This is a genomic window from Lysinibacillus sp. NPDC096418 (assembly GCF_044762775.1).
Classification (GTDB): Bacteria; Bacillota; Bacilli; order Bacillales_A; family Planococcaceae; genus Lysinibacillus.
Map to the genome: position 1 here is coordinate 57,672 of NZ_JBIWEY010000012.1, position 46,139 is coordinate 103,810.

Consider the following 46,139-nt stretch of genomic DNA (forward strand, 5'->3'; position numbering starts at 1 on the left):
TTAGCCTTTTTGACGCTGAATTCCACAGCCCAAGTGACACATGCTAGCTTTGATTGGTACAAATTGATTCCTTATTTATTCGTCATTGTTTTTGCTTTGATTGGACTAAATGTCTTTACAGTATTAGCAAGTGGGATCATCCTCGCTGGAACTATTGGTTTAATTGATGGTAGTTATGAGGTGATGACATTTATCAGCGCAATTGGTGACGGTATGAGCAATATGTTTGAAATGGCGTTTTTAGCGATGTTAATTGCCGGTATGGTCGAGATCATTAAACATAATGGCGGCATTGATTTTATCGTAAATATCGCAACGCGTAAAATTAAGTCGCAAAAGGATGCCCAATTTGCAATTGCAGGTTTAGTTGGTTTAACCGACCTTTCAACCGCCAATAATACGATTGCAATTATGATTGCTGGGCCATTAGCAAAAAAAATTGCCGATCAATACGATATTGAGCCACGTAAATCAGCAAGCATCATTGACATTTTTTCATGTGTCGTTCAGGGTATAATTCCGTACGGTGCACAATTTTTAGTAGCTGCCAGTATCGCCGGCATTTCCCCTATTTTAATCATGCAATATTCGTATTACTCCATTTTAGTAGGTGTCTGCGGAGTCATTGCCATCCTCATCGGTTATCCGAAAACTAAAAATAAACCTATTCAAAAATCGTAAATGTATTATTCGCATTTACGATTTTTAGCATTACTTGCACCGGGTGCAAAAAAATCCTTACAATTAACTACAATTCAAAAAGCTGTGCTGAAAAAACGAATATGAATCGGATTTTTAAGCACAGCAAAATATTATTTAATAAATCAAACTAACTCCAACCAAGCAACAGCCTCACAATGTGTGGAGTGTATGAACACATTTGGGTTTAATTATTTAAATCTGGTTCCTATTAAGAGTGGTTTTGGGAGGTTTTTAATCATTGTAAGGTAACCTTTCATAAAAGAATGTTATTCAATAATATGGCCCGTTTGTTGAAGAAATAAAGCCCCCAAAGCGCCCTTGTACTGCACCCCAATTGTTAGACACAACTAACAAGGAGGCGCAGTTTTTCAATGGCTAAAATAATATTTACTATACTGGACCATTATTATGCCTCTACTTGCAATCTACCAACGATTGATTGCACTGGAATTACAAAAATTACAGTGAGAGAGTTTAAAAAATTATATCCAATAGTACCCATCCCGGTTATTATAATAGAAAATTAACAAAAATCAGTTATTTTGAAGTATACTATTTTATGATGTAGTTAAAAGGAGGTAATCTATGAATAGTCAATATTTGACTTCTACAGAATATGAGAAGATCATTCACTTTTCGGCTCAAATTGCATATCCAGTAGAAGATGTTCGTTTACATATTCAACACAAATTAGCGGATATTTTTGGTTATGATCAAACGATTTTTTGGTACGCAGACAACAATGGAAATTTGAGTGATCCGATAAATTACAATTTAAGCGATAGAGCACTCACAGATTATCTCACGAACTTTCATTTTTACGACTTATTGCACCCTAAAAAGAATGTTAACCTGTTTCTTGAGAAAAAAGCTATTCGATTAGATGACCTTGACACGCCCAATCAATACGAAAATTCTCCTTTTTTCCGATCGTTTATGAAGGGATATGGCTATCACGACGAAATGGTCGTAGCACTTATTCATCAAGATACATTTATTGGAGCGATCGGGTTGGGGCAAAAAAGTAATTTATGTAAATTTACAGAAAAAGATAGTAACACACTAAAATTAGTATCAGATGTAATTGCATCTGTACTCTTACATCAAAAAAATAATAACGAATTCAACTTGTTATCAAATAGAGAAATAGATGTTGTAAATCTCGTTAAAAAAGGTTGGACCAATCAAGTCATTGCAGCAACACTGCATATCTCCGTTAACACAGTAAAAAAACACTTACAAAACATCTATGAAAAATACAGTGTACAAAATAGAACGCAATTAGTTCAGAAATTATAAATTTCACTATTATTAGCACGAAAAAAATAGCATTGAAGCCCCCACCAATATGTATTGGTGGGGGCTTCAATGCTATTCTTCTTTACTTGTACTTTTCTTCAATTACTGTTACGCCAAAGTCCATGTTTCTTCCCCCTCGATTTTGTTTTCTAGTGTCGTTGCATTCGCTTTTATCTTTTATTCAAACTTGTTTTCTTGATTTCGTAGCATAAAACGGATAATTAAAAAAATTCTAAAAATATATAAAAACTACCCACTCGGGTAATATTCAGATAATTGTAAGCGCTTTATTATGAATGTAGATACATCAAATTGATTTGGGATGGTGACATGATGACGAAAAATACAGGTTTTATATGTGATGAAAGTTATTTTTGGCATGATACGGGTAATGGAGCGTTATTTATGCTACCCGGTGGATGGATTGAATCAGATGGTCACGCAGAAAATCCAGCGACAAAAAGACGCTTTAAAAATTTGATGGAACGTAGTGGTCTAATGAAGCACCTTACTCAAATTGCTCCTCGTTCTGCGACTGTAGAGGATATCGAACTCTTTCACGGAAGAGACTATATTAATAAAGTTAAAGAATTAAGTGATATTGGTCATGGAGATGCAGGAGAACTAGCACTAGTTGGAAAAGGATCGTATGAAATTGCCCTTTTATCTGCTGGTGGAGCGATTACTGCAGTGGAGGACGTTGTTTCTGGTAAGGTCGATAACGCATATGCCCTAACTCGTCCACCAGGTCACCATGCAGAAGAGAATCTTGGCATGGGATTCTGCTTATTTAATAATGTTGCGATTGCCGCAAAATATGCCCGTAAGCATTTAGGCGTTGAAAAAGTGCTTGTTCTAGATTGGGATGTCCATCATGGAAATGGAACAGAATCTGCTTTCTATGATGACCCTAACGTATTGTTCGTTTCGCTACATCAAGATCGAAATTTCCCACCAGAGCGAGGGATGGTAGAAGATATCGGAACGGGTAAAGGAGAAGGATATAATATTAATATTCCTTTACCAGCTGGAACTGGAAATGCAGGGTATATGTATGCCTTAAAAGAAATTGTTGGACCAATTGCAGACCAGTTTAAGCCAGATCTTGTCCTCATTTCAGCTGGACAGGACGCAGGTCTCTTTGACCCATTAGCTCGAATGATGGTGACTGCAGAAGGATTTAGACAGATGGCCCAATTTATGCTTGATCTCGCTGAAAAGCACTGTGGAGGCAAATTTGTTGCCTGTCATGAAGGTGGATACAGCACAGCATATGTTCCATTTTGCTCGCATGCAATAGTCGAGGCAATGAGTGGTGTTACGACAGAAGTAGAAGATCCATTTGCGCAAGCTATGCATACAATCCCTACAGATGAATTGTTTGATATTCAGAAAGAGTATGTAGATAAAGTAAAAGAGATTCAGTCAAAGTATTGGAATTTCCAATCTGTAACTTTATAAAATTCTTTAGAATCGGCCAAGTGCCGATTCTTTTTGTGTGTCCTAGAATCTCAAATTAGTGACTGGCAAACAGAGTTTTGTTTTGAAGTTGGATTAGAATAGAGTTTGATTATACTGTATATAAAAAGCTATCATTTTGAATAATGATTGATCAAAACGATAACTTTCTTTTATTCTTAAGAACTGTTTTTATAAAAAAGATTGAGTATTTTAAGTCCCTTTATTCAACTAAAGTCCCTGTTAGTTTAAGAAGAACAGCGAAGCTTATTAAACAAACGCACCCGATTGCTGAATAGTGACCAAGGCAAAATGACACCTTAGTTATTTTACTAATGTCCTTTTTTACTTTAAGTACTATTCTTCATAAACTCTTTTCAAACCAATACTGAATTCAGTCTTTTATTAATTAAAAACAACGTTACTTTCTTGTGCTCCGAAATAATAAACATAGATATCTTCCATTCTTGGCTCTACATTTACAGCTGATTCATTTGGTTTTTCCTTTGAGATAATACGCATCTCGATATTAGCCCCTTGTTGATGAACGTTCGATACAGCATATTCTGCTGAATATTGTTCTAATTCATCTTCCGCTATTTGTAAGTGCCACACTTGATTAGTCAAATGACTTAATAACTTATTAGGCGTTGCCTTTTCAATAAGTTCACCACCTTTTAGCAATAGAACTTCATCTGCCACATACTCAATATCCGATACAATATGTGTAGACAGAATAATAATTTTATTCTTTGAAAGTTTTGATAGTATTCCTCTTAACCGTATCCGTTCACTAGGATCTAAGCCAGCCGTTGGTTCATCTAATATTAAAATCTCAGGGTCATTTAACAACGCTTGTGCAATTCCTATTCTCCGTTTCATTCCTCCTGAGAAACTTTTTAGCTTTTTCTTTCTTACATCTACTAAACCAACCATTGTTAAAAGTTGTTGCACTCTTGTTTGGGTTATCTGTTTGTCTAACCCCTTTAAATTTGCTACATATTTTAAAAAATCTTCCGCTGTAAAATTACGATAACCATGAAATTCCTGTGGTAAATACCCCAAGTTATCACGGTAATGTTCACCTAAAGTAGTAATCTCTCGATTATTATAAAGAACTCTACCTTTTTCTGGAGCAATCACATTGACTAGTATACGTAAAAAAGTCGATTTCCCAGCCCCATTTGGCCCTAATAGGCCATAAATTCCGGGAGACAATTCACAATTGATATTTTGTATTGCATAGAAGCCTTTGTATTGATGTGTGATATTTTCTATTTTTAGAATCATATTTCATGTCTCCTTAATTGCAATTTTATTGTCAGCATTAAGATACAAACTATTAGAACTCCATACCATATTGTTAAAATAATTAATTGTGATTCAAGTAAAATATCTTTCGCCCTTATCAAATACGAAAAAAAACCTTTCTCTAAAAACCATTCAAACGAATAATGTTGAAGGAGACTACCTCTCAATAAATAGGTCAATCCAAATAAAATTCCACATAAAATCACTGTTGCCATATGTGATTTAAAAATCGTGCAAATGCAAGCTGTAAAAATCGAAAATAATACGCTACCTATCCATACATAAAGAAAACTCTCTAAACAATCTGTAATAAATGTTATAGCCAAGTCGGTTTCAACACGGTTAAAGATTAAAAACATCACGATTTGAACTAGTAAAAACAAAACAATAGTCCAAGTGGTGTAAATAACAGTAGCAATCATCCTTAGCAAAAAAACCTTTGCTTTTCCTTTTTGAGTAGTTAAAATAACTTCTTTCACTTTTTCTTCTTCATCTAAAATAAACAATCTTGTATTCACAAATAAAATCATAAATCCAACAGCTATCGAACCTAATACATGCCAAAATGTTGTAGATGTCATTAGTAACTGTTCTGATCCCTTTTGTACAGAGAAATATAAAATAATTCCCCATAGACAAGTTATCCCTGTCAAAATAGGGAGATTAAAGCTATTTTTTGCGAGTTTTTTAATCTCCAATCGAAGCATATCTTCTCCACCTTCCGATGATAAGATTAAGTGTGAATAGTAATAAAGCAATGACTAAAAATAAAATGTATACTTCACTTTCTGAAAATGGTTTGAAAAACCCTAAATATTTATGGCTTAACATGCCATTAAATCCATAATCATAAATTGCACCTAGGTATTCACTCAATTTCATAGTTCCTATGAATGTTGCGATAAATTTTTCATAAAGCTCTCCTGCTGCAAAAATACTTCCTGCAATCATCATGATGAAAACACTTCGTTTTATAAAAAATGATAATGATAGTATAAACAATGCGAAGATATAGCTTCCTAGGACTGTATATCCATACTGATAAACTAAAAGCTGAGCAAATGTCCAGTTGGGATTTACTTCGAAATAAAGAGGTGGATTTACTCTTATTTGAGCGAATATACCCGAAGTAGAAAAGCCATTTCCTAAGCTAAAAAAAGAAACTACATAAAAATATAAAACGATTAATGCACAATAAATCAAAGTAATAATCTGTTTCACAATTAATAATTTTAGGTGTCCTTTCTTGTACGTTAACAATAATTCACTCATTTCCTGTTCTCGCTCGAAAGACAAACATTTGGATACGCCTACAACAATTAATACAGCAATAAACCAGAATCCAATCCAAGGAATAGCCTCTATTAACCCCTTCCAAAATTCATAAGGTTTATCGGATTCTCCAACACTTTTCATTCCCATTAAGTAAATGACTGTACATAAAAAGAGAGCAATATATATTTCTCGTTGTTGAAACAATTTCTTCATTTCCATTAAACTCAATTTAATGATATTCATTAGGCAATCTCTCCATTCTCCAAACATTAGCTAATTGATAAATGAATAACACTAACAGCATAACGTTGATCAATATATATATTAAAGAATTCATCGATAGCAGAATCGTTCCCATTGGTGTGTATATTGAGAGTAAAACAAAGAAAATCCAAATCAATATAATCACCGTCCAAGACATCGCATCTCGATATTTAATGCTTAAAGATAATAATGTCAGGCAAAGTAGTAGAATGGGTGTTAACCCCAAAACTGCAATATGAAAGATCGCCTTTGATAGCTCAACATGATGAATTAAAATAATATAAAGCAATGTACAACTGTAAATAGCTATACTACATACCGTAATTACGACAATTTTAGAAAAGAGAATCTGCTGAAAGGAATACTTATAGGTGGACTCTAATTCAACCATACCTTCTGTTTGTGCATTCATTAAATACCACCCTACTCCCAATAAAGGAGCTGGTGTAGTTAAAACAAAGAAGATCCATCTTTCCATCGTTTCAGGAAGTATTGTATAAATCAAAAACATCAGAACAGTTATAATAAGTAATTGAATTTTAAAATAAGATAATAGTTCTATAAATGCTTTCCAAACGAGTTTTTTCATTAATTCACTCGTTCTTTCTTGTTGAATAGGCATATAAGTTTTTAATAAGTCAATCGTTTCTTGTTTATCATTTTCTTTAATTTCAGGTAGTGTATATGTATTAAGGAATGATTTAAACTTTTCCTCAGTTTCTTTAATCTTTTTCAATTAATTTCCCTCCTTCACACGTTTCTTCATTTTTTGCAAACCTTGAAGAAGCCTCGATTTAACAGTTGGTATGGACGTTCCTGTAATTTTTGCAATTTCTTTAGCTGTAAATCCATGAAAGTATTTCAAAATGAGGGTATTCCTTTGCTTTTTAGGCAACGAATTTAATAATTCTTTTACCATTGATTGTTTTACAATTTGATCGCCTATATCGGACCCTATCATTAAGTTTTCATGCTCAACTGAAAACGAAATTGATTGTTTATTTTGCCGAAAGGAATTCATGGCTCGGTTATGTGCAATTTTATAAAGCCAAGCTTTAAAATCCCCTTGCTCCTGATATGTTGGTAATGCTTTCAACATGGCGATAAACACTTCTTGCGTTATATCTTTCGCTTCTTCATAGGAACTTCCTAGGCGATAGATATAGTAAAATATTTCATCATAATAACGATGAACAAGTGTTTCCATCGCCTCTTCTTCTCCATGCAGAATTGCTTTTATTAGTGTTGCATCGTTCTCTATCATGACTAAACCTCCATATACCTATTAAACACAAAGTAAAAGGAAAAGGATTTAAAAATATTTTTTTCTTACACAATTTATTTAGAAACGCAGCTAAAACGTAGTTTCTATTCTTATTATCCAATAAAAAAAGCACAGGCTAGATAACCCATGCTACTTAAAAAATTTATTCATAATAGCCATAGAAAAAACTTGGTTAAATGAGTTCTTACACTAAACTGACGTTTCCTTGAAGTATATTATTTCATAATCCACTTTATATTTTAACATAAATATCCATCCCCCTTATTAAGTGTTGCTCCACAATCTGGCCCGTTTGTTGAATAAATTAACTCACATTTTTTAATACATTTATTATTTTTCAAACGACTTTATTATTTATTAAACAACTATATTATCCGTACACAAAATGCTCTTTAGTATTCCTTCTATACTACTTAATCATAATACCTTGAACTCCCACGAATAATATGAATAATGAACAATACAAATAGATGATTCCGCTCCATATACTTTGAGCTCTTTTATTTTCTCTCAGTCCTACAATAGGAAGCATTGTACTCATAAAGATGAGCATCAATGGTTGCAGGTTGAAGTTTTCTGTGGTCAAACTGTAAATGCTTATTAACAGGACCTGGATTGCGAAAATTATTTGAAAGACCATTAAATATCAAACTTTTTTCACTCACTTTTCTTTTTTTCCTCTCTCTAAAATCTTTTTCGGTTTACCTGCTTAAGACCTCACTTGAATTTCCCATTCTTTGAAGTAATCAACCAATTCTTTATGTAATATCACATCAGAATTCATTATTTCGCATCCTCTATCATCGTAAATATGGAAAATACATTTGGTCCTTACATTTACGATGAAAATATCAGGTGCATAAAGGCAATTTGTTTTTCTTAATTGTGGTTTTAAAGAACGAAAATCCTCATGTATTAATGTTTTTAATAAGAATTCTAATTTTAAATCCGAAACTTTACAGAACAATTCCATTTGCTGGACAATAATTTCACCTTCATCAAATATCCAAGTAAACTCGTGTAAGTGTAATGTGTACTTTCTTCGTTGATCCTTTACATAACGTCGGAAAAAGTTTGGATATGCAGTTTTATTTGTTTCATTTGGATATGAATTCACTACAACTATGACGTCATCCGTTTTACTAAACAACAAGGGGAAAATTTCATCTACCTGCGTATATACTGCATGAAACATTTTCATATTCAATGTTCCATCATCATTAAACTGATAAATGTCTTCGCCTAATTCGACATGGATTCCAAAATCCAAAGAATGATAAATATCTGGTGTTAACGATAATCCTTTATAATGCTCGTCCATTAATTTTGTGATGTGCATCTATTCTTTCCACCTTACTTGTTTTTTCTATGTCGTCTTAATCCATATGTACCTGCCAAAATTAACCCTAAGATTAGCAAAATAATATATATAATATTTTTATTTATAGAATCCACGAGGGAGATACGGTTTTCATCCCCGATATCATGGGAGACTTCCTCAATTGGTTTTACAACTTTTCTTAATTCAGAAATATCTTTTTCTGCTGTTAGCAAAGGCGTCGTTCTTGAGCAAAGACCGACATTATATGCACCATCAGATTCATATGCATATACTAAATACGCTGTATTTAAATTAAAGTCGTAGCCACAACTATCTGTACTTATTGCCGTATAAACGGTCATTTGTTTTTGATTTAGCCCCTTCCAAGATTCTTTCACCTCGAATTTTACACCTATAGGGGCAGCAGATGATAGATTGAACATACTTTTTTCATCTTCAATTTCAACAACTTTCCCAGAGAAAACAGCTGCACTTCGTTCAAATTCTTCCTCCACTGTATTAGGCCCAACACATGAACAAGCATAAGTAGTAGTTGGTGAATAGTTAAAAAGGAAAAGAAAGGTTGTCATAAACAAGATAATCGTAATTTTATTATTTTTCATTCCAATTTTCTTCAAATGATCATCCCCTTTTAACTTAATAGACGATTCTAAATAAGTAAAGTTACAATTATTCCCTGTTTAATTGTCTACTACCTCATTAGTTCATACTCTTTGAAAATCTAATTGACTTCTTTAAGTATTTGCACCAAAAAAAGCAGAAGAATTAGTTAGTTCTTCTGCTTGAGTATTTTTTTAAACATAGCCTTTGAAATTAGTGTTTTTTCCGATAAATAAAGCTAAAAAGCCAGCTGCTATTAGAGAAAGGGAAAGGATACCATAAGCTAAACCTATAAATCCTCTTACATTAACAAATCCACTATAAAATAAACTAATGGCAACAACAATTGACACAATGCCTGGAAGCATTTTTATTAAAAAAGGAAATTCCTTTTTTCTAAACCACCTAGTAAGTGCCAAAATCATAACTACCGGTATAAGAGAAATCAATAAAGGTCCTAAAAGCATCATACAGTCCACCTCTTTTTCAGTTTATTCTTACAATTACATCTTAACATAAATTTCCGTATTTGTTCACATAATTTTCACAAATTTATTTTTATTCTGCAATCAGACGTTTATTTCTCTTATTTTCAATTATTCTATTTAAAAAAACAGAAAAATTTACACCAGTGTACAAGAAGGCTTGCAGGAGATATGAAGAGGCCGTAGAAAAAGCGCATACCAACTAATTGGCTGCGCTATTTCATAAGACAACTCTATTGAACACTTACACCTGTTCGAGATGATTATTAGTTATTTTAAGAGCAATGTTTCACAAATAAGGAAAAATAGATTATACTGAACTGATTATCCTATTTAGGAAGGAGAAATTTCAAATGACCGAGAATAATCAATCTGAAGCACCAAAAAAGAAAATCAGTCTGCAAGAGGCCATAAAGAAGCAGCTTGAAAACAAAAAGAAGCAGTCCTCTGCTCCTAAAGGAAAACAAAATGCCGACCTTTCAACAAAAAAAATGAAAAGTCAGCAAACGAAAAAAACAAGCAATACTCGCAGAAAAATGGGTGTCTAAATAGCTAAGAAAATCGGGCTTCCATCTCTCAATAATACAATTATTCTTTGAGATGAACCGATTATATGCTCTAACTAAAAAATTGACCCTATAAAGTAGACTTTTTCATCGTCAATTTTATAGGGTCATTTTCTCTTTAAGAAAAATAAAAATGGCTATGGGTAACTTTAGATCAATCTTCTCGATGTTAACTTTAACATCTTACATGCTTCCGTTTAAAACCAAGCTTCCCTCTATCGACTTCTTTTTGAATACTTTCATAAGCATTTAGGAAACTACTTTTTTTCGTGTCACGCTTGATTTCTACTGTCCCTATCGCCTTTGCAGTCTCGACTGCCTTTTCATGAAGTGGCAAATATGAAATGCCTACAGTGTATATAAAGTTATTCATAGATGATTTTGTTCGTTCTGGCGAATCGTGAATCGTATTTTTTACATTGTCGAGCATAGTGGCAAGCTTACCTTCTGAAAATTCATTGTCCTTTCGATTCCCTAGTAGCCAACAATAACAACTCCAGCCCGCTGACATTCTCAGCTCTTCACCACTCGCAATCCATTTATCAGCAACTTCTTGGGCAATATCTGACTCTGATAAAGTTACAGCCACTACAAAATCGGACAACATATAAAAATACGCCGTATCCATCCAACGGTCATAATCTGCCTCAGTCATCGCTTTTGGATCCGCAATAATGCCAGCAAAGTACATTGCATCATAGTTCCCAGTAGCATAAAGCTCATTTGCTAAATGCTGATTTATTTTTATTTTCTTAGCGATCGGTTTCATTGCGCCTGTAGCCACGCCGAAAAGCGGTTCACGCGCACCATTTGAAGTATATATTTTTTTAGTTCGTTCCTTGCCAAGGGCTTCAAGCTCCTGCATAACCATTTCTAAATCCATCGTTTAGCACTTCCTTCTTTTTGGAGTTTGCCACTAATATTTGGTCCTTCAAATACTTCACCATTATCCTATAACACGCTATCATTTGTCAGCAAATTTACCGTCCAAGCGTAGTGGATTATGCAGGTATTCACTTAATGCATGTTTTCGATCAGACAATAAGAAAAACAATCGTCACCATTTTAAAAACGGAAATGAATAAAGCGTATAAAAAATATTAATTGGTCTATACTATTAAAGATTTCACTTCAAATCCTATGTGACTAGGAGGGTTAACCCGATGAGTGCGATTGACCGTTAACTCAGAAGAACCATCAATACTGAATATGCTAAAGTACGGTAATCTTAGGGTAACCTAAGATCCATTACGGAAGCGAGGCAGTGTGTCATGGAGGAATAACTGTAAGTGCTAATCAAACCCGGAATGTAAATTCCGGGTTTTTTATTTTGGTTTTGTTTTGCGACGAATGCAAAGCGACATTTTATGTACTGACATTAATTTTTCAGATTTGATACCTCATCGTTAATAACATCCTTTATTTTATCGTTTCCAATTGCTCCATTATGAAATGTATTTGAATCACTCCAATACAGTTGCCTAAATGAAACACTATTATTAAGTTCAATCTCCAAAAATATACGAGTACCTTCAAACTTACTATCATCATTTAATGACCGTACATCTTCTAATTTTAATTTATAAAATTCAGCAAGGAACTTTTCTTTAGAAGACTGTGAAAATGTGTGTAATCTCTTTCCATCTTCGGTACTTTCAATGTAGATATTCTTCACCAGCTTATCCATCGGGAACAGTTCTCCTGCCGTTTTTGCCTTCTTATTTGTGTTGGCCACATAAACGACATCATTTGCACTAACAATTAGGGAAGATGGATACCCTTTTATTTCATAAATTAATGTTCCCTCTTTTAAAAATGCCGCATCACCGTTTTGCATTTTGTGATTACTACATGCATTGTCAGCCATCTTATATGTAACTTTACCAAGTTCTCTACCTTTTTCAAACTTTATAGGAAGGCTTCCTTTCGTTAAATCTGGTAAATGATGCTCGTATGTTATACCATCAATCATCAGTACATCCACCCAATCAATTTCTGCATTAGGAGGACAAGCATTTAAAGATGCGAAGCTACTACAAGCAGATAACAATAAGGCAAATACTAAAATCAATATCATATTTTTAGAATTTTTCATTACAACACCTCCTAGTAATTAGACTCTTATCTTAACTATAAGTTACAAAATGGTCGAATAGCTCCATGAGTATAATACAAAACATAAGTCATTGCAGTAAGATTAGTTTGAGCACGCTCTTACTAACAAAATAATCACTACATTTATCACAACTGAACAAATATTAACTAATGGCCCACTGCCAGGTGCTCCTGCATGGGCTTAAGCCCATGCATTGTTTATAGCAGCACTAGGATTTTTTCGTTGTTCTTTAGCTTTTAATCTTTCTCTTACCTCCTCAGCCATTTTAACCCCTCATTAATATATAGCTTCAATTTGCTTATTAAATAAACCTGCAACGATAAGTGCATAAAGAATTCCTGCTTGTTTGATGAAGGGTCAATGATCGTTGACACTCATGCATAGTACTAAAGGGCTCCTTTACTTTCAAAACCTCAAATACCCTTCAAAAAGGAATGCTGCCCCGTTAGCACAATAAGAAAAAAAGAGCTGTCTAAGCAGCTCAATGATCTTCAACTAAACCCCCGTAGTTCATTACCAACGTATTACTTTAATGGGTCTTTATTAAAAAACGAGGCAATAATTCAAGGAATTTATAAGATAAAGTCTATTAAAGTAAATGCATTTTCAACTTTATCAAAGGTACCCTTTCACTTTTACCATATTGTGTTGCTGTATCCGCTTGAATTGGCTCTAATTTGGATAAAGAGCCTACTCAGTTATATCAAGGCTTATTCATCGATTTCACTCTGCGAAAGTTGAGTTTACTAGTAATTCTTTTTACTTCCTGTATGTGGATCATACTGATAGTACATAGAATGTGTTTCCGCCACTTCCTCTAGGATGAGTTTATCTTCCTTCCAGAATACAGAACGGACGTTGGTAAAGTCTGTTTGCTTGCCTTTTTCTAAATCAAAGATGAACAATTTCGAATCAAAAGCGTCTGTTAAATAGTCTGCTGTTAAATAGCGTCCAGTAGCATCCAGTGCAACTTTCTCCATAATGCCTCCTTTAAGTGTAGCTAACAAGTTGAAGGATTTTGTTTCACGATTGAAAGAAAATAAGGTAACTCCACTCGTTTCATCCATTCCCTGCAAACTAAAAATAACGTTTTTTTCATCATGTGTATTGAGCAAGGAACTAAAACGAATATCTTCAGCTTGAATTAAAGATTGAGGAATGTCTTGTAAAGAAAAAAGTGCCTCCCCCTTGCCATCCTTCACCATTTCAATTTCGTTCTGTTCATTTGCCAAAAGTTCTGTGGTATTTAGCTCTTTCACTGTTTCAATCACATATCGCTCATTTTCCTTCATAAGGGTAAGTTCATACGTGGACACTTTGTAATAAGCAAGAGCTATGTCTGTCCAATAGACTTCAGCTTTTACTGAAGTAGACTGTTCATTGTTTGTCGTCTCCAGTATATGGAAACCGATTTGTTTAGGATTCGAATACGTTAAAAATTCTGGAGGATCTTTAAGTAAGCTTTTTGCAAAGTCATCGTCTCGCACAATCAAAGCTTGTAAATAACTTTTCACCGTTTCAATCTCCGTACTCGATTGTTCACTCAATTCGATTTTCATAATCTTAGCAGGTTCGTTTTCACCATCGTTTCTATTTTTCATAACATATAATGTACGTTCATCATTACCCCAAATGGGAAGCTGATAACGATACATCCCTTTAACCGAAGGCTCATAGCGTGGAGGCGGATTTGTCGTAACCTTGTTTTTTGTCTCCAAATCCATATCCGTAATCCATACATCTTCAAATCCTGAACGCTCTTTCACATACGAAATGTAATTGCCATCGTTTGTAACAGATGGGTTCTTACCACGATCCACAATGGTTTCTTTTCCACTCTTTACGTTGTAAATAATAATTTCACCATGGCGCTCGAAGACAAGTTTTTGTTCCTTCTCAACAAAAGAGGCCATTTCTCCACTTGCAATGATGCTCTCTTCCTTTGTTTGCATATTCACTTCTACAATTTGTTTTTCCTTATCCGTTACTTTTGTTAAATAGATATGATTCTGATCCTTCCATTCTGGATAAATATAACTAGAATCTGAAGTTCCATCTAGCAATTTTTCCGACTTCGTAGTTTTCACATCAAACAAAAACACATCTCCATTATTCGTAAAAAGTAGCTTCTCCTCCTTAGACGAACGGCTAAAACTATTCGGAGCATCATTTAAAACTTGTTTAAATTCATTCTCATAAACAAAAATACCTCTGCCCTCTAATGAAAGATACAAACGTCCATCATGATATGTATAGGCGGTTATCTCCCCGCTCCCAATATCGAGAAACGAAATTGAATTCGCAATCTTTAACGAACTTGCCTTCACGTGTGGCATTTGTTCATTCGACAATAAAAAAGCTAAAAATAAGATAGCGGCCGTAAGTAAAGGAATCCAAGCATTTTTCCATTTCCTCTTCCTACTTTTCTTCACAAATGTTTTACGCAATTGTTTTTTCAAATCAGTGTTAACTTCAATCTCATTTCTTAATTCGTACAGTGTTTTCGTTATTTTTTCGTCCTCCATCATAATCCCCCCAAACATTTCCTCACTAAAACACCTAACTTTTTCGTAATACGATTTGACTTCACACGAAGAGACCCTTCCTCTTTTTTCAAAACGATCGCCATATCTTTAAATTTCAATTCCGCAAAATATCGCAACTCCGTAATTTCTAAATCTTCGTCTGATAAATATCCTAAGCTTTTCTGTAAACATTCCTTCTCCGTTGTACCATCAAACGGATCTTCAAATTGAAGAGGACTCAAATACTGTTCGAATTCATCTCCCATTAAAACACTCTTGTTTTTCCGATAGTAATCAATGACTGTATTTCTTGCGATGGTAAACAGCCAAGCCTTATCATTCGGATGCCCTTCCAACATAGAAAACTTCTCAAACGCCTTCCGAAACACGTCACTAACCAAATCTTCCGTATCCCATTTATTACTTGTCTTCACATACACATACCTATAAATGTCATCAAAATAAGCATCATACAAATCAATAAATTTCACATCAAACCCACTTCCTCCATTTAATCTATCCAGTTGAATAAACGATTCATTTCTTAAAACGTAACATTCCACAAAAATTTTTTTATAGCTAAGTCAGGCTAATTAACCAAAAGGCGATAATGTTTCTCGCTACATTAAGTTATCTTTGAAAAAATCGGTATAACTCTTATCAATATTTGGTCTCGCCGAAAAAGGCATACTATAGGCTTTATCAATACGCTAGAAATAGGACTAATGGTAATCTCGAAACAATCCAGGATTCTTTGAATTTGAATAAGAAAAGGGATGAAGTGGGGATTTCAGGAGTAATACTGACTGGCCAAACGCAAAATTTAAAAGCGTTAGAAATCAAGACATTGTTCGTGGAGCATCAGTAGGTTCTACTGGCCAAATTGCCCTTGTATTAAACCAGAAAAATAACTAGTAGTTATTAGCATTTCAACCGGTCTCTATGACAGTATTTTACATTTTGTTTATTATCATTTTTTCGAAATGCAGTAATGATATAGAAGGATTATCTAAATGCGAAATAAATTGTGTTTCAATAAACAAAAATTCTTTTGGTAAAGCTACACATTGTAACTGATAGTAACGGACATAGCGTTCATAAACAGATCTGGGTAATAAAGTGATGCCTAAACCTGCTGCTACACAACCTAAAATAGCTTCTAAAGAGCCCAGTTCCATTATGCGATAGGATTTAATCTTTTGATGCCGTAAATATTTTTCTAGCTGGAAACGATACGAACAACCAGCGCGAAAAACTAAAATATTCGTACTTTCTATAGAAATATCCTTTGTATGACCTGGATAAATTAAAACCATTTCTTCAACAAATACTGTTTTACTTTGTAACAAGCTATGCTGAATGGGACCTGATATAAAGGCTCCGTCAAGCTCATAATTTAACACTTTATCAAGTAATATCGCAGTTGGATTCGTTTTCAAATTTAATGTAACATTTGGATACATTGTACAGTAATTCGATAGAATAGAAGGTAAATGAATGGCTGCTGTCGTTTCCATCGATCCTATTAGAAGTGAACCAGTGGGATTTTCTTCATCTTGCATTGCATTTTCTGCTAGCTCCATCGTCTTAAATATTTGTATTGCATAATGGTACAATTCTTCCCCTTTCGGCGTGACACTACATCCCCTATTATGGCGATAAAGGAGCTTTGTTTGTAATTGCTCCTCTAACTTATGGATTTTCATCGTAATGTTTGATTGCGAATAATTTAGCCTTTCCGCAGCCACTGAAATACTCCCTAATTCTACAACGAACCGAAATGCTTTTAGTGCCTCAATATCCATCCTCTCACCTCTGCTATCAACTTTATTAATATCAAGTATATAAAATCCGAATTATATTTAATAGCTAAAAGTTGATACGATGAAACAGGGGTGGAATTATGAAAGTGGTTTGTGGGGGCATTCTTCTACTTGCTGTCGCTATGGGTATTGGACGTTTTGCTTATACACCAATGCTATCATTCATGCAACAATCTTCAGGGTGGTCAAGTAGTGAAGCTGTAATAATCGCGATGAGCAATTATTTTGGCTACTTTGTTGGGGCATTATTATTAAGCTTTCTAGTTATAAGTAGAAAAAAAGAAATATTGATATTAGCCCTTTTCATTAATGTGTTAACAACTTTTATGATGGAATTTTGTAATGAATTCCTTCTGTTCTGTGTTATTCGTTTTTTATCAGGGATTTCGAGCGCATTCATATTTATTTTATGTTCCCAAATTGTTCTAAGCTATATTACACGTCTACAAAAAAGCTGGTGGTCAGGTATTTTATATAGTGGCGTAGGGTTGGGAATCGTGATATCAAGTCTCATTTTAATGTTTTTTTCAGATTTATTTATTTGGAGAAGTATTTGGAAGATGCTTGGATATGTAAGTGCTGTACTAAGCGTACTTGGCATCCTTTTAATGCAGCATTCTTCAGAGGAAGAAATTAAAACAACAAAATCCCCCACTCTAAAAAAACCTATTCATTGGCTCATCTTTGCCTATGGTCTAGAGGGCTTAGGTTACATTATCACAGGTACATTTATAGTAGCAATTGCACAAGAAATACCAACTTTACAATGGGATGCAACGATTATTTGGCTCATTGTAGGGATAGTTGCCATACCATCCTGCTGGGTTTGGGTTCGTTTGGCTGAAAAATATCGCTATAAGCATATTTTAGCGATTGCATTATTCGTACAGGCATTTGGAATTGTCATTCCAGCGTTAATAGCTACCAAAGTGGGGTTTTTAATTAGTGCGATCTTATTTGGATTAACCTTTATGGGCATTACAACATTAGCAAATGCAATTGGAAGGGAACACGATGTGCAATCACTCAGCCGACTAACAGCCGTATATGGGCTTGGACAAATGCTTGGGCCTATGATTGCGGGAAAGCTTCTCGACCAACTGCATTTTAGTGCAGCATTCGTTTTCGCTGCAAGTTGTATCGTTCTGGCAAGTAGCATTGTAATGGTTTACTTATTTAAAGAAAGGAAGATGATATATGATATTTAGCGGATTACGTTATCCTATTATTCAAGCTCCAATGGCAGGTGGAGTATCCACTGCTAAATTAGCAATCGCGGTTTCTAAAAATGGAGGACTCGGTTTTCTTGCTGCAGGATATAAAACATCAGATGTATTAGAAACTGAGATAAAAGCATGTATTGAGGCAAATGTTTTATTTGGGGTAAATCTATTTGTACCTTCAAATGAAATGTACGATGAGGTAGCACTACAAACATATAAAAACCAATTAGAAAAGGATTTTCCAATGACATTACCTGCGCCAAAATGGTCAGACGATGAATGGTTTCAAAAGCTGGATTTAGTAGAAAAATATAAAGCACCTTTTGTGAGCTTCACTTTTGGCTGTCCAGAAAAGCAGATTATCAAACGATTACAAAAAATAGGCTGTCAAATTATTGTGACCGTTACAAATACAGAAGAAGCAAAAATTGCATATGAAAGAGCGGCAAATGCCATTTGCGTACAAGGTATAAATGCAGGTGGACATCGAGGAACATTTCAAAATACAGATTCGGTAAATTATGAACCTTTGCACGAATTAATTATAAAAGTTAAAAATGCTGTAAATATGCCGATTATTGCAGCTGGCGGTATTATGACGGGGCAACAAATAAAAATGCTATTGATTGCTGGAGCAAGTGCTGTTCAATTAGGGACTGCTTTTATTTGTTGTGATGAAAGTGGCACGAATAAAGTATACAAGCAAGTGTTAATAGAAGGTCATTTTACAGAAACAGAATTGACAAGAACATTTACAGGGAGGCTAGCAAGAGGTTTATCGAATGACTTTATGAAAAAATATAAACAACAAGCACCGAAAGCATATCCAGCTTTACATTATATGACGCAGCCGATTCGGCAAGAGGCAATAAAAAATGAAAATCCACAAGCTATGTCTCTATGGGCAGGCACAGGATTTAAGATGATACAGCCATTACCAGTGAAGGACTTGCTAGAAAAACTAGTAAAAGAAGCGAATTTATAAGCATATACATCACACATAATATGGTGGAGTGATATTAAAGAGTGCCTAATAAAATCGTAAAAAATGAAAGTATATTTTGATATTTTTCAAGCAAACGGTCCGAAGAATGGAACTTTGTGATTAAAGTAATGATAGTAATCTTTATGTGAGAACAAATATCTTTAGCATGTTTTGATTTTTTTCAAAACATGCTCTTACTCTAATGTGGCCTTGAAAAATATCAATGTAAGTAAATCAAAAAGCCTTATTTAAGACACTGGAACAAGCGCTATATCTAAAAGAAATAATTAAGTTCAAGTACTGATATAAAAGAATAAGCGGCATAAAATATCATATAAATACCGAGAATCATCAACACCTTATCGAGTAGTTTCCAAATGCCCGATTCTTTTTGCATCTCTATGTAATATTTTGCTGTTATAAATACACCGGTCATCAATAAGACTGCACAAGCAATATACGAAACGATGTTCGCGCCATTACTCCCACCTTCCTCGATAGTTAGTATCGCTACCGCTTTGCAGTTTATAAAAGACAAAAATGTATTTAAATAAAGTGCTCTGCTATCCTTCGATTCTAATTTTCTACTTTTCTTTTTCGAAATTTTATACCATTGATTCACATCTTCGGATACATACTGTGCAACGATAGCTTCTGCTTGTTCCGTATATTTTTTTCGAACTTCAACTGTATAAAAGACTTCGTATACTTCATCGTTTTTTTTCAAGCGGAATCTTTCAGATGAACGCTTTAAAATATCTTTGATTCCTATATTAAACGGAACTTTACTTCTCTTTAAGTGTTCGGTAATTGCCAGGAAAGTATCTATCGAATTTCCAACCATTATTTTCTTTCTAAACAAGCTAAGCACCTCTTACGAAATAAGTAAATTACGCTTAATTATACTATTTCATTCACCATCTCCTACAATCCAATATATAACATACATGGACCCTCATTCGTTTAACAACAATCTTTGAGAAAACAGCATAAGAAAAAAGAGCTGCCTATGCAACTCAATGATCTTCAAGTAAAGCACCGTCAGTTTAAGTGCATTTATTCACAAACTTATACTTCTTGTTTCATTTTGGAGGGTGTTAGAGATATACGAAGTTCTACAAACTGACTGTATTTTTTAGTTTAAGAACCTTTTTATACTTTATATAGCAAGCTATTCTCCAAGGAATTAAATAACAAATAACAAGCAAGAAAATTAGCATATTGAGTGTACCTTGTTCGATAGTAGAAATATGTTGTCGAAAATAAAAACGTAAAGCAATTATAATGGCGAAAGTAATTATAAACGCAGGACTTTTCTTAGCATAAATAAAACCATCATTTCGTATTTCATAATCTGACCATAAAATAAGTGGAATAGATAAACCCACTCCTAAAAAAATTGCTATAGATAATTGAAGGTATGTAACGTGCCCAGAAGCGTTTAGAAAAAATGAAAATCCTGGTGTTAAAAATAGAAGTGGAAGAATTATTCGAACTCCTCTGCCTTTGATTGGTTTGTACATAGAACGGATTCTACGAACTAAAATGATCAATCCAATAATTAGAAACATAGAAGTAGCTGGTATTGCAGTTTGCATAAAAACCTCCCTGAATTATATTTATATATATATCTATTATTCCATAAATTTCTACAAAAACAACGTTTTTCCTTATACAACCAACCTTCTCCGTTAATTTAAGTAGAAAAAAGGCTCTACTCCATACTTGAAGTAAAGCACCCTGTTCGTATTATAAGGTCAGCCAGAGAAATCTGGTTGACTATTTTTTATTCAATTTATAGATTGATAGTAGCCGGGGTAGAACGGAAGCACCTGTGGGACTCGATCCCGACAACTAACTTGTTCACCCTCTACTTGTTAACACATGATTAGGCTGGTTACTTAAAGTACTGTACTTCACAATCTGCTTTGTTAAGCAAATCAAAAAAGGCGATACCTTTAAAGTATCGCACTCATTTAGACTAGTTATAATATATTCTTGATTAAACGAATTACCATTCTTGGTATAAACATTAAGATGTTCCAAACTATTTCAAATAAGATTGAATCTCGAATTTCAATAAGCATGTCTTTAAAAAGGCCGCCCTGACCATTCTTTTTCTCTTTCTTTTTCCTGATTTTCATCCTCTATCTCCTAATAACTCACTATTTACTATTTCACCCCTACAAATAATTGTAGCATTTTGTAATATAATGAGTAGCCTTATTTCATTAACCTGTTCCTTTTGTTTAAGTAGAAAAAGGCTCTACTCCTTATTGAAGTAAAGCCCCCGTTCCTTGAAGAACATCTAAAGTGTCCCCTTAAATTTCTCTGGTTTTTCTACATAACTTTCAATTATTAGTCCACATTCAGTACAAATAATATATTCAACATCATACCCAAAGCTTAACTTATTAGATGGATACATAACTGAATAACTACTATGTTGATGACCTTTTCCAAATTCATTTCCACGACATTTAGGGCATTCTGTTACTTTCGTAGTATGTTTCATTTGTAAACCTCCACTTTGGTTTTATATAAATATTATTACGATGTTCCTTATGTAATTATGAATGAACAATAATTTGCTTACATCTTGTTCAACTAAACTCCCCCGTTAATACAATAAGAAAAAAGAGCTGTCCAAGCGCTCAATGGTCTTCAAGTAAAGCCCCCCCATTGTTTAATAAGCCAATTTATCAATATCTTTTTCGCTTTTCTAGCCATAATTGGAATTTGTTTAATAACTTAATACAAATGTAAACGTCCAAAATGGCTATTAGTAAAGCGATAAATAACATACTTATTCCAGTATGATCAAGCGTAACAATCGGTTCCAGTAATCCAAAAATAAGCGATAAAAGAATAGGAATAGTTAAACCAGCCCAAATACCAATAAAAACGGTATCCATATTTATACACCTCATTTTAAATATCCTCTTTAAAACTCTTTGTGAAACTGCATTAGTTAGTTTTTATATTCTAATATCTCCCGGTAATAAAGAGAAATATGAATAAACCTGACCAAAATAACCCAAATAAAAATAGTAATATTCTTTTAAACCTTATCGAAGAAAGATTGAATACTAAATTAACTACTACCAGGATTAAATCTGTCGCACCCATTATAAATAGCATTTCTATATCTTTATTTTTTGAGTATATTGCAGAATACATTAATAGAAATCCAACCAATATCATCAATGACATCATTATTATTGCAATCAAATTTGTTAGTCTACTCCTTGTTTATTACATAAATAATTCTAACAAAAAGCATATAACCAATCATCTGGATAAAAATAGATTTAACTAAAAACATGCCTTTACAAAACCAAAGTTCTTCTTAAACTAAACTGCATCGTTACTTTAAGTATATTCTTTCACAATCTCAATAGGGTCCCGTCAGAAAAGTGCGGATTTACAACGTTAAGAAATGAGCAACGTATGCAAGATTCTATTCAAGACTTGAGCCAGTGCAGTTTCTTTTGAACAGCGTTTAAAATCTTGTTGTATCTAAGTTCAAACGATAGTGCATAAGAAGGTGTATATGAATAGAACAACAAACTTCCATTTGGGAACGTTTATTATATTTGTTTTATGCACTTTATAAATCCTTGTTGCACTAAATCACTCCGTTAGCACAATCAGCCACTTAACTTTGAGTTCATTTCATAATTGTATTTCATAATAATTTGCATCGTCAGAGAGATACTAACTAGAGTAACTATGAGTAGTAAAATCCCATCATCATTACTCAAATCAAACCTATAGACAACACTTAAACAAATCACACAGCTTAACGAATTTAAGCCGAATAAAATCCCCCAAATGACTTCCTTGAATCTTTTATAGGCTCTATTACCAGTTAAATATCTTATATAAAAAGAACACACAAAACCCATTCCTACTATGATTAGTGAGGACTTTATGAAGGATGATGTTAAGGTAATCGGCTCTTCCCAAGACATATCAGTATAAATAATGTTAGAGAAATTAATCATATTGAAAACGAAAACACAGAGAAGTACATAAAAAAATAAAACCCATTCGGCTACATAAATCATCAGCAATAAAAGCCTTTTTAACATCGTCTTACCTACCATTCGTTTGTATTTTCTATAAACTTTATAGACTCTAACTTACAAAGAGTGAAATTGGGAAAAGTTTCTCATTAAACAAATTCCTTCTTCCGCTAACCTGCTTCGTTAGCACCATAAAAAAAAGAGCTGTTTAAGCAGCTCAATGATCTTATAGTGATAGGTAAGCCTTTGACGTTATCTTCGGCTTTTACCTCACATTATCAACTATACTTTTTCTAGATAAATCTATTTTAATTTTTTTAAGAGTTTTACATATTCACCATATTCGTCTTCACCAATAAATAATACGTTAGTAAATCCCTTCTTTTCATATAGGTGTCTTGCATTTAAGTTATCTGTATCCACACCAAGTGCTATTTCCTCATATCCAAGTTGTTCAGCGTAATCAATCAAATAATCAAGTATAATGCCACCTATTCCACGATTGTGAAATTCTTCTTTAACTATCATACGAGATAGGTAAATCCGTTTATCTGGAATAGTATAGTCTGGGTCATTGTTTCTAAAAACTAACGAACCTTCTCCTATAAAATTGTTATTTTCTAAATAAATAAAGGTAATTCTGTTTCCGTTTACTAATTCGTCATAAAACATCTTCGCCATTTTTGGTTTCTTGTCCATATCCCAAATATTACTGCACTTATTATAGTCTTCGAGATTTAATTTCTTTATTTTATAAGAAGTCATACCATATCCCTCTCTTAGTTAAATTGTTTTGAAATGTAACAAAGGAACAAAATCAGTTGTTTCACTAAACTACTTCGTTAGCACAAGAAGAGACCGCTCTAATTGAACAAACGCCCTCCGTTAGTTAAATAAAAGAAGTGCTGCCTGAACAACTTAATGATCTTCTACTAAAGACCTTGTTAATAACAAGTTAATTTATATCTCCAAGATAAACTGGTGAATTTTCACCAGTTAAATATCCAATTATATATTTTCTTAACTCCTTGGGGTATAGCCTGTAATTTAATAAATCCTCAATACGAATCCACTCAACACCTACCTGATGATTATCAGGATTTGTTGGTTTTATTGGAATTTCAGTTCTACTTAGCTGACATAAAAAATAATATTCTATTTGATGAACATCAAAATCAAATTCGGCGTATTCATGATTTTTCCCTATATACTCCCTGATATGTAATAATTCTTTGATATCTATATTAAGTCCAATTTCTTCAATACACTCTCTTTTTAAAGTGGTATGGAATGTTTCACCATGTTCTTGCCCTCCACCAGGACAAAGAAAAAAATACCCCTCGTCATCTTGGTTTTTAGTTAATAATATTTTTTCCCCATCCAAAATAATTGCCTTTACTGAGTTTCTAACTTTCATATCTTTCCCTCACTTCTTTTTATATCTAAATTATAGCATTTGTTATTCAACTAAACTGCATCGTTACTTTAAGTATATTCTTTCACAGTCTCATTAGGGTCCCGTCAGAAAAGTGCGGATTTACAACGTTAAGAAATGAGCAACGTATGCAAGATTTTATTCAAGACTTGAGCCAGTGCAGTTTCTTTTGAACAGCGTTTAAAATCTTGTTGTATCTAAGTTCAAACGATAGTGCATAAAAAGATGTATATGAATAGATCAAAAAACACTTAAAACATTGATATGACAACGTTTTAAGTGTTTTTTTGTGACACCAAACTTTTATTTTGGAAAGTTATTTAGGTTTATTTTGCATACTTTATAAATCTTTAATGAACTAAAGTAATCTTGAATTTAATAAAAATAGAGACGCTACTTAATAGTGCAGGTTCAATTTAATTAAAAATCATTAGACCAACTTGCGAGCCAAGACCTGTTTCCCAGAAAAATAGGAAAACAGCCATAACGAGGAACCAAGAAATTCGCCAAGCCTTGTTGGGGCGTACAAATTGAAGGAAATAAAAGATACCCCAGATGACATACGAAAGCCCAATTCCAAACCACATAGAGGAAGGTACTCCACCCCCACTCATTCCGGCCCCAAATAAGGCTAGAAGGTTAAATGACAACAATAAAAACAAAAGAAAAATATTATAAATATGAAAAGCTTTTTTACTCAATTATATACCTCCTCATCAATATGGCCCTATTGTTGAAGACTATCAAGCAAATCATCCCCTTTAAAATAAACTTCAATGAACCTATTACTTTTAATACGCCCGAAATGATTTTAAGTTCCATATATAAACAAATTTACCATTTAAAATTAACAAAAATCCATGCTTATTTAACTAAACTGCGCCGTTAGTTGAAGTATAACCTTCCTAAAGCGTCGTTTGGAGACGCTTTTGAAATGCTTAATGCACTAAAGCACTCGTTAGCCAGCCATGTTGCGTAAAATCTATGCTACACCACAGAAAATGAAAGATTATTACGTTCTTTCATGGGAGTTCAATGAAGAAAGAGCTACATATGCAGTTTAATGATCTCCAGTAACGCACCCGTTCGTTGTATAACTTCTATTTCTTTAATGGCATGAATAACGAGGGGTTTAATTCTTCGCTTTCAATCACAATAGCAGTCAATCCTATATCGGATTTTGTTTCATGCCATTCATGTTTTCTCCAAAATACTGCATCTCCTGATCGAACTTTGAAGTATTCGTCTTTTTCACTACGGACATAACCTTCACCATTTAAGATTAATAATAGTTGAGGTACTACTGCTTGATGGTAACCAACATACCTTTTTTGTCTAAGTGCATACACCCTATATTAACTGACTTATCTATTTGAATAATACGTGACATAACAAAGTCTGAATTGAATTTTGAAATCATCTTACCACTATCTTTACTAAATTTATAAAACTCCATTTTGCACCTCCGAAGGCTTAGAATATATTCTTACTTATTCAAGAATATTATACAAAAATCCTTTACTCTATTATCGAACAAATCTGCTACATTAGTTTAAGTAGGATTTCTCACAAATTCTCGTATATTCGCAATAGCAAGTGGATTACACATTATTTATTAGTTAACTGGAAATATTAAGTAAATATATCTAATAATTGACGATAATATTCATAGAAGAAGATATGAATATCTCAAGAAAGGAAGCGTGATAACATTGAATATAAATTCTCTTTCTACAGAAAATATACTTTTCACACAAAAACTCCTGCAAGAATTGTCTGAAAACAAAAAATTAAATTTATCAGAAGATCAAAAAACTGCTTTCAAAAATGTATTAACAGATACTCTTCTTAATAGTTCAAGTATAAAAGATTTATCTGATATACAAAGACAGTCAATATTAAAAGATGCTAAAGTATCAAATATATTAGACTTGTACAGTGAGAATGGTTTTCTAAATCCACTTGAAACTAAATTAGATAAGGATAGTAATTTATCCACTGTACAGAAGCAACTAATGAATAGCAATGGTTTAACTAGTGAGGGTACTATCTCGTCCTCAACTAACATACTTCTTGATGCCATAGCAAATTCTACATCGAAACAAAATAAAGTAACGGATAAGGCACAAGTTGGAAACAACAACGCTGTTAAAGCTAAGGCAAAATCTTCATATCAGCAACAAATCCCGTTAAGTATAAGTACGAATATGGGAGTTATGACTTCTAGAATCGAACACATTAAATCTAACTTCTTTGCATAGGACTCATCCTCTTTTTCATTGAAGAATCTGAGATATAACTATCTTCCTCTGCTTAAAGTGGCGGTATAACACCGCCCTTTAAAACTTAATACTTCATTTAAGATCTTGGCATACATCAAATTACTACATAATATTTACTGCACAATTTTATCGGTTAACCCTAATAATGCACTGTAATCAATTGAACAAATTGTTATTATGAGGGTAATACCCGACTATAACTTCTACAAGTTTAAGGGTTCTATCTTGAATAAACATACCCCTGCAAGAGTTGCATTTTTCACTTATTAAAGAAATGTTCTTACTTATTAACAAAGTATCGCCGCCACAATAACATATTGGAACCTCTTTTTTAAACTCCATTTACCTCACCATTCCTGTAACTGAATATTCTACTCAAAGTGTGCAGTAACTTTACATTTATTTAAATGTTTAATCATGTAAGCCAATAACTTTAATAATCCACTTCAAAATTTAACGATTTAATTAATAGTAAGATTGTTAGCCAATTGCCCTTCACTCCATTTTTTGAATGAATAATATATTACAAATGGAGGTGGAAAAATGGATAACTGTAGTAACTGTAATAAACAATCTTGCTTATGCGGAAGACAGGTCGGCCCTTTCAGAGCTGTTGAACTCTGTGGAATTACTGCCGGGTCTCCTATACCAATAACAACAACATGTAGTGGTTTATGTGAATACGGATATATATATAATCTAGGTGCTGAGGTTGTAGCTATAGATGCTGATATTATTTTTGATTCAACAGGCATAGCTACCCCTGGAATTACCCATGTTCCAGGAACCTCCCAAATTATTGTTACCACACCGGGAATCTACGAGATTAATTTCGTCGTATCAGGTGTTGAGCCTAATCAATTCACACTATTTTTAAATGGCGCACCGGTTACGGGAACAACCTATGGTTCAGGGGCTGGCACTCAACAAAACACTGGTCAGGCAATAATTTCTTTAACATCCGGCGGTAGTCTTACACTTAGAAATCATTCTTCTGCTGCAGCAGTTACTCTGCAGACTTTGGCAGGAGGCACACAAATAAACGTAAATGCTTCTATTATACTTAAATTGTTAAGTCCAATTGTCTAGAGATAAAATACTAGGTATGATTTTCTTCATTTCTAAACTTCAAAAGAATAGGTTCTCCATTAGTTAGGAGTAATTAACCTTTAGCGCAGGAATTACTCCTCTTTTCTTTTTAGATTTATTCACCCTTCCTGAACAAAATTTATCAAGTTTTCCAAACTCGTTTACCAATACGATAGACGTTATTGTTCTCTGTACGGAAAACGTTGTAATCGGCAATATCAATGCTAATATGAATATCTGTTTCTTTTGTTATAGACTTATTCCAAACTTCTGTCACTTTTCCTGTTTCGATACGTTCGATAGATTCGAAATTTACATAGAAATGCAGTTGCATTTATTCACCTAATTTCTGTTCAATTTTCTTTCTGACACGAATATACTCATATTGTTCAGTAAAATTTATTTTTCATGAATTTTATTTCTGATTTTGCCCATACTACACCTGTTTGAAAATGACGAAATAAAATTGAAAAGGAAGTGCAAGTATGGGTATGTTTAGCGGTAATCCAAAAGACGAACCATTACATTATGGTGAGGTGTTCAGTATCTGGACAAATCTTGCTACAAACTATGGCATGATTGCTGGGTATCAAACATTTTATAATCATACTGGTGACAAAGACTTAAAAAAAATCATAGAAGAATTTATTCAAGGCGCTAAAGAGGAAGTTAAGCAATTAGAAGAGATTCTAAAAACCAATGGCATTGCATTACCTCCTGCACCACCTGAACGTCCAGAAGCAAGACTAGAAGATATCCCTCCTGGTGCAAAGTTTAATGATCCTGAAATCAGTGCCGCATTATCATTAGACGCTGCTGCTGGCTTAGTTGCATGTAGTCAAGCAATGGGTATGTCTATTAGAGAAGACATCGGCTTAATGTATGGTCAATTCCATACAGCTAAAGCACAGCTTGGCGCCAAACTATTACGCCTTAATAAAAATAAAGGTTGGCTTGTACCTCCACCATTACATGTAGATCATCCAGAAAAATAATAATTATTAATTAAGCCTGATTAAACCGACAAATTAGTTCCCCAGTATAAAGCTGGGGATTTTTCAATTTGACTGAGTATCTTGGAAATATCTCTATTGCACAATATTTATCAATTAACGATTTCAATTTCGTCTGCACTTACATAGTCGTCTACATCGAAATATGGTGAATAACCTGTTACATTCCCATCTGAATGAAGCACGCTGTCATATACTCGACCAGCTATGAAAACTCGTCTCAAATGCCCCCAATCTTCCCAGTAGATGTTTTTCTTTGCCTTGAAATGAATCGGTTTATCTGAGCGTTTTTCATCACCTAAAGCTCTATCTTTCGCATGTGAATCCGTTCGATTACGCGCCATTTCACTTACTCCCTTCGTATTGAACAATATTTTTCGAAAAATACTCAAATTGATTATTAGTTTGCTTTAACGTATAACGACACTGCTGCTTTTTACTTTTAATTTCCGAGGCCATCAACTATACAAAACTACAATTTCAACATAGTTATAGTAGTGTTAAGCAAAATCGCTTGGCAATCCCACATAAGATCACCCAATAATTACTATTTAGCCATTTCTTTATAAGGAGATGGCTCTTTTTTTCTTTTCATATCAATAGATGGAATGTTTTTAAATGCTAGTACATACACTTATTTTGGGATAGCAACCTGTTGCACTGGATCGCCCCAAGTTGTTATTGCACATCGCTATCCCATGATTTCATGATAATTTTCATCAAATTGTTCAGTAACGACCTAAAGCTTTCGCAGAAGCTATATAGCAGTTATCTAGTCTTTTATGAACACAGTCTACCTTTGACCATTCATAAATTTCTTCTAGTGCTTTTTCGTATTTTTGCATTTTCTCAAGAATTTCATGGTATTGACCATGCTTTTCAACTACAAAATTACAATCACCCACCGTTAATGCACCGACTTTATCTTTTTCAAACCATTGGCGACTAGCTTCGTGCATAATGTAGCGGAATTGATGTTGATTTTCCGAAATGAACTTCTGTACTGCATCCATTTTTAACACTCCCTTTACTGAACAATATTTATCAAAGATTCTTGAATTGCTTATCTTGTTCTCTGTGCCATTCGGTTCACTTTCGTTCACATGATATTCCAGTAAATCTTCTAATCTATAATATTCTTTGGCTGTTATCTCCACATCTTCCACGACACCACCACAAGATTCAGCAGTATTATCAGCAACGAATTTTAAGGGAAACAATCAAGCAGCTTCTTTGCAGGTAGTAAACTCGTAAGAATTATGTTCTTGTGATTTATCCTTAAATAATCGAGCTAATCCCTGTACATAATACATATTCCCAAGACGAACCCGCCAAGCTTTAACCATTCCTTTACTTCCTTCATTTTCGTTTTTCACATCTAGCTCTCCTTTATTGAATAAAATACTCAAAATGTTCATTAAACCTTAAATAAATATTCCTTATTTTCAATGTATAAATAACCTTTATTTGTAAGATTCGTTACCCTCGAACTTAATCACTTTGCCAGGTGCTGAATAGTATTCATATATTGCTTCTAGATCTAAGTAAACTATTCAACTGTTGCTGTATTCATTGGTTAATCCTCCTTGTAGAGTGCTTGTTCTTTTGTTAAAATTCAGATAATAAATGTAGTATTGTCTATAACCAGATAAATAGAGAAAGGAATTTATTTTATGAATCAATTGATGCCGTTTATCAGCTCTATACCAAGCTTGTAGGGAATGCTATGACATCCCTTGACCTCCCTGCAAGCTTGGGTTTTCTCAAGGGAGCTGATTTACATGAAAAACCGTACAAAACCATTCATTCGCCACCAAAGAGAGCGAATTATTCAAAAAAAATGGTCCATTTTAAAAAATGCTTATTTAAGAGAAGAAGAACATATGCCTGTACGTGGTACCTTAAGTAAAGGAAAGATCCATTGTTCTTGTATGTGGTGCCGATATGAGCAGTATATCGGTATTCCTAAAGTAAGATATAGAGCAAAATTACAAGCAATGAAGGAGGAAATAGACGATTATGTCTAATTCCTCTTTTTTATTCGTTTCTTTTGACGTATTATTGAATACCTTCGATTCCCTTTCGTTACTGCACATAATTTATCGAATAATGCACAAAAGTTCAGTAAATAATGATATAACCGAAGTAAAAACGATATTTTATTTTACAAAATTTTATATTTATGCTATATTTTTATTTTACAATAAGATTCTCCTGGCCAGGGGGAATCTTATTTTTGTTGTCTGCTTTGAACAAATACAAATAAATCCGAATCATTTTCAAGAATGTATTGTTTCATGTTTTTATGATTCTCAATAATTCCAATGATATTTCTTTCATAGTCAAATTTTATTGTATAGGATTCTTCTGCATTTGCAGTGAAAAATAAAATATAAGCATCGGTATTGAAAGCTGAAACATTAGGAATCACTTTCTTTTTCATCACGATTCTATCTAGTATCGTGATGAGCCGCTCTGTTTCCTCTGATTCCAGAGTATACGATTTTTCTCTAGTATCTGAAAACAAAACTCTCTCGATACTAGTCAACTCTATTTCGGATGCCTCATTAAAAAAAATCAGCGGTCTGCTGTAAAACGCTATTAGTAAAATCCCAATGAGTAATCCCAACAGAAACCATATTTTTTTATTGCGAATATCCATCTCCCTCTTTCGCTACAAAATACTACCTTATCTCCCTTTTTAATATATCAAAGTTCAAATTTGGTTATTGGTCTGAACAATTCAGCCTTTTTTATGCAGGACAGTCACCCTTCATTCCATTTTTGTATTTGGATTATGTATCAATTCATCTAATAGCGCAAAAAACAAATCCCTCAATTCTCCATAAATCATGTTCCTTTTATGTCGTTCGGCCTAACCACTTCTTCATAAAAAACTTATTACTTTAAGACGGTCGCAATGATTTCGGGTTCCATTTTTACACAAATTAACCAATTTAATTTAACAAAGATCCAGCTATGCAATGCATATGAAAGGATGATCTTTTAATTTCTTATCCCATTGATTCCAAATTGCATCATAGAGAATTCTGATTTACAAAAAATAATGCGTATGAAAAATAATAATACGTCTATACTATTAAAGATTTCACTTCAAAACCTATGTGACTAGGAGGGTTAACCCGATGAGTGCGATTGATCGTTAACTCAGAAGAACCATCAATACTGAATAATGCTTAAGTACGGTAATCTTAGGGTAACTTAAGATCCATTACGGAAGCGAGGCAGTGTGTCATGGAGGAATTACTGTAAGTGCTAATCAAACCCGGAATGTAAATTCCGGGTTTTCTGCTTTAGTATCACTATAATACCTTTTTCAATGCCTTTAGCAGCATGATTTCAAACTCTTTTCTAATTTTGGAGGATTAAAAATCATGGCTGTTTATGTTTTTTTATGATTAATACTATTTCCGATAATTCAATTATTGTGTAATCCGCTTCAATACTTCCCCCACTGAAAATCTCTTTTCCAAATTCCGATCATTCCACCATTTCGAGCGGCTTTGACATCAGTTTTTGGATGATCTTCAACCAAAACACTTTGATAAGGTAAAACATTTAGTTAGTCTAGGCCTCTTTTAAAATTTTGTGGATCTGGCTTTTTAATACCTTCCCATTCAGACACTAAAATAACATCGAAGTACCTATCAACACCTAATGCCTCTCCTTTCCCATTTGTAATCATTCCTATACTAAAATTATGTCCCTTGAGTTCCTCTAACATATTGATAAGATTAGAATAAGGAATGCAACTATTTTTAAACTCACAAGGCAGTATTCTCAAAGATTGTGGCTATATTAAATCTAATATTTAATGGGATACCTATATTGAACTACCTACACTTATTTTGTAGCGGACATTAAAGTGATCTAAAGCAATATTTCGTATCTCACCTTTCATTTTTCTAATATATGTAATATATTGAGGATAATAACTTAAGGAGTGTGGAAATGTGGAATATTTAAATCACATAATAATAAATTCAGGACACTATAAAAAATCCTTTCCGATAGATGTTAATAATAAATATTTTTTCGCATTAAAGAGAGTTTATAAAGAATCTTTTAATATAGATGGAGTAACATTATTAGATAAATACATAGTCAAAAGCACAAAGGTTGACGGGCACGGTGTGGTAACAACTATCTTTAATTTATATAATATTCCTATTATGACTAGCGCTTTTGTTAGTGAAGAAGGAAGTAAAATTTGGGAAGTTTTGCATTCATCAAGTAATTTACCTGTCGCAACTGACAGCACAAATCCTCCTGAAGTACCCTATATAGCAGACAGGTTAGAAATCGGTTTCGTTTTAAAAGTTGATAGAGTGGAGTGGACTGCTGATTTCTCAAGGTGTTTAGCTTGGATACACTTTTCACCTAATAGTATTTTGTAAGATATCAGATTTACTAGAGAAAAAGATGCATTCCTGTGTAAGAAAAATAATTAGAACCATATGATATTCAAAGCAGAAAACAGCAGAAACAAAAAACAGAGTTAATCCCACGAAGGCAGGGCTAACTCAGTTTTCTTAACTATAAATCCTGGAGTTCATTAACAGTAATAAATGTATAACCCTCATTTGAAAGTTCCTGAAGTATACCTTCAATTGTTTGGAGCGGTTCGCCCGTTTTGTCATACATTGAATGTAGCAAGATAATCGAACCAGGTTCAATATTCTCTGTCACATATTTTACTTTGTCAGAAACCGTTGTGTAAAAAGTATCTGGCTCGAGGTTCCAAGTTATCGTGTCTCTTTTATGTTTATTTAGGTAATACGGCAACCCTATCAGCTTTTTTCCATTAGGTGGTCGAACATCAATTTCACCTTTGTATCCTATATTTCGAATCAATTGATCTGTCTTTTCTATTTCATCTTTGTAGTAAGAGGGTGTTTTGAAAATCATCCGATTATGCGAATAGGTGTGATTCCCAATTTGATGTCCTTCTTCTGCAATTCTTCTTGCCTCCTCTGGATTTTTTTCTATTTCTTCACCTATCAGAAAAAAGGTAGCTTTAGCATTGTGTTCTTCTAACAGCGCCATTATCTGATTTGTGTTATCTGTCGGACCGTCATCAAAAGTTAAAGCAACCACTTTTTGGTTCGTCTCTACTTGTTTGGTTAAGCCGCCAAATAACTGATACGTCCTAGAATTCATTAATTTATAAGTGCCTAATAGTAGAAGGAAAACTAAGAGAATCCCTCCCCCCATCAATACCAACTTCTTTTTCACAGTAATCCTTCTTTCCATACAGGAGTTTTAAATAAATCAAAGAAGTTCAACTCTTTAATCCTCCTTAAAATCATTTTGAAATTAAGGCTATTATAGCATTCCCTATTAAATATTGTTTCTATTGCTATTATCTAGATTATACGCTTATATAGTTCGCAGAACCCACGATCTATACGAAAACAGCCATTCACAAAGATAGTCTTGAAGTAATTCTTCCCTCGTGATTTTAGTAATCTCAAATTCCTCAACCATTTCTTGATAGACTTTATCTTTACAGAGATAACCATAATGATCAAACTCATTATATCTTTTAACATTTTGGTCTCTAGGAATTTTACCCACCAAACTATATAACTTATTATATTGCTTATTAATTTTTTAAAGACTCGTCACTATCCGTCTAAATCAAATAGCGTTGCTTTAATAATTTTTATAAACCTTATTATTTACTTTGGGTGTTTTCTCGAAGATAGTTGTTATTCAACTTACGCCGCAGGTAGTTAAAGTATATTGTTTAACTTGTGTTCAATAATCAGGAAATGAAACCTTTTATTGCGAAATAAGTCAAAGTACACAATGAGGTATTGTGAAAGGGAGTGTTGATCATTGGAATTTCATTAATAATTTTAATGGTTGTTGGCATTATTACATTTTTAACGTTTATCATTCCTGCATTTATAGCTGTTAGAAAGGACAAGAAAGGAAATCCACCACGAAAAATCTCTTATGTAATAGCAGGACTGCTGGTTTTGCACTGGGTATTTTACTTAGTAAGTGGTTACGCTCTGTTACCAAGAAATATTGCGGATGTTGTGTTTATACCTGTATGGTTAGTATTATGCGTCGCAGGTGCAATCACAGCAATCTATGAATTTAAAAACAATAAAGTTTTTGCTATTCCAGTTGCTGGCTTAACCACTATCAGTTTATTACTTTGTATTTTTAGCTATGGAATATCAAAGATGTAAATAATCTTCTAATCAGCAATCGGCTTCGATTTTTTAATAGCAACAATTTGTACGAAAACAGCCTTTACTTTAAAAGATTCAGAATAGTTACTCTAGATAAAGCTTGTAGCGGCGACGCAAGATTTGCAACGAAAGCGTGAGTGAAACGTAGCGGCAGGTGCACGCACGAAACGTAAGACGCAACAAACCGCTCATAGCGAGGGTTGCTGCTTACGATGTACCTGTGGAAAGCGAGTGCCAGAGCGAAAAGCGCATATACTATAATAGAATGGAAATATAACAGTATTGAAATTTTCTCAATGTTAGTTATTTTTAAATATTTCTCGGTATTTATTATGTATAATTAGTAAAAAAGGATCTTTATTGAAACTGGAGGGAAATAATATGCCATTAACAAATAAAAGTTTTTACATTTGGAAGCCAATTTCTACATCACCGCCACCACCGTTTACTCCTGCTGCCCAGTCAGCTACTCATAGGCTTATATTAAAAACAGATTAAGAATCTGCGAAATATAAGCTGTTTCGTAGATTCGAAGGAGTAAACGATGAAATCTAAAATTCAGTTTATATTATCAATGATCATTTTCGGTACTATTGGTTTAGTTGTTCGATTTATTGATCTTTCTTCGAGCGAAAGAGCTTTACTAAGCAGTTTTATAGGATGCTTATTTTTAACATTAATATTCTTTATCATGAAGAAAAAATTTTCATGGAATTTAATAAAATCGAATGCATTATTTTTGTTACTTTCTAGTATTGCATTGGGTGGGAATTGGGTTTTTCTTTACCAATCCTACAACTATACGACAATCGCTAACGCAACACTTGGATATTACTTTGCCCCAGTGTTTGTGATGCTTCTTTCTCCATTTGTACTGAAAGAACCATTATCCTTTAAAAAAGTGGTTTGTATTTTTGTCGCGATTATGGGTCTAGTATTGATTGTGGGAGAAGGTGTGAGTGCATCTAAAACAAATGATATCCTTGGACTTTCTTATGGATTAATTGCGGCTGCTTTTTATGCTGCATTATTGTTGTTAAATAAATTTATTAAAGATATGGGAAAATTAGAGCTGACCATTATTCAACTTGGAACAACTGCTTTACTTCTTATGCCGTTCGTTTTCTCAACTTCTGGTTTCGGTATGTTTGAAGTATCTAGTTCTTCCATTCCTTTTATTTTAATATTAGGGACTGTCAATACGGGGATTGGATTTTGGCTATTCTTTTCTGGTATGGAGAAATTAAAAGGACAAAGTATTGCGATGCTAAGTTATGTAGATCCATTTGTAGCGATATTGATTTCGGCAATTATCCTGCAAGAGCAGATGACATTGCTTCAAATACTTGGTGGTGCATTACTTTTAGCCTCAACATTTGTTAGTGAAATTAAATCAATCAAATTTCCCACACTAGCGATAAAAACACCAACTAAATAACATGATAAACAGTGGGAAGTATTCATTTCCCACTGTTATTATTTGAAGTGATTATTACACTAACCTTACAAACTCCTTTGTTTGAAACAATATACGCTAAAGCGATCGTTTACATCCGACAGTCTGCTTGTGATCCCTAGAGTATATAGCGTTTTAGCCTAATTATTCACAGGTGAAACATTTATAGTTTCCTTAACATTAAAAAAGCGACTGTTCTATTGAACAATCGCACTTGTTATTGGTTAAAGGGTTACTGCTTTTATTTGCAAATCTTTTGGCAAAATTAGATGGTGAAAACGAAACTTTATATTTTCTTGAAGTTCAATCCCATTAGGAACTATTGAATTTCTATACAAACCAATCCATTCACCATATCTTGATACACATTCCATAAATCAGTAACACCACATTTTTTTCGTTTATTGTTATTGTTCTAGCTTGCTCCCTCTATGCTGTTAAATGATGTGAAACTTTTCAAGGTAATACTTTACGATCGCTAAATATTCTCTGAAGTAATACTTTACCCGAAATTCGGAGGGGGTTGCGGCCGATAAGCCTGAAACATTAAGACCTAAATCTTCACCTATGGATTTGGAGCGATATAGATGGAATCGATTTGTTACAACTACAACTGTGGAATCTTCGTCTATAAAATCCATTGAATACTTGAAGTTTTGAATAGTACGAGTGGATTTGGATTCGGTTATAATACGTTGTTCATCAATGCCTAATTGCATTAACGATTCTTTGATCACTGAGGCCTCTGGAACAATCTCGTCCACCCCTTGGCCACCAGAAGCAATCGCTATTGTATCTGGGTTTTCTTTCAAATATGTAGCTGCAGTCTTAATGCGCTCAAATAATAAACTTGAAGGTTTGTCACCGTCTAGGCGTGTACCTAAGACAATGAGATAATCCGCATTTTCGATAGCAGTATCTTTGCCCTCAACTACGATAAGTAAGTGTAGGCAAAGGAAAAAAGCTGTAATTAACGACAGCAAAACAATGATGGGTTTGAGTAGCTTATTCATTGTGCCTCCCTTATAAGCAGTAATGATTGACATTATATATATAAACGATGGTCTATTTCAATATGTAAAATGTAAAGTATGTGAACAATTATATTAGTTTGTTAGAAATTGGAGGCATATCAGGGATTTCGCTTACCGAGGTTGAATGATTTTGATGAAATAAGATAATTTCAAATGTGTGGTTTTCTAATAACAGTTATCATCAGTGTGTGTACTTTTTGGTTCTGCCATTCAGACTATGAGAAGATACTAAAAAGTAGTGTCAAAATATTGCTGTTCCCAAGGTTGCGATTAAAAATACGTAATAAATGATTCAAAAGCACACAAGTAAAGTCTACCAAACATTTTTCACTAGGTTTAATTCATGATCTATTTCACCATTAAATAAGAAAAGCTACCTTTGACTCCGGCAGCTTGACCTGAAACTCTTGCCCTTATTATTTAAATTCCATCTATGTTCAAACGTATGTTTTTCATACTTATCACCACTCGTTATTTTTATCTTCTAGGTGTCCCCCCCATTACTAATAATCCTTTACCAAAATACTATTAAAAAATAAAAGAGAATCTATATCTAACATTATAGGGCTTTGTTGAACATTTAAATCTTTATCACTTATTACGGGGGCTGTGATTGATCCATCGATTAAATTGTTCTTTTGTATTCTTTCATCGCTTTTTCTACAGCACCTAATTCCTCACGAATAGGGTGCTGGTGTATGCCTGATTTAGCAAGTATAACAATTACGTGTTCGAAGACCTCAAGAGGTTGCTTCTCCGTATTTTTATATAGCGCTGCTAATTCATCATGTAGATTATTATTATATTGTTGTTCTTGTCGTGCATAAGGTGAAAGCCCATTTATAAATCTTTTTGAAGCTGTAGATTGTGCAAGGTGCTGCCCCATTTGCTGCCATTTCGTTTCTTTAATGTGCTGTTTTCGCTGAAGCTGTGTCTGCATTTTACGAATAAGTTGCTGAATTGCCGTTACAACATCGGCATATTCCTTTTTAGCAAGTGTTTTCTTGATAAATGTAGATAAATGTGTCCCCTGCGAAACGCCTGCAAATGCACCTAAAGCCGGACCGACAATGCCCCCAGCTGGACCAAATAAAGCGACACCCCCTACACCAAAGACGACTTTGCCTACTCCACCTAACGCAACACGCGAAACGACGTCACTAGTGACATTTCGCATAGCAGATGTTAATGAAATACCGTCTGTCCGTACACGTTTCACATTATAATAAGAGCTAACAGCAACCGTAATCCACGGGAGTTCAAAATCGAGTAAATCTTCAGCATGTTTTAATGTTTGTGTTGTTTGCAAGAGTACTTGCTCATGTGTCACCGATGTTGAATAAACAAGGGGATTATCTGCAAATGTTGCAGCTAATTCTGCATTAACATAGACTGGGATATCAGGGTATGTATCAAAATGTTTATGTACACCTTGTGCTGATGTTAAGCACTTCACTTGAAATGGCTCACCATCTATTAGAAGGTCCCACCCCGCTTGATTAGATGTTTCCGGAAATTGAACATCGTGGCCAAGACCTTGTAATTCTGCTGCCATCATTTGCTCTGCAACATATCCTTGTAACTGTGCAATATCCCCAGTAACTGATGAGATATCGATGTTTTCAGCAAACTGTTGTAATTGAAATAAACTTGATAAATCTTCTGTTCTAGCAAAATCCATACCTTTCACAACAAGTGGGTTAATCATTATATAATCATATAAAAATTCACCAGCACTAATCGTCGAAATTGCCATTGTCTGCTTCAAGTCTGTTGCAGGACCGAACAACATGCTAGCTGTTTTCTTTACAGGTTGTTCCCTCATACAAGCAAGTGCTTCTTCATATTGTTGATTGCGCCAGTAAGTCCAAAATTGTTCGTTTGTAATCATCAATTCACCTCAAACAAGATGTGCTAAACCATAGCATTGCTCTTGTAATTTTATTAATTGGTCTTTAGAAAGTGTTAATTGCTTTTTATGTCTATCTATTTCATTTTGCGTCCCTGTACATAGAGTAGTTAGTAGCTTAACTTGCGATCGCTGATTTTTTGAAACAATTTCACTTGTTTGAATATTTTTGCGTTCTGTTTGTAGCACTGAACAATTAGTTAATGCCAAAAACTCGCTCACTAGTTGTTTTTTTATATCAGTTATTTCTTGTTGAATTTTCTTTGTTTGACTAGTTAATTTTGTGTTATCTAATGTGGCATTAATCGTATTCCAGAACCCATGTTGTTCTTTATTTTTTTGGATTTGTTGTTGTAGTTGATGAACCGCTTCATTTTTGTCCTCAATTTGATTCACTAACGTTTGAAAATAATCAGACCGTTCATATTCTGGTATAGTAAAAACAGCTTCAGAAATAAGCTTTTTTTGTTCATTTATATTTTCTCGCATTTCATTTTCTATATACAAACTTTTGGCTTTCATTACTTGATGATCTGCTAATGTATGTTCCAAAAGAGCAACTTCTTGTTCCAAATTTGCTTGATCTTCAAGTAACAACTTTTGTTGTTTACTATGTAGTTGCCATTCCTGAATAAATGAATCGTAACTTACCTTTTTTTCAAATTGTTGGATACTCATTGGTAAAATGAGCTGCAAAATGCCAATTGGCAGCAACTTATTTTTCAGGTTTTTATTTTGCCGCGATAGTAATAACCCACCACCGCCAAGTACAAGTGGAATCAGGAACAATGGATTCACAATGATTGATAACAAAGATGTAGCAAATGTATACACGCCAAATGGAAGTGTCACACCAAGAAATGCCATCGTAGCCGCAATGGCAGATGTTAATGTTGTATACGCTGCAAAGCCTGCAATTTCCACAATGATGGAAAGGACTACAACAGACCCCTGCGATAATAGTGCCTGACGTAAAGTTTCATTTGTAATATCATCAATATTTAGTTTCTTTTTAAATTCAGCTTGTTTCTGCGTCGGCATTTCGTTGAGAAACGCCTCAATTTGATGAAGGAATGCAAGTGAGTCCTTCTCGTCTAATTCTCGAAACTTTGCATCAAAGGTTGAAAAGACTTTTTGCATTTGGTATTGCACCATCAGCTGATAGATTTCACGATCCTTGGTTGATTCTACAAATAGTTTATAGTTCTTATCTTCTTTCATCATAAGTTGATGTGTTTCTTGCATAATCAGTTCGCCTTGCGCCTCTATTTCCAATGGTAAATCATAATGCGTACCCTTAATTTGTAGCATTCGCGTAAGCTCTGTGAATAACATTAATTGCACTTGTTCATCGGTATATTGGTTTAAAAGTTCTACCTCTTTTTTTAATGCTTCCGTAAAATGATCTGTATCTTTCGTGAAAATATCTTTTGTTTTAGCAGTGATCATGCTAATAATATTTGTCTTGCAAAGAAGCGAGTAGATCATACGTAGTTCTTCGCCTTGCGCTTGCATAATGCCTTGTGTTAATTTTTGACCGTTCATTTAAATACCCGCCTTAATGTATAATAAATAATTCCAAATTCATTATATCCCAAAATACAATATTAGGGGCTTTATCCAAGCGATTCAAATTAAAATCTATTCTTCATTTGTCATTTGATTAGAAGTTTTAATTTGTCTAATAAAAATACAGAGTAAGCATTTACACCATCTGCCTATATCATTGAAGTAACTGCTGCATCGTAATTTGAAGAACAACCATCTTCAGAAAAACAGCCTAAAACACAGTATGGGCACCCTTTCGATTTGATTTCAAGCTTACCTTCTTTTTACACCCCGCTTCGAAAGTAGACAACTTCTCACGTTTTACTAAAATATTACTCCTTTTCCACACTTAATCATAATTATGCTACAATTAAATTAATATAGTAGCAGCTAGGTTTTATGTCTGAGAATTAGTTGTTGAAATATTATTATATTCATGAAAAAGGGATTTACAGCGAACCATGTTTTTGACTTAAAAACTATGTAAGAACATGGGACGGAAGCGTCCGCCTGTAGTGGCATATGCTGTCACGTACAGACTTTGGTGTAGAGCCTAAAAAGGAGAGATTCTATTATTTATGTTTAAAAAATTTTTCGGTAAGTGCCTAGCAACTTTCTTAGTTTTACTTTTACTTATCCCTGTTTTTACAAATCAAAAGGCTACAGCTAATTCACTACAAAAAAATGAAATGCGTGCAGCCTGGATTTCATCGGTCTCTAATATTGATATGAAGGCAGGTATGAATCAAGCCCAATATACGCAATGGGCTCAAAGTACTTTAGACAAATTAAAAGCCGCTAACTTTAATACAATTATTTTCCAAGTTAAGCCATTAAATGATGCACTGTACCCGTCTAAGCTTGCTCCATGGTCATCGTATATAACGGGCAAAAAACAAGGAACAAACCCAGGTTTTGATCCTTTGCAAATCATGCTGGACGAAGCACATAAGCGAGGATTAGAACTTCATGCATGGGTAAATCCATATAGAGTCACTATGCCTTCGCACGCGTTGTCTGATCTAGCTGCAGATAATGTGGCTCGTAAAAATCCTAGCTGGATAGTGAAATACGGTAAACAATACTATTTAAATCCTGGTTTACCAGAAGTTCAAAATTACTTAATATCAACTATAGAGGAATTAGTCAGCAACTATGATATCGACGCTGTACATATGGATGATTATTTCTATCCTTATAAAATTAAAGGTGAGACTTTTCCAGATCAACAAACTTTTAAAAAGTATGGTAGCTCTTTCAAAAAAATTGAAGACTGGCGCCGAGATAATGTTAATCAATTAGTAAAAAAAGTATATGAAAGCATTAAAGCAACTAAACCTCATGTTCAATATGGAATATCTCCGTTTGGCATTTGGCGAAACAAAGCGCAAGATTCCACTGGTAGTAACACAAATGGAATGAGTAACTACGATGATATCTATGCTGATACAAGACAATGGATTAAAGATGGCAGTATCGATTACATTACGCCTCAAATCTATTGGTCTAGAAGTCATAAAGTAGCAAATTACTCTGTTTTATTAGATTGGTGGGGAAAAGAAATTGAAACGTACGCAAAATCCCACCCTGTCAATCTCTATATTGGCATGGCCGATTATAAAGTTGGAAATGATTCTGATACTGCATGGAAAAATAAGATGGAGCTTACCAACCAAGTAATCGCCAACAGAGCTAATAAAAATGCCCAAGGACAAATGCATTTTTCTCTAAGAAGCATTAACAATAACGCGCTTGGATATTCTTCTTATCTAAATCAGCAACTTTACAATTATAAAGCTTTAACACCTTCAACTTTTTGGAAAGACTCTACAGTACCAATGTATCCAACCGATGTTACATTGAGTAAAGAGTCTTCTGGCATGAAGCTTACTATTACGGATAAAAATAGTACTCAACCAAGGAAATATGTAATATACCGATTTGATGGAGTAAAAGAAGGATCTTATGAAGATGTTAAAAAGATAGTAGATGTGGTTTATAATACAAATGGGAATACTGTTTATGTAGATACTACTGCAAACAAGAATAAAGTGTACACATATGGTATAAAATCACTATCTGCTACAGGTGTAGAAAGTAAAACTGCTTTTGTTCTAACAGATGGGAAACCTACATTACCAACACTTGAAGAGGAAATGTAACTAGAAAAAAGTAAATCCAAAGCCTATTATTACATTCAACGATGTCTCCACAACCGACTTGATTGAAGACATTGCAGAACACACAAAGGCTACAAACATAATGGCAACTCGTATTATATAGGAACAAGAAGCCCGCATTTTGAAATGCGGGTTTCTTGTTCCTAATATCTGTAAAAAAATATCGTAAAACCCGCTATTAGCTGGAATGATAGATTACTTGCACAACACCAGAAGAGAACGTTCTTGTATTAACCATTTTCAAATTCAACCTTTGTTTTATATCAATAAACATCGGTTTTCCTTCTCCCAAAATAACAGGGTGAATAGATAATCTAAATTCATCAACTAGCCCTAAATTTATAAAAGTTGTAATGAGACTTGCTCCGCCATATAACCAAATATCTTTACCAGGCTTATTCTTCAATTTAGTTACTTCTTCAAGAATATTTTCATTTATAAATACTGCTCGATTATCATCGCCCGTTTTTATTCTTGAAAACACATACTTCTCTTTACTATGAACCAATTCCCAAATTTCTTTTTCACTATCAGAGTCTTCAGTTTGTGGAATATATTGTCCCCACAAATCGTAGCTTTTTCTACCATAAAAAATAGTGTCGACTTGATTCAAGAAATTAGTAAACCCCATATCAGGGTCCATAATGCACCAATCCACTTCTCCATTTTCCCCTTCAATAAAACCATCTAAAGTAACTGCTAAATCTAATATTATTCTTCTTTCTTTTACGCTATTTGACATAACTCTTTCTCCTTATCATATCCCATTATTTAGTTTTCACAATACGCCCCTGTTTAAAGCTGTCAACAATCTATGCCTCCAGTAACAGAGCATAATCTAAGTACCCGAAATAGAACACTAGTTCTAAATTTGATTATAACAATCATTCGAGGAGGCATCAAATATCCACGTTTGTCTTTAATAGAGCAAAATAAAAATGCAGCCATTACACACATTTTGCGATGCGGAATGGCTGCACTTTTATTTAGATTTATTGATAAAATGGCACAACATCATATCCGCTCTGCTCTAAATGATAACGGATATTTTTATCGACTGTGAAATGACCTGCTCCTACGACAACGAAGTATTCGCCTTCTTCATCTTCTAATAATGAAACAATTTTCTTTGCCATTTGTTCATCTCGTAAACCAAAGAGCATTTCATTAAATTCAGAATCTTCCCCTTCCGTCTTTTTGAAACTCTCAGTAAATGCTAAAATCTCGCCCTTTTTCCAACTACTAAACCAATTCTGCATTATATCTTTTCCATTTTCTGCAGATGGCTCTAAAATGCTATCAACCGTAGCTACTAAAGACTGTTCTTGCGCTTCAGGAGATAAACCATCAAACATATCCGTTTGTGCTTTTATTCCCTCTAATTCAATGATTGGCTTTTCTTGAAGCAATGCACTTGATAAAAAATACATATCAATACCATGCATCGTCATTTCCTCCCTAGACAGCCCAAAAGAATCGTCCGATCCTAGCAATGATAAAGTACTAGATAACGCCCAAGGTTTTTGTAGTACTAATTGTTCCATCGGTAGCTGGTACTGTTGTGCAACCTTTTCAACCTTTGTATAGGTATCTGCGCTAACATTTTCACGAAGTGTTGTTCCATCTGTATACATCGCTTTACCTGCAAGATATTCAAGTTCTTTTTGATTAAAGAGATTCACTTCTACTAATAGCGCATCCGATTCGTCAAATGCTGTTAATAATTTTTTATTGAATGGGTAAAGGTCAGGTGTTCCTACATGGATTGACCCTAATAAGTATACCTTTGTGTCTTCATCTTCTACTACCCAAGCTACACCTTTAGAACCTTGTTGTGCTTGGTTATATGTATCCTTCACTAATCGAGTTGCTAATACGACTGCTTGTTGTGTAGTTGCCTTCTCTTTTAATCCTAATCCGTTACTAATATTTCGTTTTGTCATATACGCTACTGCATCTTTGCCAACAGGTAAATCATAGCGTGCTACAATGTTAAACAGTCGATTGATAATATCGCCTCTAGTAGTGTCCTCTTTATAGCTTACTGGGCTGTATTGTTTTTTTTCAGAAAGTTGTAATGCTGCTATTTTCTTCTCTGTTAATGCTACTAGTTCATTTACTCTTTCAATCGACACTTCACTCGTAAATCCTTCATAATACCATTGTACTGGGAAAATACCGTACTTTTCACCCTCATTTAACGCCTCTATTGCCCAACCGCTAATATCTGGTTTACGTTCTTCTGCTTGGATTACAGGAATAACCGTTGACAGCATCAGCATTATCCCAAGCATTGTGGCAATCATATGCCTACCTATTCTTTTCATCATTCATTCCCCTTTCGATTATTTGTTACGAATTATTGCGATACAGATTTCGGTACTTCACCTCCCAATAACAACAACTATATTTTTCTTTAATAGGAATATAGTACCTAACATTATAGTACATCAAACATCCCCATAGATAAACAGGAACTTTTCTGAATGTCTCACCATTCCCCCAAGATAGTTTTATTTAAAAATGTCCATCGCTCAACCGTAACACTCTTTTCTCCATCAAAAAAGCCACCTCAAAATAATTTTGAACTGCTCCCTGTCAAGTAGACAGTGGAAATAATAAAAATACTTTAAGCGGCTTGAACCCTGTATTCTAGAGGGCTTAAGCCGTTTAATTTTT

Annotated in this window: 47 protein-coding genes and 1 pseudogene (1 of these 48 only partly in view); 14 read left to right on the top strand and 34 right to left on the bottom strand. The window is 33.9% G+C overall.

What is annotated here, in order from left to right:
- The 3 genes from ACIQZG_RS11490 to ACIQZG_RS11500 all read left to right on the top strand — a co-directional run.
- Positions 1–681, top strand: the 3' portion of a protein-coding gene (locus ACIQZG_RS11490; protein ID WP_402755321.1) for a Na+/H+ antiporter NhaC family protein. Its footprint begins 615 nt before the window's first position; 681 of the gene's 1,296 nt are visible here — the last part of the coding sequence; its start codon lies beyond the left edge, outside the window; it ends in the stop codon at positions 679–681.
- A 606-nt stretch (positions 682–1,287) separates the two neighbouring features.
- The gene (locus ACIQZG_RS11495) at positions 1,288–2,001 is read left to right on the top strand and encodes a LuxR C-terminal-related transcriptional regulator (RefSeq protein ID WP_402755322.1); all 714 of its coding nucleotides are present in this window, start codon (positions 1,288–1,290) and stop codon (positions 1,999–2,001) included.
- 333 nt (positions 2,002–2,334) lie between these two features.
- Complete coding sequence (locus ACIQZG_RS11500) at positions 2,335–3,462, top strand: class II histone deacetylase (protein WP_402755323.1); 1,128 nt, start codon at positions 2,335–2,337, stop codon at positions 3,460–3,462.
- A 402-nt stretch (positions 3,463–3,864) separates the two neighbouring features.
- On the opposite strand, the gene ACIQZG_RS11505 is transcribed toward ACIQZG_RS11500, so the two are convergent.
- The 9 genes from ACIQZG_RS11505 to ACIQZG_RS11545 form a co-directional block, all read right to left on the bottom strand.
- Positions 3,865–4,749 (bottom strand): ABC transporter ATP-binding protein, encoded by an 885-nt coding sequence (locus tag ACIQZG_RS11505; protein ID WP_402755324.1) that lies wholly within the window; start codon positions 4,747–4,749, stop codon positions 3,865–3,867.
- Positions 4,746–5,468 carry a hypothetical protein gene (locus ACIQZG_RS11510; protein WP_402755325.1) on the bottom strand — a complete coding sequence of 241 codons (723 nt, stop codon included), beginning with the start codon at positions 5,466–5,468 and terminating at the stop codon, positions 4,746–4,748. The genes ACIQZG_RS11505 and ACIQZG_RS11510 overlap by 4 nt, the downstream gene beginning before the upstream one ends.
- The gene (locus tag ACIQZG_RS11515; RefSeq protein WP_402755326.1) at positions 5,458–6,288 is read right to left on the bottom strand and encodes a hypothetical protein; all 831 of its coding nucleotides are present in this window, start codon (positions 6,286–6,288) and stop codon (positions 5,458–5,460) included. The genes ACIQZG_RS11510 and ACIQZG_RS11515 overlap by 11 nt, the downstream gene beginning before the upstream one ends.
- The gene (locus ACIQZG_RS11520) at positions 6,275–7,045 is read right to left on the bottom strand and encodes a hypothetical protein (RefSeq protein ID WP_402755327.1); all 771 of its coding nucleotides are present in this window, start codon (positions 7,043–7,045) and stop codon (positions 6,275–6,277) included. The genes ACIQZG_RS11515 and ACIQZG_RS11520 overlap by 14 nt, the downstream gene beginning before the upstream one ends.
- Positions 7,046–7,573, bottom strand: coding sequence for an RNA polymerase sigma factor (locus ACIQZG_RS11525; protein WP_402755328.1), 528 nt, complete (start codon positions 7,571–7,573; stop codon positions 7,046–7,048).
- A gap of 430 nt (positions 7,574–8,003) precedes the next feature.
- The gene (locus tag ACIQZG_RS11530) at positions 8,004–8,234 is read right to left on the bottom strand and encodes a DUF3953 domain-containing protein (protein WP_402755329.1); all 231 of its coding nucleotides are present in this window, start codon (positions 8,232–8,234) and stop codon (positions 8,004–8,006) included.
- Between the two features lie 69 nt (positions 8,235–8,303).
- Positions 8,304–8,933, bottom strand: coding sequence for a DUF3885 domain-containing protein (locus tag ACIQZG_RS11535; RefSeq protein WP_402755330.1), 630 nt, complete (start codon positions 8,931–8,933; stop codon positions 8,304–8,306).
- Positions 8,934–8,947: 14 nt separating this feature from the next.
- Entirely contained in the window at positions 8,948–9,553 is a 606-nt protein-coding gene (locus ACIQZG_RS11540) for a hypothetical protein (protein ID WP_402755331.1), read from the bottom strand.
- A gap of 177 nt (positions 9,554–9,730) precedes the next feature.
- Complete coding sequence (locus tag ACIQZG_RS11545; protein WP_402755332.1) at positions 9,731–10,006, bottom strand: hypothetical protein; 276 nt, start codon at positions 10,004–10,006, stop codon at positions 9,731–9,733.
- A gap of 368 nt (positions 10,007–10,374) precedes the next feature.
- On the opposite strand from ACIQZG_RS11545, the gene ACIQZG_RS11550 reads away from it, so the two are divergent.
- Positions 10,375–10,569, top strand: a complete 195-nt coding sequence (locus ACIQZG_RS11550) for a hypothetical protein (RefSeq protein ID WP_402755333.1) — start codon at positions 10,375–10,377, stop codon at positions 10,567–10,569.
- Between the two features lie 193 nt (positions 10,570–10,762).
- Here the strand turns inward: ACIQZG_RS11550 and ACIQZG_RS11555 are convergent, their stop codons facing one another.
- The 5 genes from ACIQZG_RS11555 to ACIQZG_RS11575 form a co-directional block, all read right to left on the bottom strand.
- A complete protein-coding gene (locus tag ACIQZG_RS11555; protein WP_402755334.1) occupies positions 10,763–11,470 on the bottom strand; it encodes a DNA alkylation repair protein in 708 nt (235 codons plus the stop codon).
- 495 nt (positions 11,471–11,965) lie between these two features.
- Positions 11,966–12,682 carry a hypothetical protein gene (locus tag ACIQZG_RS11560; RefSeq protein ID WP_402755335.1) on the bottom strand — a complete coding sequence of 239 codons (717 nt, stop codon included), beginning with the start codon at positions 12,680–12,682 and terminating at the stop codon, positions 11,966–11,968.
- 767 nt (positions 12,683–13,449) lie between these two features.
- A complete protein-coding gene (locus ACIQZG_RS11565; RefSeq protein ID WP_402755336.1) occupies positions 13,450–15,228 on the bottom strand; it encodes a TolB family protein in 1,779 nt (592 codons plus the stop codon).
- On the bottom strand, positions 15,228–15,719 hold the full coding sequence (locus ACIQZG_RS11570) for an RNA polymerase sigma factor (RefSeq protein WP_402755337.1): 492 nt from the start codon (positions 15,717–15,719) through the stop codon (positions 15,228–15,230). Before ACIQZG_RS11570 ends, ACIQZG_RS11565 begins: the two co-directional genes overlap by 1 nt.
- Positions 15,720–16,181: 462 nt before the next feature.
- Positions 16,182–17,033, bottom strand: coding sequence for a LysR family transcriptional regulator (locus tag ACIQZG_RS11575; RefSeq protein WP_402755338.1), 852 nt, complete (start codon positions 17,031–17,033; stop codon positions 16,182–16,184).
- 98 nt (positions 17,034–17,131) lie between these two features.
- Here ACIQZG_RS11575 and ACIQZG_RS11580 point away from each other — a divergent pair, with 98 nt between their 5' ends.
- Positions 17,132–18,259 (top strand): YbfB/YjiJ family MFS transporter, encoded by a 1,128-nt coding sequence (locus ACIQZG_RS11580; protein WP_402755339.1) that lies wholly within the window; start codon positions 17,132–17,134, stop codon positions 18,257–18,259.
- Entirely contained in the window at positions 18,249–19,259 is a 1,011-nt protein-coding gene (locus ACIQZG_RS11585) for an NAD(P)H-dependent flavin oxidoreductase (protein ID WP_402755340.1), read from the top strand. The genes ACIQZG_RS11580 and ACIQZG_RS11585 overlap by 11 nt, the downstream gene beginning before the upstream one ends.
- 274 nt (positions 19,260–19,533) lie before the next feature.
- Here ACIQZG_RS11585 and ACIQZG_RS11590 read toward each other — a convergent pair whose 3' ends face one another.
- From ACIQZG_RS11590 to ACIQZG_RS11625, 8 genes and pseudogenes are all read right to left on the bottom strand, one after another.
- Complete coding sequence (locus ACIQZG_RS11590) at positions 19,534–20,121, bottom strand: hypothetical protein (RefSeq protein WP_402755341.1); 588 nt, start codon at positions 20,119–20,121, stop codon at positions 19,534–19,536.
- 253 nt (positions 20,122–20,374) lie between these two features.
- The gene (locus tag ACIQZG_RS11595; RefSeq protein ID WP_402755342.1) at positions 20,375–20,857 is read right to left on the bottom strand and encodes a CcdC protein domain-containing protein; all 483 of its coding nucleotides are present in this window, start codon (positions 20,855–20,857) and stop codon (positions 20,375–20,377) included.
- Between the two features lie 710 nt (positions 20,858–21,567).
- Positions 21,568–21,774 (bottom strand): transcription initiation factor TFIIIB, encoded by a 207-nt coding sequence (locus tag ACIQZG_RS11600; protein WP_402755343.1) that lies wholly within the window; start codon positions 21,772–21,774, stop codon positions 21,568–21,570.
- A 187-nt stretch (positions 21,775–21,961) separates the two neighbouring features.
- Positions 21,962–22,174, bottom strand: coding sequence for a hypothetical protein (locus ACIQZG_RS11605; protein WP_402755344.1), 213 nt, complete (start codon positions 22,172–22,174; stop codon positions 21,962–21,964).
- Positions 22,175–23,590: 1,416 nt separating this feature from the next.
- Entirely contained in the window at positions 23,591–24,052 is a 462-nt protein-coding gene (locus ACIQZG_RS11610; RefSeq protein WP_402755345.1) for a GNAT family N-acetyltransferase, read from the bottom strand.
- Between the two features lie 190 nt (positions 24,053–24,242).
- Entirely contained in the window at positions 24,243–24,704 is a 462-nt protein-coding gene (locus ACIQZG_RS11615; protein WP_402755346.1) for an NUDIX domain-containing protein, read from the bottom strand.
- Positions 24,705–25,138: 434 nt separating this feature from the next.
- Complete coding sequence (locus ACIQZG_RS11620) at positions 25,139–25,423, bottom strand: hypothetical protein (RefSeq protein ID WP_402755347.1); 285 nt, start codon at positions 25,421–25,423, stop codon at positions 25,139–25,141.
- Positions 25,424–25,822: 399 nt separating this feature from the next.
- Positions 25,823–26,178 (bottom strand): annotated as a pseudogene (locus tag ACIQZG_RS11625) (cupin).
- 256 nt (positions 26,179–26,434) lie between these two features.
- On the opposite strand from ACIQZG_RS11625, the gene ACIQZG_RS11630 reads away from it, so the two are divergent.
- Both ACIQZG_RS11630 and ACIQZG_RS11635 read left to right on the top strand, forming a co-directional pair.
- Positions 26,435–26,983, top strand: a complete 549-nt coding sequence (locus tag ACIQZG_RS11630; protein ID WP_402755348.1) for a hypothetical protein — start codon at positions 26,435–26,437, stop codon at positions 26,981–26,983.
- A gap of 564 nt (positions 26,984–27,547) precedes the next feature.
- On the top strand, positions 27,548–28,093 hold the full coding sequence (locus ACIQZG_RS11635; protein ID WP_402755349.1) for a BclA C-terminal domain-containing protein: 546 nt from the start codon (positions 27,548–27,550) through the stop codon (positions 28,091–28,093).
- A gap of 142 nt (positions 28,094–28,235) precedes the next feature.
- On the opposite strand, the gene ACIQZG_RS11640 is transcribed toward ACIQZG_RS11635, so the two are convergent.
- The gene (locus ACIQZG_RS11640; protein WP_402755350.1) at positions 28,236–28,427 is read right to left on the bottom strand and encodes a hypothetical protein; all 192 of its coding nucleotides are present in this window, start codon (positions 28,425–28,427) and stop codon (positions 28,236–28,238) included.
- Positions 28,428–28,578: 151 nt separating this feature from the next.
- Here ACIQZG_RS11640 and ACIQZG_RS11645 point away from each other — a divergent pair, with 151 nt between their 5' ends.
- A complete protein-coding gene (locus ACIQZG_RS11645; RefSeq protein WP_402755351.1) occupies positions 28,579–29,088 on the top strand; it encodes a DUF3231 family protein in 510 nt (169 codons plus the stop codon).
- A gap of 110 nt (positions 29,089–29,198) precedes the next feature.
- Here the strand turns inward: ACIQZG_RS11645 and ACIQZG_RS11650 are convergent, their stop codons facing one another.
- The 3 genes from ACIQZG_RS11650 to ACIQZG_RS11660 form a co-directional block, all read right to left on the bottom strand.
- Entirely contained in the window at positions 29,199–29,450 is a 252-nt protein-coding gene (locus ACIQZG_RS11650; RefSeq protein WP_402755352.1) for a hypothetical protein, read from the bottom strand.
- A 384-nt stretch (positions 29,451–29,834) separates the two neighbouring features.
- On the bottom strand, positions 29,835–30,326 hold the full coding sequence (locus ACIQZG_RS11655) for a hypothetical protein (RefSeq protein WP_402755353.1): 492 nt from the start codon (positions 30,324–30,326) through the stop codon (positions 29,835–29,837).
- Positions 30,327–30,482, bottom strand: coding sequence for a hypothetical protein (locus ACIQZG_RS11660; protein WP_402755354.1), 156 nt, complete (start codon positions 30,480–30,482; stop codon positions 30,327–30,329).
- A 405-nt stretch (positions 30,483–30,887) separates the two neighbouring features.
- Here ACIQZG_RS11660 and ACIQZG_RS11665 point away from each other — a divergent pair, with 405 nt between their 5' ends.
- On the top strand, positions 30,888–31,133 hold the full coding sequence (locus ACIQZG_RS11665; protein WP_402755355.1) for a hypothetical protein: 246 nt from the start codon (positions 30,888–30,890) through the stop codon (positions 31,131–31,133).
- A 203-nt stretch (positions 31,134–31,336) separates the two neighbouring features.
- On the opposite strand, the gene ACIQZG_RS11670 is transcribed toward ACIQZG_RS11665, so the two are convergent.
- Positions 31,337–31,768 carry a hypothetical protein gene (locus tag ACIQZG_RS11670; protein WP_402755356.1) on the bottom strand — a complete coding sequence of 144 codons (432 nt, stop codon included), beginning with the start codon at positions 31,766–31,768 and terminating at the stop codon, positions 31,337–31,339.
- A 921-nt stretch (positions 31,769–32,689) separates the two neighbouring features.
- The gene (locus ACIQZG_RS11675) at positions 32,690–32,851 is read right to left on the bottom strand and encodes an HAD family hydrolase (protein WP_402755357.1); all 162 of its coding nucleotides are present in this window, start codon (positions 32,849–32,851) and stop codon (positions 32,690–32,692) included.
- A gap of 229 nt (positions 32,852–33,080) precedes the next feature.
- Here ACIQZG_RS11675 and ACIQZG_RS11680 point away from each other — a divergent pair, with 229 nt between their 5' ends.
- Positions 33,081–33,524: a hypothetical protein gene (locus tag ACIQZG_RS11680; RefSeq protein WP_402755358.1), complete on the top strand. Its 444-nt coding sequence runs from the start codon at positions 33,081–33,083 to the stop codon at positions 33,522–33,524.
- Between the two features lie 139 nt (positions 33,525–33,663).
- Here the strand turns inward: ACIQZG_RS11680 and ACIQZG_RS11685 are convergent, their stop codons facing one another.
- Positions 33,664–34,362 carry a polysaccharide deacetylase family protein gene (locus ACIQZG_RS11685; RefSeq protein WP_402755359.1) on the bottom strand — a complete coding sequence of 233 codons (699 nt, stop codon included), beginning with the start codon at positions 34,360–34,362 and terminating at the stop codon, positions 33,664–33,666.
- A 599-nt stretch (positions 34,363–34,961) separates the two neighbouring features.
- On the opposite strand from ACIQZG_RS11685, the gene ACIQZG_RS11690 reads away from it, so the two are divergent.
- Together ACIQZG_RS11690 and ACIQZG_RS11695 are read left to right on the top strand one after the other, a co-directional pair.
- Positions 34,962–35,330 carry a hypothetical protein gene (locus tag ACIQZG_RS11690; RefSeq protein WP_402755360.1) on the top strand — a complete coding sequence of 123 codons (369 nt, stop codon included), beginning with the start codon at positions 34,962–34,964 and terminating at the stop codon, positions 35,328–35,330.
- 547 nt (positions 35,331–35,877) lie between these two features.
- Complete coding sequence (locus ACIQZG_RS11695) at positions 35,878–36,771, top strand: DMT family transporter (protein ID WP_402755361.1); 894 nt, start codon at positions 35,878–35,880, stop codon at positions 36,769–36,771.
- Between the two features lie 455 nt (positions 36,772–37,226).
- On the opposite strand, the gene ACIQZG_RS11700 is transcribed toward ACIQZG_RS11695, so the two are convergent.
- The 3 genes from ACIQZG_RS11700 to ACIQZG_RS11710 form a co-directional block, all read right to left on the bottom strand.
- Positions 37,227–37,802: a YdcF family protein gene (locus tag ACIQZG_RS11700; RefSeq protein ID WP_402755362.1), complete on the bottom strand. Its 576-nt coding sequence runs from the start codon at positions 37,800–37,802 to the stop codon at positions 37,227–37,229.
- 646 nt (positions 37,803–38,448) lie between these two features.
- Entirely contained in the window at positions 38,449–39,714 is a 1,266-nt protein-coding gene (locus ACIQZG_RS11705) for a hypothetical protein (RefSeq protein ID WP_402755363.1), read from the bottom strand.
- A 9-nt stretch (positions 39,715–39,723) separates the two neighbouring features.
- A complete protein-coding gene (locus ACIQZG_RS11710) occupies positions 39,724–41,277 on the bottom strand; it encodes a hypothetical protein (protein WP_402755364.1) in 1,554 nt (517 codons plus the stop codon).
- 581 nt (positions 41,278–41,858) lie between these two features.
- Here ACIQZG_RS11710 and ACIQZG_RS11715 point away from each other — a divergent pair.
- On the top strand, positions 41,859–43,442 hold the full coding sequence (locus tag ACIQZG_RS11715; RefSeq protein WP_402755365.1) for a glycoside hydrolase family 10-like protein: 1,584 nt from the start codon (positions 41,859–41,861) through the stop codon (positions 43,440–43,442).
- Between the two features lie 196 nt (positions 43,443–43,638).
- Here the strand turns inward: ACIQZG_RS11715 and ACIQZG_RS11720 are convergent, their stop codons facing one another.
- Positions 43,639–44,202: a dihydrofolate reductase family protein gene (locus ACIQZG_RS11720; protein ID WP_402755366.1), complete on the bottom strand. Its 564-nt coding sequence runs from the start codon at positions 44,200–44,202 to the stop codon at positions 43,639–43,641.
- A 250-nt stretch (positions 44,203–44,452) separates the two neighbouring features.
- Complete coding sequence (locus ACIQZG_RS11725; protein WP_402755367.1) at positions 44,453–45,787, bottom strand: TraB/GumN family protein; 1,335 nt, start codon at positions 45,785–45,787, stop codon at positions 44,453–44,455.
- Positions 45,788–46,139 lie beyond the last annotated feature (352 nt).

What these genes read in the sequence shown, in the direction of transcription:
- ACIQZG_RS11495 (WP_402755322.1), top strand. Translation starts at nt 1,288, where the DNA reads ATGAATAGTCAATATTTGACTTCTACAGAATATGAGAAGATCATTCAC.
- ACIQZG_RS11500 (WP_402755323.1), top strand. Translation starts at nt 2,335, where the DNA reads ATGACGAAAAATACAGGTTTTATATGTGATGAAAGTTATTTTTGGCAT.
- ACIQZG_RS11505 (WP_402755324.1), bottom strand. Translation starts at nt 4,749, where the DNA reads ATGATTCTAAAAATAGAAAATATCACACATCAATACAAAGGCTTCTAT.
- ACIQZG_RS11515 (WP_402755326.1), bottom strand. Translation starts at nt 6,288, where the DNA reads ATGAATATCATTAAATTGAGTTTAATGGAAATGAAGAAATTGTTTCAA.
- ACIQZG_RS11525 (WP_402755328.1), bottom strand. Translation starts at nt 7,573, where the DNA reads ATGATAGAGAACGATGCAACACTAATAAAAGCAATTCTGCATGGAGAA.
- ACIQZG_RS11530 (WP_402755329.1), bottom strand. Translation starts at nt 8,234, where the DNA reads ATGGTCTTTCAAATAATTTTCGCAATCCAGGTCCTGTTAATAAGCATT.
- ACIQZG_RS11535 (WP_402755330.1), bottom strand. Translation starts at nt 8,933, where the DNA reads ATGCACATCACAAAATTAATGGACGAGCATTATAAAGGATTATCGTTA.
- ACIQZG_RS11545 (WP_402755332.1), bottom strand. Translation starts at nt 10,006, where the DNA reads ATGATGCTTTTAGGACCTTTATTGATTTCTCTTATACCGGTAGTTATG.
- ACIQZG_RS11550 (WP_402755333.1), top strand. Translation starts at nt 10,375, where the DNA reads ATGACCGAGAATAATCAATCTGAAGCACCAAAAAAGAAAATCAGTCTG.
- ACIQZG_RS11555 (WP_402755334.1), bottom strand. Translation starts at nt 11,470, where the DNA reads ATGGATTTAGAAATGGTTATGCAGGAGCTTGAAGCCCTTGGCAAGGAA.
- ACIQZG_RS11560 (WP_402755335.1), bottom strand. Translation starts at nt 12,682, where the DNA reads ATGAAAAATTCTAAAAATATGATATTGATTTTAGTATTTGCCTTATTG.
- ACIQZG_RS11565 (WP_402755336.1), bottom strand. Translation starts at nt 15,228, where the DNA reads ATGGAGGACGAAAAAATAACGAAAACACTGTACGAATTAAGAAATGAG.
- ACIQZG_RS11575 (WP_402755338.1), bottom strand. Translation starts at nt 17,033, where the DNA reads ATGGATATTGAGGCACTAAAAGCATTTCGGTTCGTTGTAGAATTAGGG.
- ACIQZG_RS11580 (WP_402755339.1), top strand. Translation starts at nt 17,132, where the DNA reads ATGAAAGTGGTTTGTGGGGGCATTCTTCTACTTGCTGTCGCTATGGGT.
- ACIQZG_RS11585 (WP_402755340.1), top strand. Translation starts at nt 18,249, where the DNA reads ATGATATTTAGCGGATTACGTTATCCTATTATTCAAGCTCCAATGGCA.
- ACIQZG_RS11595 (WP_402755342.1), bottom strand. Translation starts at nt 20,857, where the DNA reads ATGCAAACTGCAATACCAGCTACTTCTATGTTTCTAATTATTGGATTG.
- ACIQZG_RS11600 (WP_402755343.1), bottom strand. Translation starts at nt 21,774, where the DNA reads ATGAAACATACTACGAAAGTAACAGAATGCCCTAAATGTCGTGGAAAT.
- ACIQZG_RS11605 (WP_402755344.1), bottom strand. Translation starts at nt 22,174, where the DNA reads ATGGATACCGTTTTTATTGGTATTTGGGCTGGTTTAACTATTCCTATT.
- ACIQZG_RS11610 (WP_402755345.1), bottom strand. Translation starts at nt 24,052, where the DNA reads ATGACTTCTTATAAAATAAAGAAATTAAATCTCGAAGACTATAATAAG.
- ACIQZG_RS11615 (WP_402755346.1), bottom strand. Translation starts at nt 24,704, where the DNA reads ATGAAAGTTAGAAACTCAGTAAAGGCAATTATTTTGGATGGGGAAAAA.
- ACIQZG_RS11635 (WP_402755349.1), top strand. Translation starts at nt 27,548, where the DNA reads ATGGATAACTGTAGTAACTGTAATAAACAATCTTGCTTATGCGGAAGA.
- ACIQZG_RS11640 (WP_402755350.1), bottom strand. Translation starts at nt 28,427, where the DNA reads ATGCAACTGCATTTCTATGTAAATTTCGAATCTATCGAACGTATCGAA.
- ACIQZG_RS11645 (WP_402755351.1), top strand. Translation starts at nt 28,579, where the DNA reads ATGGGTATGTTTAGCGGTAATCCAAAAGACGAACCATTACATTATGGT.
- ACIQZG_RS11650 (WP_402755352.1), bottom strand. Translation starts at nt 29,450, where the DNA reads ATGGCGCGTAATCGAACGGATTCACATGCGAAAGATAGAGCTTTAGGT.
- ACIQZG_RS11665 (WP_402755355.1), top strand. Translation starts at nt 30,888, where the DNA reads ATGAAAAACCGTACAAAACCATTCATTCGCCACCAAAGAGAGCGAATT.
- ACIQZG_RS11670 (WP_402755356.1), bottom strand. Translation starts at nt 31,768, where the DNA reads ATGGATATTCGCAATAAAAAAATATGGTTTCTGTTGGGATTACTCATT.
- ACIQZG_RS11675 (WP_402755357.1), bottom strand. Translation starts at nt 32,851, where the DNA reads ATGTTAGAGGAACTCAAGGGACATAATTTTAGTATAGGAATGATTACA.
- ACIQZG_RS11695 (WP_402755361.1), top strand. Translation starts at nt 35,878, where the DNA reads ATGAAATCTAAAATTCAGTTTATATTATCAATGATCATTTTCGGTACT.
- ACIQZG_RS11700 (WP_402755362.1), bottom strand. Translation starts at nt 37,802, where the DNA reads ATGAATAAGCTACTCAAACCCATCATTGTTTTGCTGTCGTTAATTACA.
- ACIQZG_RS11705 (WP_402755363.1), bottom strand. Translation starts at nt 39,714, where the DNA reads ATGATTACAAACGAACAATTTTGGACTTACTGGCGCAATCAACAATAT.
- ACIQZG_RS11710 (WP_402755364.1), bottom strand. Translation starts at nt 41,277, where the DNA reads ATGAACGGTCAAAAATTAACACAAGGCATTATGCAAGCGCAAGGCGAA.
- ACIQZG_RS11715 (WP_402755365.1), top strand. Translation starts at nt 41,859, where the DNA reads ATGTTTAAAAAATTTTTCGGTAAGTGCCTAGCAACTTTCTTAGTTTTA.
- ACIQZG_RS11720 (WP_402755366.1), bottom strand. Translation starts at nt 44,202, where the DNA reads ATGTCAAATAGCGTAAAAGAAAGAAGAATAATATTAGATTTAGCAGTT.
- ACIQZG_RS11725 (WP_402755367.1), bottom strand. Translation starts at nt 45,787, where the DNA reads ATGAAAAGAATAGGTAGGCATATGATTGCCACAATGCTTGGGATAATG.